Source organism: Phreatobacter sp., assembly GCF_051860605.1.
Classification (GTDB): Bacteria; Pseudomonadota; Alphaproteobacteria; order Rhizobiales; family Phreatobacteraceae; genus Phreatobacter.
On record NZ_JBHYDR010000005.1, the window covers coordinates 1 to 56,466 of the forward strand.

The window sequence follows — 56,466 nt, forward strand, 5'->3', positions numbered from 1 at the left end:
GAGTGCCTGGCGCTCATCGCGGACACCTCGCTCTCAGGTGCCAGGGTCGTTCGCGAGTTGGAGGCCGTCATCCGTCTGCGCGGCCGGCCCGACACGATCGTCTCCGACAACGGCACGGAGCTGACCTCGATGGCGGTGCTGCACTGGTCCCAGCAGACCGGCGTGGAATGGCACTACATCGCTCCAGGCAAGCCCATGCAGAACGCCTTCGTCGAAAGCTTCAACGGCCGCTTCCGGGACGAGTGCCTCAACGACACGCTGTTCTCGACGCTCACCGAGGCCCGCAGCGCCATCACCTCATGGAAGGAGGACTACAACCATCACCGACCACACTCGGCCCTCGGCAACATGCCGCCAGCCGAGTTCGCAATGAAAGCTATGCTGGAACGACAGGCCGCCTAAGGCCATAAACGAAACCCAGGACTCTCCCTCAGGCCGGAGGAGAAGAGGGTCTCAGGTCAGTCGCTCGTACCCTCGCTCACGATCAGCGCATCAGCGACGCGCGCGGCGATATCGATGCTCTCCGGCTTGTCGGCATCGATCAGCGTCAGGGGGTTATAGGAGGATTTGAGGTCCGCGAAGTCATCGCCCGAGCGTGCGACCGCCCCCATGGGATCGAGAATGCGCACGCGCTGGCCCAGGCCGTGGCAATAGACCGAGCCGCCCGCGCGGCGGCGGGCCGTCACCACCGCGTTCTCGCCCTTCGGATCGATCACCACCATCGAACCCGGCCACAGGCAGAGATTGGGGACGATGAAGGATACGCCCTTGCCGCCGCGCGTGCCGCCGCAGACCAGCACATGCCGGTTATCGCGAAAGGCCACGCCCTGGCCCTTGCTATCGAACCCCAGCCAGTAATCGCCCATGCTCAAAGGCTTCAGGAAGCCGCGTCCATCGCTCAGTTCGGCAGTGGCGAGCGGGGCATAACGAGGGTCGGGATCGAACAGAAACCTGATGTCCTCGGCCGTCATCCTTCTGGCCATGGCCGTTGTTCCTATCGTTCGAGATCAAGATCGTGATCCCGCCCATGCGTCCGGGACCGGTTCCTCTGCTCGCGCTGGGCGCGCAGGACGGTTGCGATGCGCTGGGTCAGGGCTTTGCGCTCAGCCCGGTGTCGGGCCTCTATGGACGCGATGCGCTTGTGGACCAGCGCGCGTTCCTGGCTTTGCGCGTCGTAGAGGGCCTGACGCTGCTGGCGGTCGCGCATCCAGCCCGCGAAGGCCTCGCGCTCGTTCTGGCGCCTGATCCTGAAGACGCGCAGGCTCATGACATCCAGCACCGCGCCAAGACCCTTGCGGAAGCGGCTGGCGCGTTCCTTCGTCTCCGCCGCCCAGCGGGCGTCCTGGCCCTTGGCCAGCCGCGCGCGTTCGGCGCGCTGGTCTGCGACCAGCGCCCGCAATTCCTCTTTGAGGGGTCGGAGTTCTTCCCGTTTGGCGTTGCGGTCGGCGGCCAGATGCCCGCGCAGGGCCCTGGTCATGCGCTTGCGAAGCTCGGCCTGAAGGTCAGCTACAACGGGCAGTTCCGCGCCGTCGCCGAGACGCGCCCGCACATCTTTGGTCTTCACGCCGGTCCAGCGCGCCAGCGCCAAGACATTGCCGTTCAAATCCGTCGCCACCAACCCTCGCCGGTCGCCGCGCGCGAGGTAATACCCGTGCTCTTCCAGGGCGTGACGCAGGCCTGGCAGATTGTCGGAGCGCGCCCAGGCATCCTGAAAGACCTGCCTGATCTCGCGCGGGTCCATCTCCAGGCGCTTGGCCTGCTGCCATTCGGCGAGAGTGAAGTTTAGGGGGTTCTTCCAGCCATTCTCGCGGTGGCCTTCGGGCAGCGCCCAGCCATGTTCGAGGTAGAGTTCCTTCGAGAGACCGTTCAGCCTGGATTTGTAGAAGGCGAGGTTGCGCGCGGTCATGGCGTGCGCGTCGATGCGCGACCACACGGCATGGGCGTGCATCCGCCCCTGCTTCTCATGGATGACCACGGCGCGCGGCTGGCCGGTCAGGCCCAGCAGCTCTTCCGCACGGTCCACTGCCGCCATCAGATCGGCAACCGGGATGCTGGCTCCTTGCGGGGGATTGAGCGAGAGCGAAAACACCGGCTGGCGGCAGCGCGTGCCGCGCGCAATGGCGGTGACTTCCGCCATCGCGCCGTGCAGGTCAGCGGCGACGAAGCCGCGCAGTTCCTGCACCGTGATGTGGTCGTTGTCCTGCGTATTGAGCAGATGCGCGGCGAGCGCACGAGGCCCGCCGCGTTGGGAGGCTTTCAGGATCATGTCAGCCCTCCGGCGTGTCCGCAGACCCGGCGAAGGGGGATGGCTGATCGTCGCCTCCGGCAGCGGCCGCGAAGACCGGGGCCAGCGGCGGCGCGGCCGACTGGATCGCTTCCTCGACAATTTTCAGGCCCAGCGCCCGCACCAGCAGGCTGCGCATCTCGAAAACATCCGCGCAGGCCTGGCGCAAATCCGCCTCGACCTCTGGCGAGACCGGCAGGCTGCCCTGGTTCACGCCCTTGGCGATCTGGTTGAGGTTGTTGGCCAGCCGCGACTGGCCCAGCAGCGCCAGCAGCCGCCCGAGCGGCTCGGCATCCCGAAGCGGGCTTTTCCGGGTCCGGCGCGGCGCGCTGTCACCCTCCAGCACCGTTTGCCGGATATAGGCACCGACCGACACGTCGCCCGCCTTCTCCTTAAGCAGCGCCTTCTCGGCGTCAGTGAAGCGGATGGAGAGCGGCGCTGCCGTCCGTTTCTTTTGGACTTTGGGAGCGCGGGTCATGGCCGCAGCCCCTTCAGATCAATGTTCGTTCGCTTTAGCTCGCGCTCCCAGTCGGCCAGAACGTCAAAGAGTTGGTTCGAAGTGGGTCCTTCCCTCTCCGCCATTCTTTCGCTCACGGCAGTTTCGCTTCGCTCAACGCCTCCGCGGGGGCGGCCTCTCGGCCGGTCGCGCGGTCGTGCTCCTGGCGTCAGGTTCGGACTTCGTCCTTCCCTCTCCGCCATTCTTTCGCTCACGGCAGTTTCGCTTCGCTCAACGCCTCCGCGGGGGCGGCCTCTCGGCCGGTCGCGCGGTCGCGCTCCTGGCGTCAGTTTCGGACTTCGTCCTTCCCTTTCCGCCAGTCAGCACGGCCTTCGCTCCAGCGCCGCGTGAACGGCCCTGCCGGGGCGCGCCCCCGGGCAGGTAGCCGCTCCGCTACGGTCGTCGCGCAGGCGTCAAGAGATGGACAAGGCGGGCCGGCTATTCGCCGGCCGGGACGGGCTGGACAGCGGCCGCGGCCTGAAACCTCTCGCTCGGCCGCCGCGTGCGGAAGATGCGCAGCACCAGGACGAAGAACACCGGCACGAACAGCACGGCGAGCACCGTGCCTGCGACCACCCCGCCGATCACCCCGATGCCGATCGCGTTCTGGGCCCCCGAGCCCGCGCCGCTCGCGATGGCAAGCGGCACGACGCCGAGTGAGAAGGCCAGCGAGGTCATGATGATCGGCCGCAGCCGCAGGCGCGCCGCCTCCTCGGCCGCCTCGACCAGGGACAGGCCGCGGTTGAAGCCGTCGCGCGCGAACTCGACGATCAGGATGGCATTCTTGGCCGTCAGCCCGACCGTCGCCAAGAGGCCGACCTGAAAATAGACGTCGTTGGACATGCCGCCGAACAGGCTGGCGAACACCGCCCCCAGGACGCCCAGCGGCACGGCCAGCAGGACCGCGGTCGGGATCGACCAACTCTCGTAGAGCGCCGCAAGGCACAGGAACACCACCAGCAGCGACAGCACGTAGAGCGCCATCGCCTGGCCCGAGGACTGCCGCTCCTGGAACGAGATGCCGCTCCAGGCAAAGCCGAAACCGGGCGGCAGCTGCCCGACGAGCCGCTCCATCTCGTCCATCGCCTGGCCTGTCGTGAAGCCTGGGGCGGGCATGCCCTGGATTTCCCGCGAGGCGATGCCGTTGAACCGCTCCAGTCGCGGCGAGCCGTATTCCCACGCGGTGCGGCCGAAGGCGGAGAAGGGCACCATCTGGCCCTGCGCGTTGCGCACGAACCATTTGTCCAGATCAGCGGGCACCATGCGGGCCTCCGGCTCGCCCTGCATGAAGACCCGCTTGATGCGGCCCCGGTCCATGAAGTCGTTGACGTAGGTCGCGCCCCATGCGGTGGCGAGGGTGGAGTTCACCTCGGTGACGGACAGGCCGAGGGCGCTGGCGCGCTCCCAATCGACGATGATGCGAAACTGCGCCTCGTCGTTCAGCCCGTTGGCCCGTACCCGTGTCAGGACGGGGCTCGCCGCCGCCAGCCGGAGCAGTTGGTCGCGCGCGGCGAGCAGCGCGCCGTGGCCGTTGCCGCCGCGATCGAGAAGCTGGAGCGAAATGCCGCTGGCATTGCCGAGCTCGCGCACGGCGGGCGGCGCGGAGGAAATGATCAGCGCGTCCGGATAGCGCGCGAAGCGCGCATTGATCCGCTCGGTCAGGGCATGCACGCTGTTCTGCGGGCCGCGCCGCACATCCCAGTCCTTCAGGGTGATGAAGCCCAGGCCGGAGTTCTGCCCGCGGCCGCCGAAGCTGAACCCGTTGATCGCAAAGAAGCTGTCGACGACGCCGGGCTCCTCCTCGCGCAGGTAGCGCGCCACATCGTCGAGCGCGCGCTGGGTGCGGTCCGCGGTGGCCCCCGGGGGCGCCGTCACCTGCATGAAGGCAATGCCCTGGTCCTCGTTCGGCAGGAACCCGCCCGGCAGGCGCAGGAAGCCGTAGCCGAGGACGCCGAGGAGGGCGACATAGATCAGCAGCATGCGCGCCGGCCGTCGCAGGCTCGCCCGCACGCCGCCGACATAGCCGCGCGTCATGCGGTCGAAGCCGCGGTTGAACCAGCCGAAGACGCCGCGCTGGCCCTGGCCCGGCTTGTGCGGGCGCAGCATCGAGACGCAGAGCACCGGCGTGAAAAAGATCGCGACAAGAACCGACAGCGTCATGGCCGTGGCGATGGTCACGGAGAACTGCCGGTAGATGACGCCCACGGACCCGCCGAAGAAGGCCATCGGCAGGAACACCGCCGACAGCACCAGTCCGATGCCGATCAGGGCGCCAGTGATCTGGTCCATCGAGCGCCGCGTGGCCTCGAGCGAGGAGAGATGCTCCTCCGCCATCACGCGCTCGACGTTCTCGACCACGACGATGGCGTCATCGACCAGGAGGCCGATGGCCAGCACCAGGCCGAACATGGTCAGGGTGTTGACGCTGAACCCCAGCACCTGCAGCACCGCGAAGGTGCCCAGCACCACAACCGGGATCGCCAGCGTCGGGATCAGGGTCGCGCGGAAGCTCTGCAGGAAGATGAACATCACCAGGAACACCAGCGCCACGGCCTCCAGCAGGGTCAGGACGACACTGCGGATGGAGCGCTGCACGAAGGGGGTGGTGTCCTGCAGATAGGTGACCTCGAGCCCCGGCGGGAAGCTGGGGCGGAGCCGGTCGATGGTGGCGCGGACGGCCGCTGCCGTGTCGAGCGCATTGGCCCCGCTGGCGAGCCGGATGCCGATACCGCTGGACGGGTTGCCGTTGAGCAGGGTGGTGATGGAATAGTTCTCGCCGCCGATCTCGACGCGCGCCACGTCGCGCAGACGGACCTGCGAGCCGTCGGCCCGCACGCGCATCAGGATGGCGCCGAACTCCTCAACGGTCTGCAGGTAGGACGGGCCGATGATGGTGGCGTTCAGCTGCTGACCGGGCACGGCGGGCAGCCCGCCCATCTCGCCGCTCGAGACCTGAACATTCTGGGCCCGCACCGCGGCCGCGACATCGGAGGGCGTCAGCCCGTAATTGATCAGCTTCGCCGGATCCAGCCAGATGCGCATGGCGAACTGCGCGCCGAACACCTGGTAGTCGCCGACGCCGGCGGTCCGGCTGATCGGGTCCTGCACGTTGGCCACGAGGAAATCGGAAATGTCCGTGCGCTCCATCCGGCCGTCGGTCGAGACGAAGCCGACCACGAGCAGGAAGTTGCCGGAAGACTTGACGACGCGGATGCCCTGCTGCTGCACCGTCAGCGGCAGGCGCGGAACCGCCAGCTGCACGCGGTTCTGGACCTGGACCTGGGCGGTATCGGCATTGGTGCCCGGCGCGAAGGTCAGCTGGATCCTTGCCGCGCCGTCCTTGGTGGTCTGGGAATCGAAGTAGAGCAGGTTGTCGATGCCGCTCAGCTGCTGCTCGATGACCTGGACCACCGTCGTCTGGACCGTCTCGGCCGATGCGCCGGGGAAGGCGACGTTGATGGAAATGGCGGGCGGGGCGATGGCCGGGTATTGCGCGACCGCCATGCTCCGGAGGGCCAGGAGACCGGCCACCATGATCCCGATGGCGATGACCCAGGCGAAGACCGGACGATCGATGAAGAAGCGGGCCATTGCGCGGGCCTAGCCGGCCGGTGGCGCGGACGGGTGCTCGCTCGCCTGCACCCGCGCGCCCGCACGGATGCGCTGCAGGCCCTCGATCACCACGCGGTCGCCTGCGGCCACGCCCTCGGTCACCAGCCAGTCGTTGCCAACGGCGCGGCTGGCGCGCAGCAGCCGCTGCTCGACCACACCCTCGGCATTCACCACGAAGGCCATGGGCTCGCCCCGCGGCGTGCGCAGCACGGCGCGCTGCGGAACGAGGATGGCGCGATCCGTCACGCCTTCCTCGACGCGGGCCCGGACGAACATGCCGGGCAGCAGGAGCTGGTCAGGATTGGGGAACACCGCCCGCACCGTGACCGAGCCTGTTCCCTGGTCGACGATGACCTCGGAGAACTGAACCTCGCCGGGATGCGGATATTCGGAGCCGTCCTCGAGCAGCAGCCGCGCCGCCGCGCGGTCAGCCGAGTCGCGGCGCAGCGCGCCGCTCGCCACGTCGCGCCGCTGCTGCAGCAGGACCGCGCTCGGCTGGGTGAGGTCGACATAGATGGGATTGAGCTGCGTGACGGTCACGAGCGCCGTGATCTGGTTGGCGGTCACAAGCGCGCCCGGCGTGACGCTGGCGCGCCCGGTCCGCCCGTCGATGGGCGAGGTCACGCGCGTGTAGCCCAGATCGATGCGGGCGGTCTCGAGCGCCGCACGGGCCGAGATGACGTCGGCCTGGGTCTGGCGCAGCGTCGCTTCGGCATTCTCGAGGTTCTGCTCGCTCACCACCTGCGCCCGCGCCAGCGTGCGCAGGCGATTGGCGGTGCTGGCCGCGACCTGCTCGGCCGCCTGGATGCGGGAGAGCGCTGCCTCGGCGCGCCGCACGGCGGCCTCGAAAGGAGCAGGGTCGATCTGGAACAGCGACTGGCCGGCCTTCACCGCTTCGCCCTCGGCGAAGTGGCGTTCGCGCAGCAGCCCTCCAACCTGCGGGCGGACTTCCGCTGCCCGGTAAGGCGCAGTCCGGCCCGGCAGAACGGAGGTCACCGGGATTTCCCGGCGCTGCAGAGTCATGACGGTGACGGCTACCGGAGCCGGCGCAGCGGTGTTCGCGGCGGCACGGCTCGGCTGATCGTCACAGCCGGCCGAGGCAAGCAGAAGCGCTCCCAGCACCAGCCACCGCAACGGCCAGACCGGCGATGGCTGATGGGACACGGCGCTCTGGAGCCTTGCTCCGGATGATCGCAACATGAAGCCTCGGTACGGACGGGATCGGACCTGCGCGGATACTGGTGAGTTTCCTCGCGGCGTCAACGCGTTTCCGGCGCCCCGGTCGATAACACGTTCGGGAGCGACGGGCCTGCCGCCAATTTTTGCAACAGAAGCCTGCGAATGCGGCGATTTGACCTCTCCCCCGCGATGCCTGTCCCTGCCGGCGCCCTTCCCATGTGACCTCGCCAGGTTCCGGAGCGCGCGCCGGGCCAGATGAACCGCCATCGGCCGGACCCATGCGGCCTTGCCGGACCTCTGGTATGAAGCCGGCATGGATCTCGACGCCTTCCGACTGTTTTGCGCCGTCGTCGACCGTGGCAGCATCGCGGCCGCCGCGCGCGAATGCGGGCTGTCGCCGTCCATGGCCAGTCGCCGCATCACCGCGCTTGAGGAGGCGATCGGTGCCAGGCTGCTCTTGCGCACCACGCGCTCGCTGGCGCCGACGGAAGCCGGCCTCACGCTTTTGTCCTGGGCGCGCGGGGCCCTGCTGGACTGGAACCGCATGCGTGACGAGATCGGCGCCATGCAGGGGCAGGCGTCCGGCCTGGTGCGGCTCGCCACCAACGACTATGCCGCCTCAGCCTATCTGCCGACGATCCTGGCAAGCTTCGCGCGCCTGCAGCCGGACGTGCGCGTTGCCGTTTCCATCGCGCAGGAACCGGCCCGGCTGCTCGACGGCATGTGCGACCTCGCCGTTCATGCCGGCCGGCGGCCGGACGCCGACCTGGTCGGCCGCAAGATCTATGAATATGGCCGCAAGGTTGTCGCATCGCCCGCCTATCTGGATGGCCGCGACACGCCGCTGAAGCCCGCGGATATCGCCCGCCACCTGTGCCTCACGCACAATGTCAGCGAGCCGGCCGAATGGACCTTCGAGGACCCGGACGGCGTGCTGCATGTCCAGCGGGTGCATTCGCACATGTCCTGCGACAGCTGGACCATGCTGCTGGCCCTGGCCCTGCAGGGTATCGGCATCGCGCGCCTGTCCGACTCGCTGGTCAGGGGACCGCTGGCGGACGGCCGGCTGGTGGAACTGCTGCCGCACATGCGGTCGGTCTATGCGGACGGCGACCCGCCGGCCATGTGGGTCCTGGCAGCCGACCGGGCCATGCCGCTGCGCGTGCGGCTGCTGGCCGACCATATCGCCAGCGCGCTGCTCCAGCTGCATCGAACCGGTCGCCGCTGACCCGCCTATTCGTGCAGGATATGCACGATGCTGTGACGCATCCACTGGCTACACGCCCTGTGCGCCCTCCCGCATCCTCCCGGAATTGCATGGTTGCCGGGAGGAAGGCTTGCCGCAGTTCATCGCTGCCGACACGGGCGGAACCTTCACCGACGTGACCGTCTATGATGCGGAAAGCGGCGAGATCCGCTTCGGCAAGACCCTGACGACCTATGGCCATCTGGTCGATGGCGTGGTGGCCGGCATCGGCGAGGCCGATGGTCAGGTCGCCGACGCGGCCTGGCTGCGCCACGGCACCACCCACGTCATCAACGCCTTCCTGCAGCGGCGGGGTGCCCGCGCCGCCCTGGTGACGACGCGCGGCTTCCGCGACGTGCTGGAGATCGCCCGCGGCAACCGGCCGGTTCCCTTCGACACGACATGCCGGCGCCAGCCGCCGCTTGTTCCGCGCGCCCTGCGCTTCGAAGTGACGGAGCGCATCGGCGCCGACGGCACCGTCGTCGAGCCGCTGGCGGATGACGACCTGCTGGCGCTCGTGCCCGTGCTTCAGGCGGCCGGCGTCGAGGCGGTCGCGGTGTCCTTCCTCAATGCCTATGCCAATCCCCTGCACGAGAGCCGGGCCGCAGCCTTTCTCGCCGAGCGCCTTCCCGGCGTCTATGTGACGGCGGCCACCTCCCTCAGCCGCGAATGGTTCGAGTTCGAGCGCAGCTCGACGGCGGCGGCCAATGCCTATGTCGGGCCGGCGATCGCCCGCTACGTGGCAGGATTCTCCGACCGGCTCGGCCGCGAGGGCTTTTCCGGCACCTTCGCGATGATGGGCTCGAATGGCGGCGTCATGCCGTTCGAGGCCTCCGTGGAGCGGCCTGTCTCGCTGGTCGAATCGGGGCCCATCGGCGGGGTCATCGCCGCTGCCGAATATGCCCGCCGGCTGGGGCTGGAGAGGGTGATCGCCTTCGACATGGGCGGGACCACGGCCAAATGCGCGCTGGTCGAGAGCGGCGGCTTTGCGGTGCAGCCGACCTACTGGGTTGGCGGCTACGAGCAGGGCTTCCCGATCCGCAGCCCGGTGCTCGATATCGTCGAGGTGGGTGCCGGCGGCGGCTCCATCGCCTGGGTCGACGGTTCGGGACGCCTGAGGGTCGGCCCGGCCAGCGCCGGCTCCGAGCCGGGCCCGGCCTGTTTCGGGCGCGGCGGCGAGGCGCCGACCGTCACCGATGCCAATCTGGCGCTCGGCCGCATCGGCAGCGGCAGTTTCCTCGGCGGCCGGCTGACGCTGGACAGCGATGCCGCCCGGCGGGTCATCCGCGAGCGGCTGTCCGCCCCTCTCGGCTACGGCACGGACGAGGCCGCGACCAGCCGCGTCGCCCATGGCGTGCTCGACCTTGCCACCACGCTGATGGCCGGCGCGATCAAGGAGATCACGGTGGCGCGCGGCCATGACGTGCGCGACTTCACGCTGTTCGTGTTTGGCGGCGGGGGGCCGATCTTCGGCGCCGAACTGGCGCGCCAGCTTGGCATCCGCTCGGTGATCGTGCCGCCGCAGCCGGGCAATTTCTCCGCCGTCGGCATGCTGCTGGCCAAGGCGCGGCTGGATATCGTGCGCAGCCTGGTTGCCGATCTGTCGCCGGACGGGCTGGCAGCGCTTTCCCGCGTGCGCGACGAACTGGACCGGGAGGCCCGGCAGGCTGCCGCCCGCGAGTTCGCCGGCGAGGCCGTCACCCTGTCCTGGCAGGCGGACATGCGCTATCGCGGGCAGCGGCACAGCGTTGCGGTTCCGTTCAGCGGCGCGCCCTCTGCCGGTGCCTTGCGCGAGGCTTTCGAGGCCACCTATGCGCGGCGCTATGGCCGCACGCTCGGGCAGGACTTCACGCCGGAAGTGGTCGGCCTGCGCGTGGCCGCCGAGGGCGATGCCGCCCGGCCGGACCTTGCCACGCTGGGAGCCCTGCCGGAGGCGATGGAGACGCCGCGGCCGCGCGGGTCGAGGCCCCTGCACATGCGCCCGGGCGGCTGGATCGAGGTACCGGTCTGGCGCCGCGCCGACCTGCCGTCGGGCTTCGTCGTCAACGGGCCGGCGATCATCGAGGAATACAGCGCGACCCTGCTGGTCGGGCCGGATGACCGCGCGGTCGTCGGGTCGCTGGGCGAGATCGCCCTGTCCACCTCCGCACCGGGGGCCGAACGATGAGCGATGCCCTGCCCGCTGCGGCGACGGCCGCCGATCCGATCGACATCGAGATCCTGCGGCACGAGATCCTGTCGATCCCGAACCAGATCGAGCGGAACATCGAGCGCAGCGCGTTCAGCCCGCTCGTCCAGGAGTACAAGGACTATTCCGTCGGACTGGTGGACCCGGACGGCGCCCTCGTCGCCCAGTCGCGCGGCAGCCTGCCGATCTTCGTCGCCAATGCGCTTGGTACCGGCGTGCGCGAGGCGCTCGACACCTTCGGCGCCGACCAGCTTCGCCACGGCGATGCCATCCTGACCAATTCGCCGGCGACGCTCGGCCAGCATCTCAACAATGTCGTTCTGCTGACGCCGATCCGCGAGGCGGGCGACGCCGGTGGCGCGCTCGTCGGCTTCTTCGCCGTGCTCGTCCACTGGATCGATATCGGCGGCTCGGCGCCCGGATCCAGCACCGGCACGGACACCACCGATGTCTGGCAGGAGGGGCTGCAACTGCCCTGCGTTCGCCTGCTCGATGGCGGTCGCCGCATCGACGACATGTTCCGGCTGTGCGCGGCCAACAGCCGCTTTCCGCGCCTGCTGCTCGGCGATCTCGAGGCCCAGCTTGCCGGCTGCCTGCTCGGCCGCGACCTGATGCTCGATATCCTGGCGCGGCGGGGTGCGGACCTGGTCCGCGCGACGCTCGGTGCCATGCGCCTGCAGGCGCGCGAGGCGGCCGCGGCGGTGCTCGCCACGGCCCGACCGGGTCTGCATGTCGCGGAAAGCTTCCTCGACGGCGAGAAGGGCGTGCGCGTTCCGATCCGCGTGGCGGTGCGGGTGGAAGGCGGGCGCCTGAAGATCGACCTGTCCGGGCTCGGTCCGCAGATGGCCGGCCCCTCCAATGCCGGCCGCAATGGCGGCGCGGTGGCGGCGGCCCGCATCGCGGCGAAATACATCCTGTCGCCGCTCGAACCGGTCAACCAGGGCGATTTCGACCTGCTCGACGTGGAAGCCCCCGACGGCACGTTCCTGACGGCCAGCGCCGACGCGCCGATCGGCGGATCCGGCAACACCATTCCCACCGCCGTCGACACGATCCTGAAGGCGCTCGGCCAGGCGCTGCCCTCGCAGGAGGCTGCCGCCCACCATGGCACCTATGGCGTCCACACCATTTTCGGCCGCCTGCCGGCAACCGGCGAACTGTTCGCCAATCTCGACACGGTGACCGGCGGATGGGGCGCCACGGCCGAGGATGACGGCGCGTTTCCGTTGCGCTCGAACGCCCATGGCGACGTGCCGGACATTCCCGTGGAGATGCAGGAGGCGCTCTATCCGTTCATGCTGCTGTCGAAGGCCCTGCGGCCGGACAGCGGCGGGGCGGGGCGGCGACGCGGCGGGCTCGGCACGCTCAAGGAATACCGGATCACCGCCCCGTGCCGGATCAGCCTGAAGTTCGAGCGCAGCCAGTGCCCGCCCTGGGGCCTGAACGGCGGCCATGCCGGCCAGACCGGCTTCGTCGACATGATCCGCCCGGATGGCGAGACCGTCCGTGCCTGGAAGGGAACCTTTGCGCTGGGTGCCGGAGACCGGCTGCTGATCGCCTCGGCGGGCGGCGGCGGCTACGGCCTGCCCCATGAGCGCGAGATCGAGCGCGTGCTGGCCGATGTCGAGGCCGGATACGTGACCGCGCAGGAGGCGGCCCTGCTCTACGGCGTCGTGCTGCGTGCCGATGCCAGCCTCGACGCCGAAGAAACCCGCATGCGGCGGGCACAGCTCGCCGCGTCCCAATGACAGATCAAAAGGGAGAGAGCGACATGACCAGGACATTGATCGACCGGCGCACCTTCGTGGGTGCCGGAGCGGCCCTGATGGCGGGCTCGCGGGCCGTGCATGCCCAGGCCTGGCCTAGCCGGGTCGTGCAGATCCTGATCGGCTTCGGCGCCGGCGGCGTCACCGACGTCGCCACGCGGCTGCTCGCCGAGGGGTTGCGGCCGCTGATCGGCCAGTCGGTGGTGATCGAGAACCGGGCCGGGGCCAGCGGCATGATCGCCGCGGGCGTGGTCTCGCGGGCAGCCCCCGACGGCCACATGCTGCTGGGCGTGCCGGGAACGATCACCATCGTCCCCTCGATCATGCAGAACCTGCAGATCGACGTGCTCAAGGACCTGTCCCCGATCACCATCTTCGCGACCTCGCCGAACGTGATGATCGTCAAGGCCGACCATCCGGCCCGCACGCTCCAGGAGTTCATCGCCTCGGTGAAGGCGCAGCCGGAAGGGCATTTCGCCTATGCCTCCTCCGGGCTTGGAACGACCGTCCACATCATGGCCGGCATGCTGGAACGCTCGACCGGCATCCGCATGCGGCATGTGCCGTTCCGCAGCTCGGCCGACTCGCTCCGCTCGGTCATTGCCGGCGAGCTGCCGCTGGTGTTCTCCTCGGTCAACTCGGCCCTTCCGTTCATCCAGTCCGGCACCGTTCGGGCGCTGGGGCTGGCATCCGAGAAGCGCTCCTCGTTCCTGCCGGACATCCCGACCTTCGACGAGCAGGGCGTGACCGGCATGCGCTCGGACACCTGGTTCGGACTGGCCGGTCCGGCGGGCATGCCGCGCCCGCTGCTCGAGCAGATCGCCGGCCTGTGCGACAAGGCCATGGCGAGCGAGGGCATGCGTGCCCGCTTCGAGGCCCTCGGCGCCGAACCGCTCGGCCTCGGCCCGGATGCCGCCCGCGCGCAGATGGAGCGCGAGGTGAAGATGTTCGACGAACTGACCACGGCCATGGGCATCAAGCCGCCGCGCTGAAGCCGGACCACGTTGCGGCCGCGGGTTCCGCCGTGGCCGCAGCGGGGCTCAGGTCCCGGCGTCGGCCCTTTGCCGGCGTGCGGCCTCCGGCGGGGTTGCGAGCCCGCGTTCGGCCGCCATCTCGTCGATGATCCAGGCGACGAAGGCCTCGATCTGTGGCCGGGCCCGGTCCTCGCGGCGATAGACGATGCGGTGGGCGAGGGCGGTGATCCCAAGCGGCCCGAAGGGCATGACGAGTTCTCCGGCCCGGACCATGGCGGCGGCCTGCAGGTTCGATTCCAGCATCAGGCCCAGCCCGTCGCGGGCCGCCATGAGGGCCAGGAACGCGCGGTCGAAGGTCATGCCGCGCCGTGGCAGCATCACATGCGGCGCGTGCCGGGCGATCCACTCGTCCCACTGCGCGACGCAGCGGATCGAGTGGATGAGCGGCACGGCGCTGATGTCCTCCACCCGTGTCAGGCGATGCTGTTCCACGAAGGCGGGGCTCGCCAGCGGCACGATCGTCTCCTCGGCGAGGGCGATGCTCTCGCAGGCCTCCGGCACCGGCCGGTTGTACTGGATGTCGATCATGAAACCGTCCTCGCCCAGCTTGGCCGGCTCGTGGCCGGCAAACAGGGTCAGGTCGATCTCCGGGTGGCGCGCCCGGAAGGCGGGCAGCCGCGGCACCAGCCAGAGCGTGGCAAGGCTTGGCGCCGAGTGCAGCATCAGCCGCTGCACCGCGCCTTCAGACGAGAAGCGGCTGGTGGCGACCGCGATGCGCGTGAAGCTTTCCGCCAGCGCATTGGCATAGGCGACCGCGTCCTCGGTCGGCAGCGCCGCCCGGTTCCTTCGCGCGAACAGCGGCTTGCCGAGAATGTCCTCCAACTGGCGGATCTGGTGGCTGACCGCCGAGGGCGTGACGCCCAGCTGTTCGGCCGCGCGCGCGAAACTGCCGGTGTCCATCACGGCGGTGAAGGTCTGCAGGCATTTCAGCGGCGGCATGCCCCGTATCATCGGTGAATCCTTTTCAGCAATCTGGCCAGTTTATTTCATTTTGTTGAATTTGATATCCTTGTTAGCCTTTCGTCCAATGACATTGATGGCCACGCGAGACGGGGCCACACGGGAGAAGCGCCCTCCGGGCGGACTGAATGCGAGGCGGCAAGGGCTGCGCCGGACAGGCGCCGCCAGCCGCACGATCCCCGTTCCCGTCGCGCCGGCCGCTTGATCCCAACGGGCGCCGCCTTCCGGTCCGCCCGGGAACCGCGGGGAAGGACGAACAGGGCATGAATCTCCACCGGATGCTTCTCGAACGGCAGGCCGCCGGCCGGCCCGTCACGGTCGGCCTGATCGGCGCCGGCAAGTTCGGCACCATGTATGCCAGCCAGTGCCGCCTCACCGCCGGCATGCAGCTCGTCGCCGTCGCCGACCTCAATCCGGATCGCGCCCGCGCCCAGCTGAAGGCCGGGTCCTGGCCGGCCGAGCAATATGGCGCCGCCTCCATCGACGAGGCGCTGAAGGCCGGCTCGACCGCCATTCTCGACAATGCCGACCTGATGATCGACCACCCGGCCATCGAGGTGATCATCGAGGCGACCGGCGATCCGGGCGCCGGCATCCGCTTCGCGATGCGGGCCATCCAGAACGGCAAGCATATCGTCATGGTCAATGTGGAGGCCGACGCCGTTGCCGGCCCCATCCTCGCCCGCAAGGCGAAGGCCGCCGGCGTCGTCTATTCGCTCGCCTGGGGCGACCAGCCGGCCCTGATCGCCGATCATGTCGACTGGGCACGGGCCTGCGGCTTTACGGTCGTCGCGGCCGGCAAGGGCACGCGCTACCATCCGACCTACCACCAGTCCACGCCCGACACGGTCTGGGACATTCTCGACAAGTACATGAAGATCCGGGACCGCAACTCGATCAACCCGAAGATGTTCAACTCCTTCGTGGACGGCACGAAGTCCGGCATCGAGATGACGGCCGTGTGCAATGCCACGGGCCTTGAGGCTCAGTCCGAGGGCCTGTCCTTCCCGCCGGCCACGCGCTTCGAACACGCCGAGATCTGCAAGCCGCGCGCGGCCGGTGGCGTTCTGGAGAAGGCCGGCGTCACCGAGGTGACCTCCTCGGTCTATCGCGACGGCACCGACGTGCCGCATTCCCTGGTCATGGGCACCTATGTCGTGTTCGAGAGCGAGAGTGCCTACACGCAGGAGTGCTTCCGCGAATATTCCATGCTGCCGGACAGTTCCGGCCGCTATTCGTGCCTCTACCGGCCGATCCACATGATCGGCCTGGAGCTTGGCTATTCGGTCGCCTCCGCCGCGCTGCGCAAGGAGCCGACCGGCGCGCCCGTCTGCTTCAACTCGGATGTGGTGGCCACCGCCAAGCGCGACCTCAGCCCCGGCGAGATGCTCGACGGCGAGGGCGGCTTCTGCGTCTGGGGCAAGCAGACCCCGGCCGAGGCCTCACTCGCCAACGGCTACCTGCCGCTGGGTCTTGCCCACAACGTGCGGCTGAAGAATCCGATCAGGACCGGCGAGCGGCTCAAGTGGAGCGATGTCGACTATGACGCGACCAGCACCGCCGTGAAGGTGCGCCGCGAGATGGAAGCCGCCTTCGCCCGGCCGAACGTGCAAGGGGGTTAAGGCCGCCCCCGTCGCCACGGCTGGGCCGGCACGGCCGGCTCAGCCCGAACTTCACCCTCAGAGCCCGGCAAACGGGCCGAACCCAGCCCTTTAGGAGGATGCCCCATGACCCATTCCGACAGGACCACCCTCTCGCGCCGCGCAGCCGTCGCCGGCCTTGCCGCCGGTGCCGCCGCTCTTGCGGCCCCCGGCATCGCGCGTGCCCAGAGACTGAACTGGATCGGCGCCAGTGCAACGCCGCCGACCGATTTCATCGCCCAGTCGCTCGACTTCTTCGCCAAGCGCCTCGGCGAACTGACGCAGGGCCAGATCACGACGACCACGCACCATGCCGGCTCGCTCGGCGGCGAGCGCGAGCATGTGGAAGGGCTGTTGCAGGGGGCGGTGCAGGTGGCATCCCCCGGCGCCTCGATCCTTGCCGGCTGGTACCGGCCCGCCGACATCTGGACCTATCCCTATCTGTTCAAGGATGTCGCCCATAAGGATCGGGTGATGACCTCCATGATCCAGGCCTATGGCGACGATGTCGCCAAGGTGGCGAAGCTGCGCCCCGTCGGCTCGATCCCGCGTATGCCGCGCATGCTCTCCTCGAGCCGGGTGGTGCGCACGCCCGCCGACCTCAGGGGCTTCAAGATCCGCGTGCCGGAGACGACGCTGTGGCGCCGGACCTTCGAGCGCTTCGGTGCTTCCCCCACGCCGCTGCCCTGGCCGGAGGTGTTCCAGGCCCTGAAGTCCGGCATCATCGAGGGCCAGGAAAACCCGATGGCGCTCACCTACAATGCCGGCATCTTCGACGTGAACCGCAACTTCGCGCTCACCGAGCACATGATGCAGGACAACCAGATCGTCCTGTCGGAACAGGTCTATGCGGGTCTCTCGGAAGCCCATCGCAAGGCGGTCAACCAGGCCGCACGCGACATGGAGAACGAGATGCGGCCGAAGGTGATCGCCGACGACAACCGCATCCTCCAACTGGTCAAGGCGAAGAATGTCGCCATCAACGATGTCGACAAGGATGCCTTCCGCGCCACGCTCCGCGGCATGGAGGACGAGTTCGCCCATGTGAAGCCGTGGGTCCAGCGCATCGGCGCGATCGCCTGACGGCGGCCTGACCGCAACCGGCGGGCGGCCGAACACGGCCGTCCGCCCCCGCGTCCCGTCTGCCGGAGAGTTCCCATGGCGCCCGAAACCAGCAGGCCCGGCCCCCTGCGTGCCGTCTGCGACGCCACCGACCGGGCCGCGGCCGTGGCCGCAGGGGCCTGCATCGCCGCCATCGTGGTGATCACGGTCGTGGCGGTCTGGTATCGCTACGTGCTCGGTGCCCCGCTGTCCTGGACCGAGCAGATCAGCCGTATCCTGTTCGTCTGGGTGACCTTCCTCGGCGCCGCGGTGCTCTACCGCCGCATGATCCACATCGTCATCGACATGCTGGTGATCATGCTGCCGGCGCCGATCCAGCGGCTGGTCTACTGGACCAACCAGGCGCTGATCCTCGTCTTCGCGCTCATGCTGCTTTGGTTTGGCGGCAAGCTCGCCCTCGACACCCTGGGCCAGACCTTCGGGGCGCTGGAGATCACGCCCGCAAGCTTCTATCTCGCCGCTCCCGTGTCGGCCGCGCTGATCCTGCTGTTCTGGGTGGAGAAGCTGGTCGATCCGTCGAAGCGTCTGCCCCAGGGCGACGTCCACCTCTGACCGGAGCCGTCGCCATGGCCAGCGTCCTGATGATCGGCTTCCTGGTGTTCCTGGCGATCGGCCTGCCGATCGCCTTCGCCATGGGGCTTGCCACCATCCTCGCCATCACCTGGCACGGGACGCTGCCCTATTCGCTGTTCGCGCAGCGGGCGCTGATCGGCGCCGATTCCTATTCGCTGCTGGCCATTCCGTTCTTCATCCTCGCCGGCAACCTGATGAATGTCGGCGGCATCACCGAGCGTATCATCGCCTTCGCCAATGCCTGCGTCGGCCGCTTCACGGGCGGGCTCGGCCTGACCACGGTCATGTCCTGCATGGTGTTTTCGGGCGTTTCGGGCTCGGCGGTGGCGGATGCGTCCGCGCTCGGCAAGGTGCTGATCCCCGGCATGAAGAAGCAGGGCTATGGCGGCGGCTTCGCGGCCTCGGTGACCGCGGCCGCCTCCGTCATGGGGCCGATCATCCCGCCATCCATCCCGCTGGTCATCTACGGCCTGTCGGTCGGCAAGGGCGTCTCGGTGGCGGCCCTGTTTCTCGGCGGTGTCATTCCCGGCCTGCTGCTGGCGCTCGGCCTGTCGCTGGTGGTCATCTGGATCGCCCGGCGGCGCAATTATCCGCGCCACGAGGCCGTGCCGTTCCGCCAGCTGGTGTCGAGCGCGGGCGAAGCCTCCTGGGCGCTGTTCATGCCGGTGCTGATCCTCGTCGGGATCACCGGCGGCGTCGTCACCGTCACCGAAAGCGCGGCGATTGCGGTGCTTTATGCGCTGTTCGTCGGCATCGTCATCCACCGCGAACTCGGCCTGCGCAATATCGGGCCGATCTTCGTCCAGACCGCGCTCGACACGGCGGTGGTGATGATCATCATCGCCTTTGCCTCCGGCTTCGGCTGGCTGATGGCGGTCAGCGGGCTGCCGCGTCAGGTGGCGACGCTGATCACGGGCATTTCGGACAATCCGCTGGTCATCCTGCTGCTCATCAACATCCTGCTGCTGGTGGTCGGCCTGTTCATGGAGGCGATCGCCGCCATGATCATCCTCCTGCCCGTGCTGATCCCGATCGTCGAGGCGGCCGGCATCGACCTGGTGCATTTCGGGCTGGTCATGGTGTTCAACCTGATGCTCGGGCTGCTCACCCCGCCGGTCGGCATCCTGCTCTACATCTGCGGCAACTTTGCCAATGTGAAGATCGAATCCGTCGTGCGCGAGGTGCTGCCGTTCCTCGCCGTCGGGTTCGTGGTGCTGCTGCTGATCACCTATATTCCGGGCCTTGTGCTGTGGCTGCCGAAACTGGTGCTCGGATGAGCGGGTCGTGACGGGGTTGATGGCATGGCGAGACTGACCGACAGGGTGGCGCTGGTGTTCGGCGCCGGTTCAGCGGGACCCGGCTGGGGAAATGGCAAGGCCTCGGCCGTGGCCTATGCGCGGGCGGGCGCGCGCGTCGCCTGCGTCGATATCAACCGCTCCGCCGCCGAGGAGACGGCCGAGCTCATCCGCGGCGAGAGCGGCACCGCGCAGGCCTTCGCCTGCGACGTGACGAAGCTGATCGAGATCGAGGACGTGGTGGCCCATGTCGCCGCCGCCTACGGGCCGGTCGACATCCTGCACAACAATGTCGGCCACGCGAAGATGGGCGGCCCGCCGGACCTGTCCGAGGAGGACTGGCGCCGCGAGATGGACCTCAACGTCACCGGCATGTTTCTGGCGTGCAAGGTGGTGATCCCGTCGATGCGCGCGCGCGGGCGCGGCGTCATCACCAATATCGGCTCCGCCGCCGGCCTGCGCTACACCGGCTATCCCTATGCCAGCTATTATGCGGCCAAGGGGGCGGTGAACCAGTTCACCGTCGGCATCGCCCTGCAATATGCGCGCGACGGTCTGCGCTGCAACGCGATCCTGCCCGGCATCATGGACACGCCGCTGATCTACCAGCAGATCAGCGCGGCCTATGACTCGCCCGAGGCGATGGTCAAGGCCCGCCACGAGTCCTCGCCGACGGGCCGCATGGGCACGGCCTGGGACGTGGCCCATGCGGCCGTGTTCCTGGCCGGCGACGAGGCGGGCTACATCAACGGCGTGCTGCTGCCCGTGGATGGCGGACTGACCGCCCGCTGCGGCTGAGCGGCCGCCCGCTCACCGCTCACGCCGGCAGGCGGCTCTCCACGAGCTTGGCCCAGTAGCTCACGCCGATCGGGATGATCTCGTCGTTGAAGTCATAGGCGGGATGATGCACCGGCGCGGTGTCGCCCTGGCCGATGAAGATGAAGGCGCCGGGACGCGCCTCCAGCATGTAGGAGAAATCCTCGCCGCCCATGATCGGCATGGTGTCACGGTTGACGCCCGCATCGCCGACCACGAGGGCCGCGGCATCGGCCGCATGAGGCGTGTGGGCCGGGTCGTTGACGGTGACCGGCACCACGCGCTCGTGAACGACAGTTGCCTTCGCGCCATAGGCCGAGGCCACCGTCTCGGCGACGTGTTTCAGCTGCTTCTCGATGAAGTCGCGCACGGCCCCGTCATGGGTGCGCACCGTGCCGCGCAGCTCGGCGGTCTGGGGAATGACATTGCCGACGGTGCCGCCATTGAAGGCGCCGATGGTGATGACAGCGTTCTTCAGCGGGTCGATGTTGCGCGAGACGATCGACTGGACGGCAATGACGATCTGGGCGGTCACGAGGATGGTGTCGACGGCCTGGTGAGGGCGCGCGGCATGGCCGCCCTTGCCCTCGATCTGGATGGTGAAATTGTCGACCGCCGCCAGCAGCGGGCCGGGCCTCAGCGCGAACTGGCCGACCGGCAGGCCCGGCGCATTGTGCATGCCATAGACCTCCTGGATGCCGAAGCGCTCCATCAGGCCGTCCTTGACCATGGCCTCGCCGCCCTTCTCACCCTCCTCGGCCGGCTGGAAGATGACGATGGCGGTGCCGTCGAAATTGCGCGTCTCGGCGAGATATTTGGCCGCGCCCAGCAGCATGGCGGTGTGCCCGTCATGGCCGCAGGCGTGCATCTTGCCGGCCACGGTGGAGGCGTGCGGCAGGCCGGTGATCTCGTGGAGCGGCAGCGCGTCCATGTCGGCCCGCAGGCCGATCACCCGGCCCGAGCCGCTGGCCCGTCCGTGGATGACACCGACCACACCGGTGCGGCCGATGCCGGTGACCACATCGTCGCAGCCGAAGGCCTTCAGCTTCTCCGCCACGATGCCCGCCGTGCGGTGCACGTCGAACTGCAGCTCGGGATGGGCGTGCAGGTCGCGGCGCCAGGCCGTGACCTCCTCATGGAGGGCGGCGATGCTGTTGAGGATGGGCATGGGAATGTCCTGGCGTGGCGGGGCATAGGGCAGGCGGGGCATGTCAGGCGGGCATCGCCCCGGCAATTGCCGGCCGGGGCGCGGGGACGGCGTCAGGCCGGCAGGCGGTTCTCGACGATCTTGGCCCAGTAGCTCATGCCGATGGGGATGATCTCGTCGTTGAAGTCATAGGCCGGGTGGTGGACCGAGGCGGTGTCGCCCTGGCCGATGAAGATGAAGGCGCCGGGGCGCGCCTCGAGCATGAACGAGAAATCCTCGCCGCCCATGACCGGAACGGTGTCGCGGATCACGCCCTCCTCGCCGACCACGGCGGCGGCCGCGTTGCCGGCATAGATCGCGTTGTCGGCATGGTTGCGCGTCACCGGATAGTCGCGGTGATAGTCGAGCCTCGCCGTGCCGCCGAACAGGGCCGCGGTGCCCTCGACGATCTCGTGCAGCCGCTTCTCGACGAAGTCGCGCATCTCCGGGGTGAGCGTGCGCACCGTGCCCTCCAGCGTCGCCGTCTGCGGAATGACATTGTTGGTGAAGCCGGCATTGAAGGCGCAGATGGAGACCACCGCGCTCTGCAGCGGATCGACGTTGCGCGAGACGATGGACTGAACGTTGGCAACGATGTGCGAGGCGATGAGGACCGTGTCCACCGCCAGATGCGGCTTGGCGGCATGGCCGCCCTTGCCCTCGACATGGATCAGGATGCGGTCGGCGGCCGCCATCAGCGGGCCGGCGCGCAGGGCGAAGCGGCCGACCGGCAGGCCCGGCGCGTTGTGCATGCCATAGACCTCGGAAATGCCGAAGCGCTCCATCATGCCGTCATTGACCATCTCGCGGCCGCCGCCACCGCCTTCTTCGGCGGGCTGGAAGATGACCGCCACGGAGCCGTCGAAATTGCGCGTCTCGGCGAGATATTTGGCAGCCCCCAGCAGCATGGCCGTGTGGCCGTCATGGCCGCAGGCGTGCATCTTGCCGGGCACCTTGGAGGCATGGGGCAGGCCGGTGATCTCGGTCAGCGGCAGTGCGTCCATGTCGGCACGCAGGCCGACGACCTTGCCGGAGCCGTTGGTCTTGCCCCGGATCAGGCCGACGACGCCGGTCTTGCCGATGCCGGTGACGATCTCGTCGCAGCCGAACTCCTTCAGCTTCTCCGCGACGATGGCCGCCGTGCGGTGGACATCGAACTGGAGCTCGGGGTTCTCGTGCAGGTCGCGACGCCAGGCGGTGACCTCCTCGTGCAGGGCGGAGATGCGGTTGACGATGGGCATGGCGGGTCTCCGGAAAGCGGATCGGGATGGGGTGGCGCCGGCTCAGGCCGGCATGCGGGTCTCGACGAGTCTGGCCCAGTAGCTCATGCCGATCGGCAGGATCTCGTCGTTGAAGTCGTAGGCTGGATGATGGACGCCGAAGGCGCCGCCCTGGCCGATGCCGACCATGCAGCCGGGACGCGCCTCCAGCATGAAGGAGAAATCCTCCGAGCCCATGCTGGGCGGCTTGTCGCGGCGGACATTGCCGATGCCGACGATGTCGGCGGCCGCCAGTGCGGCATGTTCGGATTCATCCGCGTGGTTCACCACCATGGGTGCGCCGTGGGTGTAGGTCAGCGTCGCGGTCGCGCCATAGGCGGCGGCCGTGTCCTCGATGGTGGTGCGCAGGCGCTGCTCGACCAGCGCCTGGACGCCCTTCGACAGGGTGCGCACCGACCCCATCAGGTCTGCGGTCTGCGGGATGACATTGTCGGTGAAGCCGGCATTGAAGGCGCAGATGGAGACCACCGCGCTTTCCAGCGGGTCGACATTGCGCGACAGCACCGACTGGACCGCAATCACGATCTGGCTGGCAACCAGCACCGTGTCCACCGCCTCGTGCGGACGGGCGGCGTGGCCGCCCTTGCCCTCGACGTGGATGTGGATGCGGTCGGCCGCGGCGCTGGAGGCCCCCGACCGCACGGCGAAGGTGCCGACAGGGTCCGGGCTGTTATGCATGCCATAGACCTCCTGGATGGCAAAGCGCTCCATCAATCCGTCGGCGACCATCTCGCGGGCGCCGCCCCCGCCTTCCTCGGCCGGCTGGAAGATGAGCACGGCCGTGCCGTCGAAATGGCGCGTCTCGGCGAGATATTTCCCCGCGCCCAGCAGCATGGCCATGTGCCCGTCGTGGCCGCAGGCGTGCATCTTGCCGGGCACGGTGGAGGCATAGGGCAGGCCGGTGATCTCGGTCAGCGGCAACGCGTCCATGTCCGAGCGCAGGCCGACAACGCGGCCCGACGCGGTGGAGCGGCCCCTTATCACGCCGACGACGCCGGATCGGCCGATGCCGGTCACCACCTCGTCGCAGCCGATCCCGGCGAGCCGCTCCGCCACGACACGCGACGTGCGGGGAAGGTCGAAGAGCAGTTCCGGATGGGCGTGGAAGTCGCGGCGCCAACGGGTGGCTTCGTCATGCAGACCGGCGATCCGGTTCACGATGGGCATGGAGGGTCCTAACGGGGAGACATGACAGAAAACCGGACCGGCACCCGCCGGTCAACCGGCCTGCCATGCAGGACGGTCCCCTTGACGCGCATGGCTGGTCTCGGGCTCCCTCTGGCCATGACAGTTCCCCAGCACTTCACCAGCCGCGAACTCCTCGAGCGCCTCGTGGCCTTCCCGACCGTCTCGGACGCCACCAATCTCGACTGCATCGACTTCATCGCCGGCTATCTGACCGGACACGGTGTCGATTTCGAGATCGTGCCGCAGGAGGACGGCCGCAACGCCAACATCTATGCCACGATCGGCCCGAAGACGGATGGCGGCATCATGCTGTCCGGCCATCTGGACGTGGTGCCGGTGGAGGGCCAGCCCTGGACGAGCGATCCGTTCACGCTGGTGCAGAAGGGCGACCGGCTCTACGGGCGCGGGGCCTGCGACATGAAGGGCTTCGATGCCTGCGTGCTGGCGGCCGTGCCGGCGATGGTCAGGGCCGATCTGAGCCGCCCCATCCACATCAGCCTGACCGCGGATGAGGAAATCCGCATGGACGGCGCGCGCGCCATTGCCGCCCGGTTCGGCAAGGATCTGCCGAAGCCGTCCGTCTGTTTCGTCGGCGAGCCGAGCCGCATGAAGGTCGTGACAGGCCACAAGGGCTATCTGCGGGTCGATACCCATGTGCGCGGCCACGAGGTGCATTCCTCCAACCGCTATCTCGGCGTCTCGGCGGTCTTCGTCGCGGCGCGCCTGGTCGCCTGGATCGAGGACCGGGATCTGCGGAACAGGGCCGAGGCGGAGCGGACCGGCGGCGTACCCTATTTCGACCCCTCCTGGACCATGCTGCATGTCGGGCGGATCGAGGGCGGCACCGCCCACAACATCACGGCGCTGGACTGCCGCTTCGTCACCGGCATCCGGCTGGTGCCGGGCGACGAGGGTATCGCCTATGTGCGCGAGTATCAGGACTTCATCGCGCGCGAGATCGAGCCGGCCATGAAGGCGGTGCATCCGGAATCCGGCGTGCATGTCACCTGGCGGGTCGGCGGACCGCCGCTCGGCCGCGAGGAGGACGGCGAGGCCGAGCGCATCGCCCGCCGGCTGACCGGCGACAACGGCATCCAGGTGGTGCCCTACGGCGCGGAGGCGGGCGTGTTCCAGCAGGCCGGGCTGTCCACCATCATCTGCGGACCCGGCGACATCGCCCAGGCGCACCAGCCGGACGAGTGGATCGAGATCTCGGAACTCGACCGGTGCGATGCCTTCATCGCCAGCCTGATCCGCGACCTGTCGGCCTGACGGCTGCGGCTGGCTCAGGCGGCCCAGCCGAGGGCTGCCAGCGCCTCCCGCATGTGGTCCGGCGGCTGCGCCTCGGCGCGGACGGGCTCGCGCTTCGGGTCATAGGGCAACACGATGGACCGGGCGAACAGATGCAGCCCCGGGCCGCCGCGGCGCGGCGCCGAGCCGTAGATCGTGTCGCCGAGGATCGGAAAGCCGGTCTCCGCGCAATGGACGCGCAGCTGGTGGGTGCGCCCGGTGACCGGCTCCAGCGCCAGCCATGCCCGCCCGCCGGCCCGGCCGAGGATCGTGAAACGGGTCAGCGACGGCTGGCCGCCGGGCGCAACCTTCATCCACCAGCCGCGCTTCGGATCGCGCGGGGCGAGCGGCAGGTCAATTTCGCCGGCATCCGCATCCGGACCGCCCTCGACCACCGCCCAGTAGGTCTTGGCCACTTCGCCGCGCTTGAACAGCAGGCCCAGCCGCTCCAGCGCGCGCCTGTGCCGGCCGAGAACCAGGCAGCCGGCCGTGTCCTTGTCGAGCCGGTGCGCGAGTTCGGGGTCGCGCGGCAGGCCGAAGCGCAGGACGTGGAGCTGGTCGGACAAGGTGACCCCGCCGCCCGGCCCCTTGTGGACCGGCAGGCCGGCCGGCTTGTCGAGAATCAGGATGTTGGCGTCGCGATGGATCAGCCGCGGGATGAGGCCGAGCGGGTCGGGCGGGACGGGATGATCGGTAGAGGGCGAAGCCGGACGGGACATGGCCCCAGCCGATCCCGTGTCGGGGCCGTCCTGTCAAGCCGCAGGCGCCTTGCCCTAGCCATCCCCGCCCATCCGGCCTAAATGCCGGACAGTCCCGTCACCCCGCCGCCAGCGAGATGCCTTGCCGATGTCCGATCAGCCGAAGCCCGACGAGCCGAAGCGGCCCGGTTTCTTCAAGCGGCTGTTCGGCCAGGACGGGCCTGTCGCGGCTTCGCCCGCCGCATCAGCCGATCTCGCCCCGGCCGCCGCACCGCCGGCCGCCGCGGTCCAGGAACCGAAGAAGAAGTGGTGGCAGCGGCTGAAGGAGGGCCTTGCCCGCACCTCGTCCAATCTCGGCCGGGGCGTCACCGACCTGTTCACCAAGCGCAAGCTGGACCACGCGACGCTGGAGGAACTGGAGGACCTGCTGATCCAGGCGGACCTCGGCGTCGACACGGCGGCGAAGATCACCGAGGCGCTGGCCAAGGGGCGGTTCGGCAAGGATATCGAACCGGAGGAGGTGCGCACCGTTCTGGCCACCGAGATCGAGGCCGTGCTGGCCCCTGTCGCAAGGCCGCTGGCGATCGGGGATGCGAAGCCCTTCGTCATCATGGTGGTCGGCGTCAACGGGGCCGGCAAGACCACCACGATCGGCAAGCTGGCCGCCAAGCTCCGCGCCGAGGGCCGGTCGGTGCTGCTCGGCGCAGGCGACACGTTCCGGGCCGCCGCCATCGAGCAGCTCAAGGTCTGGGGCGAGCGCGCCGGGGCGCCGGTCGTCACCCGCCCGCAGGGCTCTGACGCGGCGGGCCTTGCCTTCGACACGCTGAAACAGGCGCAGGAAACCGGAACCGACGTGGTCATCCTCGACACGGCCGGGCGGCTGCAGAACAAGTCCGAGCTGATGGCCGAGCTGGAAAAGGTCGTCCGGGTGATGCGCAAGGTTGATGCCGGCGCGCCCCATGCCGTGCTGCTCGTGCTCGATGCCACCACCGGGCAGAATGCGCTGTCGCAGGTGGATGCTTTTGCGAAGACGGCCGGTGTCACCGGGCTGGTCATGACCAAGCTCGACGGCACGGCCCGCGGCGGCATCCTCGTGGCGGTTGCGGCACGCACCGGCCTGCCGGTTCATTTCATCGGCGTCGGCGAGGGCGTGGACGACCTCGAACCCTTTGCCGCCCGCGATTTTGCCCGCGCCATTGTCGGGCTCGAGGAGAGCTGAGGGCCGCGGCCGGTATGGTGGTCGCACAAAATAGGATTATTGTCATTGACAGCGTGACGATGGTTCGCTATGTTTCGGATATGTTCCGGTTCTGCGCCCTGCCGGTCGATCCGGGCTCCCGGACGGACATCCCCACGCCCCGGCTCGTCCCTTCCCCGCAGGCCTGAACGGCCTGCCGGGCGCGGCCACATCGCCTGAAGACGGCGCCAATCGCCCACCTCCCGCAGAAGCACAGGAAACACCGGGGTCCGCGCGCGGGCATCGGGGCGAAACTGCGCCGGGAGAAACGGGCAGCCAGCAAAGACACCCATTCGAAAGGCCTCCCCATGCGCCACACGCCCTCGCGCTCGCTGTCCTCCTCGCAGCTCTCCCGCCGCAGCATCGCCCTGTTCATGGCCGCCGTTCCCCTGGCGGCCGTTCCCCTGGCGGCTCTGCCGCTGACGACCCTTGCGGCGAGCGCCCGCCCGATGCTCGTCGTGACCATGCCGGCCGAACTCGGCGGCGATCTCCTGAAGGCGCGGCTGAAGGTTGCGGCCTATGCCGACGTGGTCGACGCCACCATGACGCTGCCGGCCATGTGGCGGCGCTATACCAGCCAGATCCATGTCGAGCGCGGCCCGACGGGTCGCGAAATCCGCATCGGCGGTTTCAATCCGCTGCGCGACATGTCCCGCGAACTGGCCGCCGCCGAGACCCAGCGCCGGTCCGGCCCGGCCTTCTCCGATTGTGATGCGGCCATGGCCGACCTGATCGGCCTGCATGGCGAGATGGCTTCGCTGGTGAACGAGGCCGCAGCTCATTTCGGCGCCGGCGGCCATCGGCAGGACGGTGGCGAGCAGGCGCGCGCCCTTCATCACCGCCTGCACGCGGTCGTGCCCGCCTATCTCGCCGCGCGACAGAGCGCGCGCGACCGGCTGGAGGCGATCCGATCGGTCGTCGAGACTGCGGAACTTGCCGCCTTCGAGCGCGCGACCGGCCGTGACGGGCGCTGGTTCATCCGCCGCGCGACGGTGGAGGCCCGCAAGGTCATGGCGGTGTTCCCGCGCGCCGGCGGCATCATCGACACTGCCGCGCTGGAGGCGGCTCTGGTCGCCTACGAGGCCTTTGCCGGCGAGTTCGAGGCCCATGCGGCCGCCAACCCCGAATCGGTCGGTCCGTTCGGACGCGCGCCGCGCGGCTTTGCCGTCGGCATCCGCCGGGTGCAGGAGCGCATCCAGGCCTTTCCGGCCAGTCCGAAGCGCTGGGCACCGGAGATCGGCGATATCGAGCCGGCCTTCCAGACGCTGTCGCAGCTGGCCGATGCGCTGTTGCGGCCGGCTGCCTGAGCCCCGATTGACGGCAGGGCCGGGGGGGTGACAGACAGGGCCATGGCCTTCATCCCGCCCGACGCATCATGAGCGAGCCCGCTGCCGCCGCCCCGGCGCCGACCGGTCTTGCAGACCGGCTGCGCCATGTCTGGAACGACAATCTCGCGCGTCCGGTCAGGGCCCTGAAGGCGGCCTATCTGCCGCTGCTGATGATCTATTTCGCCTATGGCGCGCTCGGCATCATCGATGTCTCGCGCGACATGTGGGTGAAGGAGAGCCTGTCGCTGACGCCGGCCGAGCTTGCCGGCATCGGTGTCTGGCTGTCGCTGCCCTGGACCGTGAAGATGGTGTTCGGGCAGCTGGTCGATTCGGTTCCGATCCTCGGCTCGCAGCGCCGCGCCTATGTGCTGATCGGGGCCGGTTTCACCTCTGCCGGTCTGGTCACGCTGGCCGGCGGCGCGGGCGGCTGGCTGACATTCCTCAGGCCCGACGGCCTGTTCGTTCTCGGCGCCCTGCTCATCGTGCTCGGCGCGGTGATCCAGGACGTGGTGGCCGATGCCATGTCCACCGAGGTGGTGCCGCGCACGGAGGCCGATGGCAGCGCCCGGCCCGATGCCGACATCCGCGCCGATCTCGGCATGGTGCAGGTGCTGGGGCGGCTTGCGCTCGGCATCGGCATCCTGTCGGTGGCCGGCCTGTCCGGCCTGCTCGCCACGGTGATGAGCCGCGAGCAGGTGTTTCTCGCCGGCCTCGTCATTCCGGCCATCTCGGTCACCGGCGTGTTCCTCGCCCGCGCCGAGACGCCGGAGCGCCAGCCGCTGGACTGGCGCATCCTGGGCGGCGGCCTCGCCTTCGGCGCCTTCGTCATCGGCGTTGCGCTGGGCGGCATCCCCTATGCGCAGGAGGTGGTGTTCGCGGTCTCGATGGCCGTGATCTGCACCATGCTCTGGCTGCTGATCCGCGATCTCGACGAGAAGACACGCCGGTCGATCATCTTCGCCTCGGTCATCATCTTCGCGTTCCGCGCCACGCCGTCCGTCGGCGACGGCTATTTCTGGTGGACGCTGGATATCCTGAAGTTCGACGAGGCCTTCTACGGCGTGCTGCGCCAGACCGGCGCGGTCATCGCCATCGCCGCCATGTGGCTGTTCTCCCGCCAGCTCACCGAATATTCGGTGACCACGGTGCTGTTCTGGATCGCGGTGGCGGGCACGCTTCTGTCGCTGCCCAATATCGGGCTCTACTATGGCCTCGCCGACTGGACGCAGGCCAATTTCGGCTTCGGCGCCCGCACGATCGCGCTTGTCGACGCGGCGACATCCTCGCCTTTCGCGCAGCTCTCGATGATCCCGCTGCTGACGCTGGTCGCCTATTACGCGCCGGCGGGGCGGCGGGCGACCTGGTTCGCGCTGATGGCCTCGCTGATGAACCTGGCGCTCGTCGCCGGCCAGTTGCAGACCAAGTACCTGAACCAGATCTTCACGGTCGGGCGCGGCGTCTATGACGATCTCGGCCAGCTGCTGGTGATCGCCACCGTCATCGGCTTCGTGCTGCCGGTGACCGTGATCCTGATGTTCCGCAAGCGGGTGTGAGGGACGTCAGCGGCAGGGGCGGGCGCGTCCGTGCGCGTCCCGGCAGGGCTGCCGGACCGGCTGGTGACTGTGCGCGACGCGCGGATGGGCGCTCTCGGGAACGAAGTAGTAGGTGCGCGGGGTGACCACCGGGCGGTAGATGACCGGCCCGGCATGGTGCTGCCAGAACAGCCAGGACGATCCCGCGAACGCGGTGTCGGCCGGAACGGTCGCGGCGAGGCCGCCTAGGACGAGGGCAAGGGCGACGGGCCGCAGGGCCTTGAACGGGCGAAGGGTCATGGTGCGCACTCCGGAACGGAAGCGAAGTCTCGCCGAACAGGGTGACCAAACCGTTTCCACCGGTCTTCCCTCGTCAGCGCGATGGCCTACATTGGCAGGATGAGCAGGGATCATCGTTCCGAACAGGACCGGCGCCGGCAGGAGGAGGCCGAGCGGGCGCTTTCCCGCGTGCATCAGGATTCGGCACCGATCATGGAATCGGCGCTGCGGCGCAGCACGGACTTCCTCACGGCCAGGGGCGAGTCGACCGATCCGGCCGAGATCTGGGGCAAGCGCGTGGGGCGCATCCTCGCCATCCTCGTCGGCATCGGCTGTCTCGTCGTGCTCTATGTCACCTATATCCGCTGACGCATGAGCGAGCCCGTCCCGCCGCTGCCCTCCGACCCCGGCGACCTGAAGGCGCCGGACCTTGCGACCTTCGAGGCGCTGGCCAACCGCGCCTACGAGGGCCTGCCCGAGGATTTCCGTGCGCTGTGCCGGGGCCTGGTCATCCGGGTGGAGGATTTCCCCACCGACGAGGTGCTGAAGGAGATGAAGGCCGAGACGGATTTCGACCTGCTCGGCCTGTTCCAGGGCCTCGGCATGCCGTTCCAGTCGGTGCAGCATTCCGGGGCCATGCCCAACATGATCTGGCTCTACCGCCGGCCGATCCTGGACTACTGGGCCGAGCACGACGAGACGCTGGGCGCCGTCATCACCCATGTGCTGGTGCACGAGATCGGCCACCATTTCGGCCTGTCGGACCCGGACATGGAGGCGATCGAGCGGCGGGGGGAGTAGGCGGCCGGCAGGCTTCGTCTCACCCCTTCTTGCCAAATTTCCACCATTTCTTCTTCTCTTCCGGCATCTCGGTGCCGGGGGGTGGCGGGGCGACCACCTTGCCGAAGCTCTCGAAGAACTCGCCGGCCAGCTTCTTGGCCGTGGCGTCGATCAGGCGCGAGCCGAGCTGGGCGATCTTGCCGGAAATCTGGCTCTTCACGTCGTAGGACAGGATGGTGACGGTCTCGCTCTCCTCCGCGAGCTTCACCGTCGCGCCGCCCTTGGCCATGCCGGCGACGCCGCCATTGCCCTCGCCGGAGATCGTGTAGCCGTTCGGCGGGTCGATATCGGACAGCGTCACGCTGCCGGAAAACGTCGCCTTGACCGGGCCGATCTTCAGCACGGCCTTGGCGGCAAAGCCGTTGTCGCCGGTGCGCTCCATGCTCTGGCAGCCGGGGATGCACTGCTTGAGCACCTCCGGATCGTTGAGCGCGGCCCAGACCACCTCGCGCGGGGCCTCGATGCGCTGCGTGCCGGTCATGTCCATGGCGATGGTTCCAAATGTGGGAAGGCTGCGGATGGGGCGGCAAGACTAGGCCCCGGCGCCGGGGCCTGTCGAGTGCGGTGCGGAACGGGTCAGCCGCCAGGCTTCTCGCCCGTCGACTGTTCCAGGGCGTTGAGGGCATCGGCGAGGCGGGCCTTGGCGGATCCCGGGCGCAGGGGCTTCTGCTGGCTCTCGTGCGGCGCCCAGCCGGACAGCGTGACGACCTGGAAGGTCGCGCGGATGCGCCCGTCCGGATCGGAAAAGCGCTGATGATAGACCTCCGCCATGCGCAGCAGGGTGGCGCGCCTGAGCGGCACGCGGCGGCGCGCGAGCAGCGGATTGGTGGCGCCCATGGCGCGCAGGTCCCGCATCAGCGCGAAGACATCGCCATAGCGCACCGTCAGCCGGTCGGAATCGGTGACCGGCAGGGCAAAGCCCGCCCGCTGCAGCAACGCGCCGATGTCGCGCACGTCCGCGAAGGGGGCAACGCGCGGCGACAGGCCGCCATCGACCTCGCTCTCGGCGACGGCAAAGGCCTCGCGCAGTTCGGCGAGCGTGTCGCCGCCGAGCAGGGCCGCGAGGAACAGGCCGTCAGGCTTCAGGGCGCGCCGGACCTGCGCGAACAGGCCCGGCAGATCGTCGACCAGTTGCAGGCCGAGCGCCGAGACAATCAGATCGAGGCTTCCGGCGGCAAAGGGCAGGGCCTCGACGGGGGCCACGACGACCGGCGCGCGGCGGGAGGCGGCCAGGGCCGGCAGGCTCTCGCAGGCGACCGGCCGCGGCAGGCCGCGCGCCTCCAGAACCTCGCGCAGCGCATCGGACGGCGTGGCGATCTCGGCCACCTGCCGGAAGCTGCGCTGGACCAGCGACAGCCGGTCGGCCAGATCCTCGGCCACCGATCGCAGCAGGAAGTCCGCCGGCCCCTGGCGAAAGGCGCGCAGCCGGCGCGCGCCGGTCAGAAGGGTGTCGAAATGGCGCGGCGTGGTCATCTGCCGCATATGGCGGCTCGACCGCGGGGCGTCAAACGCTGCGAACCAGCCGGTGCGGCGATCCGGCGGTGGACGTTTGGCCCGTCCCGCCCCAGTTTCGCCGGGAACATCGTGTCATCACGCCCGCTCTGACCGACGGCATTCCCGAGTGGCTCCATGATCCATCCCCTGTCCCGCCGCAACCTCCTTGCCATTGCCGCTGCCGCGGGGCTTGCCCCGGCCCTTGGCGGGCAGGCCGCGGCCGCTGCCGTGCCGCTGCGCTTCGGACGGCCCGAGCCCTTCACCTATGAGGGGCTGAAGGTGATGGCGCGCGAGCGGGCGGCCAGGCCCTATGTCGAGCCGCCGCGGCCGAGCCCGGACGTGGTCCGCCAGATCGACTACGACGCCCACGGCAAGCTGCGCTACGCCAAGGATTCCGCCCTGTTCGCCGAAGGCGCCGGCGCCTTCCCGGTCACCTTCCAGCATGTCGGGCTCTATTTCCCGAAGACGGTGCGGATGCATGCGCTGGCCAACGGCCAGGCGCGCGAGGTGCTCTACGACCAGCGCCTGTTCGCGGTGCAGCCGGACCATCCGGCCGCCGGCCTGCCGGCCGATGCCTCGGCGTTCGCGGGCCTGTGGATTCAGGAGCCCAAGTCCGGGCCGTGGAAGGAACAGGAGCCCTGGGCCACCTGGCTCGGCGCATCCTATTTCCGCGCGGTCGGCGAACTCGGCCAGGTCGGGCTGTCGGCCCGCGGCATCGCGCTCGCCCCCGGCCAGGGGCCGGGACCGGAGGAATTCCCCGACTTCGTCGCCTTCTGGATCGAGCCGGCAGAGACCGAGACCGATCCCGTCACGCTCTATGCGCTGCTCGACGGCCCCTCGGTCACCGGCGCCTACCGGTTCCAGTGCCGGCGCACCAGCGGCGTGGTCATGGACATCGAGGCGGCGATGACGTTCCGCTCCCGGGTCACCCATCTCGGCGTGGCGCCGCTCACGTCGATGTACTGGTATTCGGAGACGACCTCGTCGCGCACCATCGACTGGCGGCCCGAGGTGCATGATTCCGACGGCCTGGCGGTGTGGACCGGCGCGGGCGAGCGCATCTGGCGGCCGCTGAACAACCCGCCGCGCACCATGACGTCGAGCTTCGTCGACCGGGCGCCGCGCGGCTTCGGCCTGCTGCAGCGCGACCGCGAGTTCCTGCATTATCTCGACGGCGTGAAATACGAGAAGCGGCCATCGGCCTGGGTGGAGCCGCAGGGCGACTGGGGCACCGGCGCGGTCCAGCTGGTCGAATTGCGGACCGACGACGAGATCCACGACAATATCGTCGCCATGTGGGTGCCGGATACCCCGTCCGAGCCCGGCTCGTCGCGCGAGTATCGCTACCGCCTGCACTGGCTGGCGGACGAGCCCTATCCGACGCCGCTGGCGCGCGTGGTGGCGACCCGCCTCGGCCGCGGCGGACAGCCCGGCCAGCCCAGGCCCGACGGCGTGCGCAAGTTCCTCATCGAGTTCAAGGGCGGGCCGCTGTCCAGCCTGCCGAAGGGCGTCATCCCGGAGCCGGTCCTGTGGACGTCGCGCGGGGAGTTCGGGGCCTATCGCTATACCGAGGCGGTGCCGAACGATGTGCCCGGTCACTGGCGCACGCAGTTCGACCTGAAGGTCGAGGGCAGCGAGCCGGTGGAGATGCGCTGCTATCTCAGGGTCGGCGACCATGTTGCCTCCGAGACCTGGCTCTACCAGTATCATCCCGGCGCCTGAGGCCGCCCGCTACTCCACCCTCACCGTCACGCTGGCGCTGCGGCCCTCGGCATCGATCACCGACAGGGTGGTGAAGCCGGGCCCGTCCGGCTGGACGGTCGCCTGCCGCTGTGCGCCGAAGCGCCCCGCCGGCCGGCCGTCGACGAGAACGGTGAAGGGCGGGCGCCCGCCGGCGGCCCGGATGGCCAGCATCTCGCTCTCGCCGCGGGTGGCGCCGAGGTCGATGCGCACGCCGTCCGGCGGGAAGGCGATCACCAGGTCGCGGGTGTCGCCCGCCGCCTCGCGCGCCGGGCCGAAGCGGCGCAGGGCCGGGGGCAGCTGGGCGTTGGACAGCGCCGCCAGATGCAGGGGACGCCCGGGCAGGGGCCGGATGCCGCCAAGCCGGGCGAAGGCGTCGAACAGGATGGGCGCCGCCGCCGTCCGCCCGGTGATGCCGGGGACCGAGGAACCGTCCGGCCGCCCGACCCAGACGGCAATCGTCCGCCGGCCGTCGAAGCCGATGGCCCAGGCGTCGCGGTGGCCGTAGGAGGTGCCCGTCTTGTAGGCGAGGCGGCCGGCAATGGCCCCGTCCGGCGCCGGCGCATCGGCGAGGATGTCGCCGATCACCCAGGCCGCGCCCTCGTCGGTGAAGGGCCGGGCCGGTTCGGGGGCGGCAAGGTCCAGCCGCTCGCGCATCGCGGGCATGTCGCCGCTCCGGCCGAAGGCGGCATAGAGCGCGGCAAGGTCGGTGAGGCGGATGCCGACGCCGCCGAGCGCCACGGCAAGACCCGGCACCTCGCCGCGCGGCAGGACCGGGCGGATGCCGGACTGGTTCAGCCGCGCGAAGAAGCGCTGCGGTCCGACCGTTTCCATCATGGCCACGGCGGGCACGTTGAGGGAGAGCTGCAGCGCGGTGCGGGCCGGGACGGTGCCCTGATAGTCGCGGTCGAAATTGGCAGGGGCATAGGTGCCGAAGCGCGAGGGGCGATCCTCGATCAGCGTTTCCGGATGGGCGAGCCCCTGCTCGAAGGCCACCGCATAGATGAGCGGCTTCAGCGCCGAACCGGGTGAGCGCACCGCCCGCGCCATGTCGACGGCGCCCTGCCGCTCGGCGTCGAGCGGGTCGGCGGCGCCGATGCGGGCCGTCACCTCGCCGGTGGCATGGTCGACGACGACCAGCGCGCCGGACAGGCGCAGGCCGATCGCGCGCACGCGCTCGCGCAGCAGCGGCTCCAGCGCCTCGTGGGCGCCGCGGTCGAAGGTCATGCGGTGGACGCGGCGGGCGGGCTCGGCGGCGGCCGCTTCCTGTGCGGCGTGCCAGGCCAGCGCCGGCATGGGCCGACGGGCGACCGGCACGCGCTCGCCCTTGCCGGCGGCGACCTGTTCCGGCTTCAGGACACCGGCCTCCAGCATCCGCTCCAGCACGCGGTCGCGCGCGCGGCGGGCGGCGTCCGGGAAGCGGTCCGGCCGGCGTGCCTCCGGCGATTGCGGCAGGGCCACCAGCAGCGCCGCCTCGGCGGGTGTGAGGCGGGCCGGCTCCTTGCCGAAATAGGCGAGCGAGGCCGCGCGGATGCCCTCGATATTGCCGCCATAGGGGGCCAGCGCGAGATAGAGGTCGAGAATGCGGCCCTTGCCGAGGTCCCGCTCAAGACGCACGGCGCGCGCCATCTCGCGCAGCTTGACGGCAAGCGAGCGACCGTCGGCGCGCTTGTCGATCAGGCGGGCGACCTGCATCGACAGGGTCGAGCCGCCCGAGACGATGCGGCCGCTGGACAGCCATTGTCCGGTCGCCCGCGCGAGCGCCAGCGGATCGACGCCGGGATGCAGGGCGAAGCGCCGGTCCTCGTAGGCCGTCAGCATGCGCAGGAACAGCGGGTCGACATCGGCAGCGGTAGCCGGGAAGCGCCACATGTCGTCGTCGGTCTGGAACGGGCGCAGCAGCCGGCCGTTGCGGTCCACCACCTCGCGCGAGAAGGCCGTGGCCGACCCGTCCGGCCCGGCTCCGGCCTGCCAGACGGCGACAGCGCCCGCACCGGCGAGCAGCAGCCCGCCGGCGGCAAGGAGGGCGAGGCGCCGGAGCCGTGTCACCGGCCGCCGCCCGTCACCTCCGTCTGGCCGACGGCGGTGCGTGCCGACCGTTCGGGCCGGTACATGTCCTCGATCGTGGCGGGCGGCACGACGTAGCGTCCGGGCGTCACGGCGCGGATCATGTAGGCGACCTGCCACGATCCCCTGGCTCCGCTGGTGCGGCTGTAGGCGGCGAGGAAGCGGTCGTCGCGGAAGGCCTTGTAGTCCGGCTGCACCTCCTCCGGCGGCAGCCAGCGCAGGGCCGAGGTCTGGGCGGAGGCGACGAGGCTCGGATTGTCGATCTCGAAGCCGGCCGGCAGGCGGTCGACCAGCATGATCTGTCCGAGCATGGGGCTGGCCTCGGTGACCTGCAGCACGACGACGAGGCGCGTGCCCTGGGCGACGCGGGCAATGTCCACCGGCTGGCCCTGCAGCGTCATGTAGCGGCGCTGCAGGGTGAAGCCGTTGGCCATGGCCGGTTCGGGTCGGGCCGGCGTGCCGGTGACCGACACGACCGCACGCACCGCGTCGGGGCCGGTGTTGCGCAGGGCGAAGCCGGCATCGACCTCGTCGGTGCGCAGCGTGCGGGCCAGCGCGCCCTGATGGGCCATGCCGTCGACGTCGAGGGAGATGCGGCGGGCATCCTCGATCAGCGCCTGGGCGGCCAGCACCATCCAGACCTTCTCCTGGGTCGACAGATAGCGGGTCTGCGGGCGGACCGTCTCGACCACCTGCTGGGCTTCGGCGACGATCCGCCGGTTGACCCGCGCCTCGACGCCGAGCGCCATGAGGGCTGCGGCATCGCGGAGGCGCGAGCCGTAGTCGAACCGGCCGAGATCGGTCTGGCCGGCGGCCCGCAGCATCTGCACGGCCGAGGTCATCACCCTCTCGGCACGAGGGGTATCGCCCATCAGGGCAAGGGCCGCGCCGAGCTGGCCTCGCGCGATCGGCGTCGCGATCTCGTTCAGCTGGGTGTCGGCAAGCCAGCGCAGTTCGGAGAGCGTGCCGCGCCCGGCGCGGGCCAGCACGTAGTGGGCATAGGCGATGTCCATGCCCTTGTTGCTGCCGACGCCGTTGGTGGAGACGACCAGCGTGCGCAGCCGCTCCACGGCGCCGTTGAAGGCGAAGGCCGGGATGGCATAGCCCTTCTCCCTCGCCCGCTGGAGGAAGTCGGTCACGTAGGAATCGAGCCAGGGATCCTCGTTGGACCCGGCCGACCAGAGGCCGAAGGAGCCTGAACTCGTCTGGCGCGACAGGATGCGCTCGATCGAATCGCGGATCCGGTCGGCCACCGGCTGTTCGAGCCCGAGCCCGCCTTCCGCCGCGGCCAGCACGTCGAGATAGAGCAGCGGCAGGGCCCGTGAGGTGATCTGCTCCGAGCAGCCGAAGGGATAGCGGTCCAGCGCCAGGATCAGGCCCGGCACGTCGAGCGCGGTGGAGGGACTGACCGAGACGGCGACGCGCGAAGAACCCGGCACGAAGTCCGTCGCAAGGTCCGACGTGATGCGCACCGACTGGCCGGGCTCCATCGCCATGATGGTGCGCCGGCTGATGTCGGGAAGGGCCGGCCTGACGCCAAGCGCATAGCGCGAGGTGAGGGCCAGACCGTTCGGGCCGGACAGGGTCACGGCCAGCCGCCCGACACCGAGGCCATCGGCCGCGAGCGGCAGGGACACCGCGCCGCGGGTGCCGGCGGCGCCCAGCCTGACGGTCGCCTCGCGCCGTTCGAGCGACAGGGGGCCTTCCGGCTCCACGGTCACGCGATAGTCGCCCGCAGGTGCCTCGGCATTGACGAGGTCAAGCCGGAGCATCGCGCGGTCGGCATGGCCGAGCACGCGCGGCAGGGTGGCCGAGACGACGACCGGATCGCGGGCGATCACGTCCTTCGACGCCGAGCCGTGCTTCGTCGTGGTCCAGGCCATGGCCATCAGGCGCACGGTTCCGTTGAAGTCGGGAATGTCGAACACCGCCTCGGCGCGGCCGTCAGGGCCGACGGTGAGGATGCCGGAGAACAGCGACAGCGGCACCTGCGCCGGCGGGGCGCCGGAGAAGCGGCTCGTCGGGCCATCACCGCCGGACCGCACCGAGCCGCGGGCGGCCGACATGCCGTCGATGAGCAGGCCGTAGAGGTCGCGGACCTCGGCGGAGAGCCGGCGCTGGCCGAGATAGTGCTCGTCGGGCTTCGGCGGCTGGTAGTTGGTCAGCGTCAGGATGCCGAGATCGACGGCGGCGACGGTGACATAGGCCTGGTCGCCGGCCGCGAGGCCCTCCAGCCGCACCGGCACCCGCAGGGTGGTGCGCGGGGCGATCCTGTCCGGCACGTCCAGCGTCATGGCGAGGCGCCGCTCGGCGGTGTCGACGCCGAACCAGGCGAGGCCGATCGCGCGCCCCGGCATGCGCGAGGCGGCCGCATCCAGCGGCCGGCGCACGAAGACCGTGGCATAGGCGCCCGCGCCCCAGTCGCTGCCGACGGGCACCTGGATGGTGGAGCGGCCCTGCGGCACGTCGACGGTCTGCTCGGCCAGCAGCCGGTCGCCCATCACGGCGACGGTGGCCGAGCCGGCGAAGCGGGCATTGATCGATACCGTCATGGTCTCGCCGGAGCGATAGGACGGCTTGTCGAGGCTCATTTCCAGCACGTCGGGCGTGTCGGCCGTGCCGCCGGCGCCATAGCCGGCCTCGAAGATGACGGTGGTCATGGGGCCTGCGACATCGCCCTCGGAGACTTCGAGCCGGTAGCGGCCCCAGGGCACCTGCTGGGCGATGCGGGCGGCAGCGCCCGATGCGGCCGCCTCGATCCGCCCGTCGGCGACGCGGCGGGTGGAGACGATGGCCTGGCTCGACCAGCCGCCGGAGCCGCGGGTCCAGACCCAGCGCGTCTCCAGCCGGAGAAGCTGCCAGGAGAGCCGCGCCGCACGGCGGGCCTGGCCATTGGCGGCCACCGCGATCACCTCGAAGCCGGCCGTGTCGTTCTCGCCGACGCGCAGGCCCTCGAACAGCGGCTTGACCCCGATCAGCGGCGTCCCGGGCAGGACGGGAAGGGTTGCGGTGCGCTCGACGGCGCGGCCGCCCGGCTCGGAGATGCGCACCTGAAGCCGGGCGGAGAGCGGACGGGTGGTGTCCTCCATGCGCGGCAGCGGCGCGGCGATGGTGGCCCGGCCGCGCTCGTCGGTCGTGACATTGTCCGGCAGCGGCTCGCGGTCGCGCTTGGTCTCCTCCTCGCCGAGGCCGAAGCGGAAGCCCACGAAGCCTGGCAACTCGGTGGTGGTCTCCATGACCACCTCGCCCTCGATCTGCAGGTTTGCCGCCGGCATGCCGAACAGGTAGCGGGCGTCGATCTCGGCGCCGAAGGGCCGCGTGCGGGTCAGCCGCTCCTCGGTCGGCTTGACCTCGAAGTCGATGCGGTCCGGCACGAAATCCTCGACCAGGAAGCGCACCTCGCCGGCCGGGGGAGCGCGCGCATCGGTGATGGCGCGGATACGCCAGGTGCCGGTCGGCGCCGAGGAGACGATCGGGATCGGCACGGCACGGGCGCCGGCGCCCTGATCCTGCGTGACGATGCGGCGATATTCGACGCCATCCGGCCGCTCGACCACCAGGGTCAGCGGCAGGCCGGTGACGGCATCGCCCTTGGCGTCGCGCAGCAGCGTGGTGAGCTGAACGGTCTCGCCCGGCCGGTAGACGCCGCGTTCCGGGACGAGCAGGGCATCGAGCGGGCCAGACAGCTCACGGCCGGCAACGCCCCGGTCGGAGAGGTCGAAGGCCGGCTGGCGCAGGTTGAGGAAGGCATAGTCGCCGGCCGCCGTGGTGGCGACCAGCAGGGCCGGGGCGAGCGCGCCCTCGCCGCGGGTCAGGCCCGGTGCAAAGCGCACATGGCCGGCCGGGCTGGTGCGGGCCGTGCCCAGCACCTCGTTGTTGCGGGCGATCAGCCGCACCTCGATATCGGCGGCAGGCCTGCCAGAGTTCAACGAGTGAACGAACCCATGGACGCCGTCGATGCCCGACAGGGCCGTGAGGCCGAGATCGGAGACGATGAACCACTGGTGGACGCGGCCATTGCTGTAGTCGTCATCGTCGCCGCGGCGCTGGGCATTGGTCGGCCGTGCGGTGATGACATAGACGCCGGGCTCCAGGCTCCTCACCGTCTCGTCGATCGGGAAGGCGGTGGTCACGTCCGTGTTCAGCCGGCTCTCGACGGCAAGCTGGCCCTTCCAGACCGACATGCCGCGCTCGGTGACGAGGTTCTGCAGCTCGTAGTTCTCCAGCGGCCGGGGAAACTCCTCCTGCACGGTCTGGGCAATGGAGCGGTCGCCGAGGCGGAAGACTTCCACCTCGATCGATTCGAGGTTCACGCTGACGACGGGAAGTCCGCGCTGGCCGGCGCGCGGCAGCACATAGGAGCGGCCGGTGAAGCGCACCGAGGGCGTGCGGTCGCGAACATAGACGGAGACATCGACGGTGCGCAGCAGGTCTTCGCCGACGATCTCGGAGGGCAGGCCCTCGCGCAGCTGGAACGTGTAGCGCTGGCCGTGGCTGAGCCCGTCGACGCAGATCTGGCGGTCCTCTACCGTGATCGGCGGATTGTCCACGCCCACCTGGCGGATGAAGGGCGCGAAGTCGAAGCGGCCCTTCCGCAGGTTCTCGGAGAAGACGAAACAGGCGCGCGGGCGGGTGGCGTCGGAATCGACCTTGGTCTCGCGCAGGCGAAAGCCGTGCTGCTGGCGCAGCCGGTCATAGGCCTCGCGGGCCTCGGGCGTGTCGCGGGCATCGACCACGGCGCGGGCGACGTCGATGGCCGGCCGCCACTGCTGGCGGGCAATCATGATCTGCCGGATATGGGCCAGCGCGAAGGCTTCCTCCACGCGGTTCTGGGCGCGCTGATAGGCCAGATAGGCCGCGCCGAGGGTGTTCTCCTGGAAGCGCTGGCGCTCGCGCCAGTCATTGGTGCGGATGCCGCCGAGAGCCTGCGAATAGCGGACCCACGGGGCCGAATCCGTGCCCGAACGCTGGGCGATATTCTCCCAGTGGACCGAGGCGGCGCGGAAGTCGCCGCGCGTGGCGGCGGCATCGGCATCGCGGCGGACATCGGCGATCGGGCGGTTGTCGGTGGGACTGCGCGCCGCCATGAAGGCTTCGAACCGGCGGGCGAGATCGGCGAAATCGTCGCGGCGGAAGGCGCGCAGGGGCGGATCGGCAGCCGGCCGCTGGGCCTGCGACGCGTCGGGACGGCGCTGCGGCACGGGCGCCGGACGGGCCGGGGCCTGCGCGATCTGGCGGGCCTCGCCGGCACTGGCGGCCTGCGCACGGGCCTGGCCGATACTGCCCGGCTGGAGGCTCGCGGCCGTGGCCAGCAACACCGCAACGACCAGCGACCCCGCGGCCGCACAAAGACCTCGGTTGCCCATGGCGCATTCCCCTTGCCGCGGTCTCGCCACCCCCGTGAGCCGCAGTGCGAATGAACCACCGCACTGCCACAGCCACAATCAGGAGACTTACGGAATTCCCCTAAGCGGAAGGTCCCGGATCAGGCCGAGACCACCTGCCGTGCCGCCGCAACGATCTTTGCCGGCGTCACCTTCACCGCATCCTCCAGCGGCGGCGAGAACGGGATCGGAATGCGCGGGGCGCCCAGCCGGCGCGCCGCCTTCACCCGTGCCGGGCCGAGCGTCTCGACGACGCTGGCGACCACCTCCGCGCCGAAACCGGCGGCGGCCACCGCCTCGTGGACGACGAGCAGCCGGCCGGTCTTCTCCACCGAGGCGCAGACCGCCTCCTGGTCCCAGGGCCAGAGTGTGCGCAGGTCGATGAGGTCGACCGAGATACCGGCCTCGGACAGCGTCGCGGCGGCCTGGTCCACCGCCGGCATGATGGCCGACCACGAGACGAGGGTCAGATCGGTGCCCTGGCGCACAGTCCGTGCCTTGCCGAAGGGGATCGGCTCGATGACCGATGCCACCTCGCCGGTGACGGGGAAGAGGTTCTTCGGATCGAAGAACAGCACCGGATCGTCCGAGCGGATGGCGGTGACCAGCAGGCCCGCCGCATCCGCCGGCGTCGCCGGCGTCACCACGATGACGCCCGGCAGGTGGACGAACCAAGATTCGAGCATCTGCGAATGCTGGGCCGCAGAGTTGCGCCAGATGCCGTGCGGCATGCGCACCACCACCGAGGGCCGGGCCTGGCCGCCGAACATGTAGCGGATCTTGGCGATCTGGTTGACCAGTTCGTCCATGGCGCACATGACGAAGTCGAAGATGCGCATCTCGATGATCGGCCGGGTGCCGACGAGCGCCGCGCCGAGGCCGGCGCCCATGATGGTCGATTCCGAAATCGGGGTTGAGACCACGCGCTCCGGCCCGAATTCGGGAAGGAAGTCCTTGTACTGGCCGTAGAGGCCGCCGCGGGCGACGTCCTCGCCCAGGACCCAGACCGTCGGGTCGCGGCGCATTTCCTGCAGGGCTGCGAGGCGGACGGCCTCGACGAGGGTGACGGTGTTCGCGGTCATGCCTGCACTCCCGAATAGCGCACTGCGCCGACGTCCTGAACATCCTCATAGGCCAGGGCCTCGTCCGGCCAGGGCGCTGCCTTGGCATCGTCGACCGCCGCGGCCATCTCGGCCTCAGCCTTCGCACGGATGGCAGCAAGCTCCGACACGGCGATGCCGCGCTCGGCGAGGGTGGCGGCCAGCCGGTCGATGGGGCAGCGCTTGCGCGCGGCCTCCACGTCGGCCGGGTTGCGCCAGGCGGCGGCATCGGTCGAGGTATGGCCGGTGATGCGATAGGTCCGGGCGTGCAGGAGGCGCGGGCCCTTGCCCGCACGCACTTCGGCAACCAGCCGGGCGGCCGCCTCGTCCACCGCCATCACGTCATTGCCGTCGACCGTGACGGCGGGAACGCCGAGCGATTCGGCGCGTGCGACGACACCGGGGCCGGCCGTCACCGTGTCCGTCTCGGTGAAGGCCGAGACGCCATTGTCCTCGCAGACGAACAGCACGGGAAGGTTGTAGAGCACCGCCCAGTTGAGCCCCTCCAGGAAGGGGCCGCGATTGATGGCGCCGTCGCCGAAGAAGCAGACGGCGATGGCCGAGGATTTCATCATCTTCAGGCCCTGCGCGGCACCGACCGCGATCGGGATGCCGCCGGAGACCACTCCGTTGGCGCCGAGCATGCCGACCGAGAAGTCGGCAATGTGCATGGAGCCGCCCTTGCCGCGGCAATGGCCGCCATCCCGGCCGAACAGTTCGCGCATCATGCCCTGGATGCCCGCGCCCTTGGCGATGGCATGGCCGTGGCCGCGATGGTTGGAGGTGATGCGGTCCTCGGAGCCAAGGTTCAGGCAGATTCCGGTGGCCACGCCCTCCTGGCCGATGGAGACGTGCAGCGGACCCGGCACCACGCCCTCCTTGTGAGCGTTGAGAGCGGCGATCTCGAAGGCGCGGATCCGGCTCATGGTGCCGTAGAGGTCCAGAAGCCGCTGGACGTTGTGGGTGGGTTGCATGGGCGGTCTCTTCCCTCGTTCTGGCCTGTTCGGGGTCTTCGGGATTGCGGGTCTTCGGGATCGTGCGTCGTCTCAATAGGATCGGGGCTGGTCGAGAACCTTCTCGGCGATGAAGGACAGGATCATCTGCGCGGAGACCGGCGCAAGCCGCGGGATCCAGGCCTCGCGCAGGTAGCGCTCGACATGGAACTCGCGGGCATAGCCCATGCCGCCCAGCGTCATGACGGCCCGCTCGCAGGCCCGGTAGCCGGCCTCGGCCGCCAGATATTTGGCGGCATTGGCGAAGGGGCCGCAGGGCTCGTTTCGGTCATAGAGGGTGGCGGCCTTGAGCGTCATCAGTTCGGCCGCCTCCAGTTCCATCCAGCTCTCGGCGAGCGGGTGCTGGATCGCCTGGTTCTTGCCGATCGGCCGGCCGAACACGACGCGCTCCTTCGCATAGGCCGCGGCACGCCTGAGCGCGGCGCGCCCCAGCCCGATGGCTTCGGCCGCGATCAGTACGCGCTCCGGGTTCAGGCCGTGCAGGATGATGTCGAAGCCCTTGCCCTCCTCGCCGATCAGGTCGGCGGCCGGCACCGGCAGGCGGTCGAAGAAGACCTGATTGGAATCGACCGCCTTGCGCCCCATTTTCGGGATCTCGCGCACCTCGACATGGGCGCGGTCGAGCTTCGTGTAGAACAGCGACAGGCCGTCGGTGCGCTTGGTGACCTGATCCAGCGGGGTCGTCCGGGCGAGCAGCAGGATGCGGTCGGCGACCTGGGCCGTCGAGGTCCAGATCTTCTGGCCCGTGACGACATAGACGTCGCCCTGCCGCTCGGCACGGGTCTTGATCTTCAGCGTGTCGAGGCCGGCATCCGGCTCGGTCACGCCGAAGCAGGCCTTCTCCCGGCCCTCGATCAGCGGCGGCAGCATCCGCGCCTTCTGCGCGTCGGTGCCGCGCACCACCACCGGGTTCAGCCCGAAGATGTTGAGGTGGATGGCGGAGGCGCCCGACATGCCGGCGCCGGATGCGGCGATCGCCTCCATCATGATCGCCGCTTCGGTGATGCCGAGGCCCGAGCCGCCGCAATCCTCCGGCATGGCGATGCCGAGATAGCCGGCCTCGGCAAAGGCACGGTGGAAATCGAGCGGAAATCCGCCTTCCGTATCACGCGCGAGCCAGTAGCTGTCGGGGAAGCGCGCGCACAGACGCCGGACGGCCTCTTGCAGCGCCTGCTGGTCGGCGGTCAGGGCGAAATCCATCGGCCTACCGCGATCCCGCCGCCGCAGCGGGTGACGCGAGCCGGGCGGCTGCACGGCAGGGACGGTTCGCACAGCAAGGGGAGCGCCATCCTGCGCCATCGGCCGCAGCCGTCATGAGCATCCTCCGCGTGCCGGGCAGGCCGGCCGGCCATTCGGCCCTCTTGTTGGCCGGCGAGTTTGAAGCCGCCCCCCTGCCTGTCAAGGCAAGGGCAGGCATGCCAGACATCGCCCGAAAGGCGTGGGTCGGCGAATTGCCCCCGGCGTCCGGGCTTGACAGGATGCCGCCCCCGTCATCCAGCCGATCGTTGCCAGATGCAGCCCCTTGTCCTCGACAGCGTCACCCATCTTGCCGCCGATGCGCGCGGCCGGGTGGCGGCCTGCGCCTCGCACGGGGCGGTCTATGCCGCCTGGTACGGCGCGGCGAAGGGGGTTGCCGCGCTCGTCCTGAACGATGCCGGGGTGGGCCGCGAGCGGTCCGGCATTTCGGGGCTCGGCTGGCTGGAACCGCTCGGCGTGCCGGCGGCGGCCGTCTCGCATCGCTCGGCGCGGATCGGCTGGGGCGCCGACATGCCGGAACGGGGCGTCCTGTCCTTCGTCAATGCGCCGGCCGCGCGGCTTGGCCTCGCGCCGGGCATGACCTGTGCCGAGGCCCTGGAGCGCCTTTGCGCAGCCGGCCTGCCGCCGGCGCCGATGCCCGAGCCGCTCGAGGAGGCCCGCCACGAGATCGCCGGGGCGGGCGCCGGCGGCATCCGTGTCTTCGCGCTCGATTCCAACGGGCTGGTCGGGCCGGACGATGCCGGCCATATCGTCGTCACCGGCTCCCATGGCGGCCTTCTGGCAGGCAAGCCGGCGAGCGCGGTCAAGGCGGATGTGCTGGCCGCGGTTTATGTCGATGCCGACCGGGGTCTTGCCGATGCCGGCATCTCGCGCCTGCCGGCGCTGGAGGACCGCGGCATTGCCGGGGGCATGGTCTCGGCCTTCTCCGCCCGCATAGGCGAGGGCCTGTCGGTCTGGCAGGATGGCTATATCTCCGCCCTCAATCCGCTGGCGGAACGGCGCGGCGGCGCCATCGGCCAGTCGACGCGCGATTTCGTCGCGGCGATGGTCGCCTCGACATTGCGGGCTCCGGCCTGATCCAGCCAGAACGACCGACCAACCAACAAGACCTCCGGGAGACACCATGAGCGAGACCGCCTCCAACACGCTGCGCCCCATGACGGGCGGGCAGGCGCTGGCCGAAATGCTGAAGCTGGCCGGCAACACGCCGATGTTCGGCATGGGCGGCTTCCAGCTTCTGCCCTTCTACGAGGCCTGCCGGGTGCTGGGCGTGAAGCACTACCTCATCAACGACGAGCGCTGCGGCGCGTTTGCGGCCGATGCCTATGCGCGCGTCACCAACCGGCCGGGCCTTGTCGATGCCACCCTCGGCCCGGGCGCGACCAATCTGGTCACCGGCCTTGTCGAGTCCTTCAATGCCGGCATGCCGCTGATCGCCATCGTCGGCGACGCCAACCGCGAACATGCCACCAAGAACATGACGCAGGAGACGCGCCAGCTCGACATCCTGAGGCCGATCGTCAAGGAGATCATCCGCATCGAGGTCATCAAGCGCGTGCCGGAGGCCGTGCGCCGGGCCTTCGCGGTGGCGACCTCCGGCCGGCCCGGCCCGGTGGTCATCGACGTGCCCGAGGACATCGCCCATGGCGAGTACGACTTCGAGGCCGCCGATTTCTGGCTCGATCCCGGCACGCTGAAGGCGCAGGCGCGCCGCTCGCGCCCCGACGGCACCGAGCTTCAGCGGGCTGCGGCGATGCTGGCGAAGGCCGAGCGGCCGATCATTCTGGCGGGCGGCGGCATCCACATTTCCGAGGCCTACGAGGCGCTGCTGGGCCTTGCCGAGAAGCAGGGCATCCCGGTTGCCCACACCATGTCGGGCAAGGGGGCGGTCGCCTGTTCGCATCCCCTGTCCGCCGGCCTGTTCGGCCGCTACGACCGGATCGCCAACGGGCTGATCGCGACCTCCGACTGCATCCTCGTGGTCGGCTGCAAGCTCGGCGAGATCGCCACCAAGCGCTTCTCGCTGCTGCCGCCGTCAAAGACCGTCATCCATGTCGACATCCTGCCCGAGGAAATCGGCCGGACGACGAAGACCGAGGTGACGCTGGCGGGCGATGCGCGCCTGGCGCTGGAGGACCTTGCGTCTGCGCTCGACGACGGCACCGACCGGGTGTCGCGCCGGGCCGGTTATCTCGCCGAGATCCCGCAGAAGATGGGCGAGTGGATGAAGGGGGCCGCCGACCGGCTGGAATCGAAGGAAACGCCGATCAATATCGGCCGGCTGATGGGCGAACTGAACCGGATCATGCCGGAGGACGCCGTGCTGGTCGCCGATGGCGGCTTCGCCGGCCACTGGGGCGGCCTCCTGTTCAACACCAAGAAGGCCGGGCGCCACTTCGTCGCCGACCGCGGCTTTGCCTCGATCGGCTATGGCGTGCCCGGCGGCATCGGCGCGCAGCTCGGCGTCGGGCCGTCGCGGCGGGTTGTGTCGATGACCGGCGACGGCGGCTTCAACATGTCGATGGGCGACCTGGAGACGGCCAAGCGCGTCGGCGCGAATTTCGTCGTCTGCATCTTCAACAATGCCGCCTCCGGCTATGTGAAGGCGCTGCAGCACTCGGTCTATGGGCCGGGCAGCTACCAGTCCTCGGATCTGGTCGAGTTCAACTATGCGAACATCGCCAATGCGATGGGCTGCCACGGCATCCGCGTCGAGGACCCCGAAAAGCTGTCGGGGGCGCTCGCCGAGGGCCTCGCCAACACCTCCTCGCCGACCGTGCTCGACATCGTGGTGACGCGCGATCCGGGCCGCATGCTGCCGGGCGTCGACAACCGCACGCTGAAGGTCACCAAGGGCGACCGTCCGGTCTGACCGGCGCGGTCCTGAAGGCGCCGACGGGCGCGGGCGATTGACTTTTGCCCGCGCCTCGTGTTCTTCCGCTCGCTCAGGCATTTCCGCCGGGGACACCTCTTTCCAGCCATGGCTTTCGCGGTCACCAAAACGACGACGAAACCCATGCCGGTCGCCAAAGGCGGCACGGCAGGCTGACGCTTCGTCCTCGCTTCCGGGTGCTCCCCCGACGGGGAGATGGGCGCCACCGGACCCTCCGAGGCGGGTCCGCATCCGGGGGAGAACCGCAACAGAAGGCCTGAAGATCATGGGTTACAAGGTTGCCGTCGTCGGTGCCACGGGCAATGTGGGCCGCGAAATGCTCTCCATCCTCGACGAGCGCGGGTTTCCCGTCTCCGAGGTCGTGCCGCTCGCCTCGCGCCGCTCGGTCGGCCAAGAGGTGTCCTTCGGCGACCGCACCCTGAAGGTGAAGGCGCTGGAGCATTACGATTTCTCCGACACGGACATCTGCCTGATGTCGGCCGGCGGATCGGTGTCGAAGGAATGGTCCCCGAAGATCGGTGCGCAGGGCTGCGTGGTGATCGATAATTCCTCGGCCTTCCGCTACGATTCCGACGTGCCGCTGATCGTGCCCGAGGTGAATGCCGACGCCATTGCCGGTTTCACCAAGCGCAACATCATCGCCAATCCGAACTGCTCGACCGCCCAGCTGGTCGTGGCGTTGAAGCCGCTGCACGACCGGTTCACCATCAGGCGGGTCGTCGTCTCGACCTACCAGTCGGTCTCCGGCGCCGGCAAGGACGGCATGGACGAGCTCGACCGCCAGACCAAGGCGCTCTATTCGATGAAGGACCCGGAGACCAAGAAGTTCCCGGCCCGCATCGCCTTCAACGTCATCCCGCACATCGATGTGTTCATGGAGGACGGGTTCACGAAGGAAGAGTGGAAGATGACGGTCGAGACCAAGAAGATCCTCGACCCGAAGATCCGGCTGACCGCGACCTGCGTGCGCGTGCCGGTGTTCATCGGCCATTCGGAGGCCGTCAACATCGAGTGCGAGGAGCCGATCACCGTCGAGGAGGCGCGTTCGATCCTGCGTGCCGCGCCGGGCCTGCTGGTCATCGACAAGCAGGAGAACGGCGGCTACGCGACGCCGCTCGATGCTGCCGGCGAGGACGCCACCTATATTTCGCGCATCCGCGAGGATGCGACGGTGGAGAACGGCCTCGCGTTCTGGTGCGTCTCGGACAACCTGCGCAAGGGCGCGGCGCTGAACGCGGTGCAGATCGCCGAGGTGCTGGTCAACCGCAAGCTGATCCAGCCGCGGGCCAAAGCGGCGGCCTGAGCCGCCGCCCCTCGTTCGCAACCCAATCCTTTTCTTGCGACGGCGGGCCTTCGGGTCCGCCGTTCGCATTTGTGGAGACCATCATGGCCCGCTGGATCGCGCTGTTCGACGACAATGCCGACGCTGCCTGGGTACGGCTGAACCATGCCCAGGACCATTTCGACTATCTGGAGCGTCACAGGGACCGGATCCTGATCGCCGGCGGGCTTCGGCCAGCGCCGGGCGAATGGTTCGACGGCGGCCTGTGGGTGATGGAGGTGGAGAGCCGCGAGGAGGCCACCCGACTGGTCGAGGCGGATCCCTATTACGCGCTCGGCCTCAGGCGCGGCTATCGCCTTGCGGTCTGGGGAAGGCGCCGTGCTACGAGGTGGTCAGCCTGTGAGCGGCTCGGCTTTAGCGGCGGCGGAAGACATAGATGAAGGTGGCCAGATCCGTCTCCGGCGTCTTCTGCGGGTCGCGGATATATTCCTCCAGGAAGGCATCCTCGGCGGTGATGCCGCGCTCGTCGAGATGGTTGGTGATCTCGTCGTAGGTCTGTTCCATCGTGTCGTGGCCACCGAGATGGACGAAGCGCAGCGCGCTGCCGCCGGGCGTCGTGCCGGGCTTTGCGGGGGCGAAGCGCTCCGCCGGTCCGGTCAGGGCCGAGACGGGAACGAGCGCCTCGAACTCCACCTCCGTGTCGGAGGAGGTGACCAGGCGGATCATGGGGGGGCCGACCACATCGACGCCCTGCGCGCGGGCGATGGCGGTGGCATCGGCGATGGCCTTGTAGAACGTGGCGTAGATGTCGTCCCAGCTGCTCTTGCCGGAGACAACCAGCGCGGGCTTCGGCTCGAGGACCACCTCCTCGCCGAAGCCTGCGGCCTGCACCTCCTCGTCGGTCGGCCAGCGGCCGACCGTTGCCGGAATCGGCTCGGCGGGTGGTGTCGAGGCTTCAGGGGGAGTGGCTTCAGGCGTGGCGGGCGCAGGGGTGGCGGGCGCAGGCGTTGCCGGAGCGGGTTCTGCCGGAGCCGGCTGTTGCGCCGGCGGCGGCACGGTCTCGGCAGGGGCCGGAGCGGGGGCCGGCTGGGCGAGGGCGGTCCCGCCTGCAAGGCCGAGCCCGGCGGCCAGGGTCAGGGACCGGACAAGACCACCGAATTCCGCCGTCATCGCGCAGGTCATCCTGTCCCGGGACCGTCTTGCCCCGCCACGTCAGGCCGGGCGGTTTGGCGACAGAAACGATAGCCTATATAGAGAACCCGCAACGTGTCCCTTTCATCACATTCGCCCACGAAGTCGCGCGGCTTTTCACGCTTCCGCCAGGTTCGACCATGAGCCCTCTCGCCAACCATCCGTTCTGGAAGATGAACGGCGCCGGCAATGCCATCGTCGTGGTGGACCTGCGCGCCTCGAGCCATGTCGTGACCGCAGACGAGGCGCGGGCGATTGCCGCCGATCCGGCATCGGTCTTCGACCAGATGATGGTGCTGCACGCCCCGCGCACGCCCGGCACGGAGGCCTTTATCCGCATCTACAACACCGATGGCTCGCAGGCGGGCGCCTGCGGCAATGGCACGCGCTGCGTGGCCTGGGTGCTGACCGAAGGCACGGACCGCACGACCCTCGTGGTGGAGACGCGCGCCGGCCTGCTGGCCTGCCGGCGGCTCGGCCCGGCCGCGTTCTCGGTGGACATGGGCGAGCCGAAGTTCGGCTGGCAGGACATTCCGCTGGCCGAGGAATTCCGCGACACCCGCGCCATCGAGCTGCAGATCGGGCCGATCGACGATCCCATCCTGCACTCGCCCTCGGCCGTCTCCATGGGCAATCCGCATGCGATCTTCTGGGTCGACGACCCCTTTGCCTATGACCTTCCGAAGATCGGTCCCATGCTGGAGAACCATCCGATCTTTCCGGACCGGGCCAACATTTCGCTGGCGGCGGTGAAGGCACCCGACCACATCGTGCTGTGGGTGTGGGAGCGCGGCGCCGGCATCACCCGGGCCTGCGGCTCGGCCGCCTGTGCGGCACTGGTGGCGGCCGCGCGCACGAAGCGCACCGGCCGCGCGGCGCGCGTCACCCTGCCGGGCGGCGAACTGTTCATCGAATGGCGGGACGACAACCACGTCATCATGATCGGGCCGACGGAACTCGAGCACGAGGGCGTTTTCTCCCCCTCGCTGTTCGCAGACGCGGCCTGACCGCGCCATGTCCGTCGAGGTCGTCACGTTCGGCTGCCGGCTGAACACCTCCGAGTCCGAGGTGATGGCCAGGCTTGCGGCCGAAGCCGGGCTCGATCGCACCATCGTGGTCAACACCTGCGCGGTGACCGCCGAGGCGACGCGCCAGGCCCGCCAGGCGATCCGCCGGCTGAAGCGCGAGAACCCGGATGCGCGCATCGTCGTCACCGGCTGCGCGGCGCAGACCGAGCCGGAGACCTTCGCGGCCATGGGCGAGGTGGACCGCGTCATCGGCAATGACGAGAAGATGAAGGCATCCGCCTGGGGCGAGACGCGGACGGCGCTCGGCCGCGGTCCGGATTTCGGCGTCGCGGCGTCCGAGAAGGTGGCGGTCAACGACATCATGGCGGTGCGCGAGCAGGCGCTGCACCTTGTCGACGGACTGGCCGGCCGGTCGCGCGCCTTCGTGCAGGTGCAGAACGGCTGCGACCATCGCTGCACCTTCTGCATCATCCCGTTCGGCCGCGGAAACTCGCGCTCGGTGCCGATGGGCGAGGTGGTCAGCCAGACCCGCCGCCTCGTCGAGAACGGCTATCGCGAGGTGGTGCTGACCGGCGTCGACATCACCAGCTACGGGCAGGGCCTGCCGGCCGAGCCGAAGCTTGGCGCGCTGGTCAAGGCCATCCTGAGGCATGTTCCGGACCTCGAGCGGCTGCGCATCTCCTCCATCGATTCCGTCGAGGCCGATCGCGACCTGCTCGACGTCATTGCCGACGAGCCGCGCTTCATGCCGCACCTGCACCTCTCCCTGCAGGCGGGCGACGACATGATCCTGAAGCGGATGAAGCGCCGGCACCTCTCCGTCGATGCCAGGGCCTTCTGCGAGACGGTGCGCCGGCTGCGGCCGGACATCGTGTTCGGCGCCGACATCATCGCCGGCTTTCCCACCGAGACAGAGGACATGTTCGCCCGCTCGCTCGCCATCGTCGAGGATTGCGGGCTCACCCATCTCCATGTCTTCCCCTTCTCGCCCCGGCCGGGCACGCCGGCCGCGCGCATGCCGCAAGTGCCGCGCGAGGTGGTGAAGGAGCGGGCGCGGCGCCTGCGAGCCAAGGGCGAGGCCGCCCTTGCCGCCCATCTCAATGCGATGGTGGGGCGCTCGTTCCGGGTGCTGACGGAAACCGATGCCATGGGCCGCACCGAGCATTTCACGCCCGTGCGGCTGAGAGCACCCGCGCAGCCCGGCGTGATCGTCGACATCAGGGTGGCAGGCCATGACGGCCGCGAGGCGATGGCCGCCTGAGGCGCGTGGGCTGTGGCGGGGCAGCATTCTTTATTTCGGTATTTCTCGAATTACCGTTGACAGGCTTCTGGCGGCGTGCCACCTTTCGATCATGACGATTGACGATGCTGCAGCCCGCCTCGAAGCCCTCGGCAACCCGACCCGCCTGCGCATCTATCGTGCGCTGGTCCGGGCAGGGGAGGCCGGGACCAGCGTCGGGCAGTTGCAGGAACTCCTGAAGGTCGCGCCCTCGACCCTCTCGCACCACCTGAAGGCTCTCATCATCGTGGACCTCATCGCCCAGGAGCGGCGCGGGACGACGCTGATCTGCCGGGCCAACTACGCGGTGATGCACGGCCTGATCGGCTTTCTTGCCGAGGAGTGCTGCGCGGAATCCGCCTGTTCGGAGGGACCGCTTGTCCTGCCTGCCGCCTGAATCATTTGCCCGATAATTCGATCAAACCGGAAGTAACGAATAATATGAGCGCCACCGTCATCCGCACCGTTGCCGTGATTGGTGCCGGCCCCGTGGGTCTGGCCGCCGCCGCCCATCTCCTCGAACGCGGCCTGAAACCGGTCGTGCTGGAAGCCGGCGCGGAAGCCGGCCACGCCATGCGCCAGTGGGCCCATGTCCAGCTGTTCTCACCCTGGGAGTTCAACGTCGACCGGGCTGCCGAGCGGCTGCTCCAGCCGACGGGATGGGTGGCGCCGGAGCCCGGTCGCTATCCGACCGGGGGTGAGATGATCGAGGGCTATGTGGCGCCACTCGCGGCCGCTCTTGGCGATCATGTCCGGACTGACGCGCGGGTGGTGGCCCTCGGCCGGCGCGGCTTCGACAAGGTGAAGACGGCCGGGCGCGGCGAGGCACCGTTCGAGCTGCGGCTGGCCGGCGGCGAGGTGATCCTTGCCGATGCGGTCATCGACACGTCCGGCACCTGGGACCGGCCGGGACCGTCCGGCGCAAATGGCCTGCCTGTCATCGGGGAGGCGGAGGCCGCGGGCCGCATCGCCTATGGCATGCCCGACGTCCTCGGTGCCGCCCGTGCCCGCTATGCCGGCCGGCAGGTCGCGGTGCTGGGTGCCGGTCACTCGGCGCTCGGGACGCTTCTCGACCTGGCCAGGCTGATGCAGGAAGAGCCCGGCACGCGCATCACCTGGCTGGTGCGCGGCGCCGACCCCGCAAAGTCCTTCGGCGGCGGTGCCAATGATGCGCTCGCCGCGCGCGGCGAACTGGGCACGGAGATGAAGCGGCTTGCGGAGAGCGGCGGCATCGCCATCGAGACCCGCTTCGGCGTGGAGCGGCTGCGCGAGGAAGGCGGCGCGCTGATCGTCACGGCGGCCGATGGCCGCTCGGTCGCGGTCGACGAACTGGTGGTGGCAACGGGATTCCGGCCGGACCTGTCGTTCCTGTCCGAACTGCGTTTTGCGCTGGATCCGGCGCTCGAATGCCCGCCCCTGCTGGCGCCGCTGATCGACCCCAACGTGCACAGTTGCGGCTCGGTGCGCCCGCATGGCGCGCGCGAACTCGCCCAGCCGGAACCGGGGCTCTATCTCGCCGGCATGAAGTCCTACGGGCGGGCACCGACCTTCCTCATGCTGACCGGCTATGAGCAGGTGCGCTCGATTGCCGCCGAACTGGCCGGCGATCACGAGGCGGCCCGGCGGGTCGAGCTGGTGCTGCCGGAGACGGGCGTCTGTTCCACCTCGCGCGGCCCTGCCCCTGCGGAAGCTGCCTGCTGCGGCGGTCCGGCCAAGGTTGATGCCACGGCCTGCTGCGCCGCCGACGAGACGGCCAGGCGTCAGGGCGCCTCCGGTTGCGGCTGTGGAACGACCGCGCCGCAGAAGGAGGTTCAGCCCGCCTGAAGCGGATTTGGATGAAGCCGGCGCGACAGGCGCCGGTTTCTCCTGCATAAGGCCAGCCCCATGGATTGGCAGGCAGGAGCGATCATGACGGAAGGTATTGTCGGCAACGTGGCCCCGACCGAGATCGTCCGCTTCTGGACGGAGGCCGGCCGCGAGCGCTGGTTCACCAAGGACGAGGGTTTCGACGGCGATTTCCGCCGGCGCTTCGAGGCGCTGCACTGGGCCGCGGCCCGGCGCGAACTGGACCACTGGGCCGAGAGCGCGGAAGGGCTGCTCGGGCTGCTCATCCTGCTGGACCAGTTCCCGCGCAACTGCTTCCGGCGCACCGGGCACATGTATGCGACCGATCCGCTGGCGCGGATGATCGCGCGGAATGCCGTCGAGCGGGGGCTCGACCAGCAGGTGCCCGAGACGGTCAGGCTGTTCGTCTATCTGCCCTTTGCCCATTCCGAGGACCTGGCCGACCAGCAGCTTTCGGTGCGGCTGCAGTCGGCCCTGGGAGCCGAGCAGGAGGGGCATGCGCGCGGCCACCACGACATCATCGTCCGGTTCGGCCGCTTTCCCCATCGCAACCGTATCCTCGGCCGGGAGACGACGGCCGAGGAAGCGGAGTTCCTGTCCGAGGGCGGGTTTGCCGGCTGAGCACGGGCACGAGAAGGCCCGCCCGGCGGATCGCCGGACGGGCCGCTGTCCATCATCCTCGTGAAGGTTCAGCCCTGGCGGCGGGGGATGAGGCGTGTCACCTCGCGGGACATGTCGCGCAGGACCTCTTCGGGAGAGGCCTTCTGCTCGACGATGCGGGCGAGATTGTCGACCATCACCTGCGTCACGCGCACCGAGTTCTGGCCCGGGAAGGCGTACCACGGGATCATGAGGTGAACCTGCTTCGTGGCCGCCTGGAACAGCGGGTTCGCCTTGTAGAACGCGCCGAGATAGCCGGGATCGTCGATGGCGAGCTGGTTGCAGGGCACGTAGCCGGTGTTCTTCGCCATCAGGGTGGTGCCCTCGGCGGAGGTGGCGAACTTGATGAACTCCCAGGCCGCAGCCTGGCGGGCCGGATCCCTGCCCATCATCATGGCGCCGGCGCCGCCGGTCGGCAGACGGCCCTTGACCGGGTCGATCACCGGCAGCGTGGTGGTGGCCAGCTCGAAATTGCTGCCGACCATGCCGGAGACCTGACGCACCTGAGCGGTGGTGCGGAACATCATGCCCATCTTGCCGGCGCCGAACGACTGCAGGTCGGCATTGCCGGTGAGGTTCGGCATCTTGCCTTCCTTCACCATCCGGTCGAGCAGGCGCAGGGCCGCGAGGCCTTCGGCGCCGTCGAAGGCGACCTTGCTCTCGTCCTCGGTCAGCATGCGTCCGCCATGGCCGTAAAGCAGGGCGGAGAACATCCAGTCGTCGCCCGCCCAGCGGAAGAACATGCCGCTGTTGCCGTCGCCGAGAGCCGAGATCCTCGCCGCAAGGGCGATGACGCCGTCCCAATCCCTGGGCAGGGTTTCGATGCTGGCGCCGACCTTCTTCAGAAGATCGACATTGACATAGCTGATCGGGTTCGACGTGGCGAAGGCCAGGCCGCACTGCACGCCGCCATGGTGGCCGAGGCCGAGGATCGGCCTTGAATAGCCGATCTTCGCGAGGTCGCCCTCACGGTCGAGGAAGGGCTTCAGATCGGCTGCAATCGACCGCTCGGCGAAGAGGCGCAGGCGGTTGAGCCCCTGGAACGAGACATCCGGCAGGCCGCCGGTGGTCGCCTGGCGCAAGACGAGCTGGGCGCCGTCCTCATAGGTGGGCGTCGGGTTGACATAGGTGACCTTCACCCTGTCGCTCTTCTTGTTGAAGGCC

46 protein-coding genes (1 of these 46 only partly in view) are annotated in these 56,466 nt (G+C 69.5%); 26 read left to right on the forward strand and 20 right to left on the reverse strand.

The genetic code is table 11. The features are described from left to right. The coding region (locus tag ACTIFS_RS09855) for an integrase core domain-containing protein (protein ID WP_439573917.1) at nucleotides 1–402 on the forward strand (402 nt) is incomplete at its 5' end. Between the two features lie 56 nt (nucleotides 403–458). Here ACTIFS_RS09855 and ACTIFS_RS09860 read toward each other — a convergent pair. The 5 genes from ACTIFS_RS09860 to ACTIFS_RS09880 form a co-directional block, all read right to left on the reverse strand. After that, nucleotides 459–983 (reverse strand): type IV secretory system conjugative DNA transfer family protein, encoded by a 525-nt coding sequence (locus tag ACTIFS_RS09860; protein WP_439573918.1) that lies wholly within the window; start codon nucleotides 981–983, stop codon nucleotides 459–461. Nucleotides 984–994: 11 nt separating this feature from the next. Then, entirely contained in the window at nucleotides 995–2,266 is a 1,272-nt protein-coding gene (locus tag ACTIFS_RS09865) for a relaxase/mobilization nuclease domain-containing protein (protein ID WP_439573919.1), read from the reverse strand. A gap of 1 nt (nucleotide 2,267) precedes the next feature. After that, nucleotides 2,268–2,762, reverse strand: a complete 495-nt coding sequence (locus tag ACTIFS_RS09870; protein ID WP_439573920.1) for a plasmid mobilization protein — start codon at nucleotides 2,760–2,762, stop codon at nucleotides 2,268–2,270. Nucleotides 2,763–3,218: 456 nt separating this feature from the next. After that, complete coding sequence (locus tag ACTIFS_RS09875) at nucleotides 3,219–6,371, reverse strand: efflux RND transporter permease subunit (RefSeq protein ID WP_439573921.1); 3,153 nt, start codon at nucleotides 6,369–6,371, stop codon at nucleotides 3,219–3,221. 9 nt (nucleotides 6,372–6,380) lie between these two features. Further along, a complete protein-coding gene (locus ACTIFS_RS09880; protein ID WP_439573922.1) occupies nucleotides 6,381–7,556 on the reverse strand; it encodes an efflux RND transporter periplasmic adaptor subunit in 1,176 nt (391 codons plus the stop codon). Nucleotides 7,557–7,884: 328 nt separating this feature from the next. Between ACTIFS_RS09880 and ACTIFS_RS09885 the strand changes: the two genes are divergently transcribed. The 4 genes from ACTIFS_RS09885 (at nucleotide 7,885) to ACTIFS_RS09900 (ending at nucleotide 13,763) form a co-directional block, all read left to right on the forward strand. Beyond that, nucleotides 7,885–8,799 (forward strand): LysR family transcriptional regulator, encoded by a 915-nt coding sequence (locus ACTIFS_RS09885; protein ID WP_439573923.1) that lies wholly within the window; start codon nucleotides 7,885–7,887, stop codon nucleotides 8,797–8,799. A 109-nt stretch (nucleotides 8,800–8,908) separates the two neighbouring features. Then, nucleotides 8,909–10,984 carry a hydantoinase/oxoprolinase family protein gene (locus ACTIFS_RS09890; RefSeq protein ID WP_439573924.1) on the forward strand — a complete coding sequence of 692 codons (2,076 nt, stop codon included), beginning with the start codon at nucleotides 8,909–8,911 and terminating at the stop codon, nucleotides 10,982–10,984. Beyond that, nucleotides 10,981–12,753: a hydantoinase B/oxoprolinase family protein gene (locus tag ACTIFS_RS09895; protein ID WP_439573925.1), complete on the forward strand. Its 1,773-nt coding sequence runs from the start codon at nucleotides 10,981–10,983 to the stop codon at nucleotides 12,751–12,753. Before ACTIFS_RS09890 ends, ACTIFS_RS09895 begins: the two co-directional genes overlap by 4 nt. Before the next feature lie 23 nt (nucleotides 12,754–12,776). After that, on the forward strand, nucleotides 12,777–13,763 hold the full coding sequence (locus ACTIFS_RS09900; protein WP_439573926.1) for a Bug family tripartite tricarboxylate transporter substrate binding protein: 987 nt from the start codon (nucleotides 12,777–12,779) through the stop codon (nucleotides 13,761–13,763). A 48-nt stretch (nucleotides 13,764–13,811) separates the two neighbouring features. On the opposite strand, the gene ACTIFS_RS09905 is transcribed toward ACTIFS_RS09900, so the two are convergent. Next, the gene (locus ACTIFS_RS09905) at nucleotides 13,812–14,744 is read right to left on the reverse strand and encodes a LysR substrate-binding domain-containing protein (RefSeq protein ID WP_439573927.1); all 933 of its coding nucleotides are present in this window, start codon (nucleotides 14,742–14,744) and stop codon (nucleotides 13,812–13,814) included. Nucleotides 14,745–15,028: 284 nt separating this feature from the next. Between ACTIFS_RS09905 and ACTIFS_RS09910 the strand changes: the two genes are divergently transcribed. The 5 genes from ACTIFS_RS09910 (at nucleotide 15,029) to ACTIFS_RS09930 (ending at nucleotide 20,193) form a co-directional block, all read left to right on the forward strand. Next, the gene (locus tag ACTIFS_RS09910; protein ID WP_439573928.1) at nucleotides 15,029–16,387 is read left to right on the forward strand and encodes an NAD(P)H-dependent oxidoreductase; all 1,359 of its coding nucleotides are present in this window, start codon (nucleotides 15,029–15,031) and stop codon (nucleotides 16,385–16,387) included. Between the two features lie 105 nt (nucleotides 16,388–16,492). Further along, entirely contained in the window at nucleotides 16,493–17,488 is a 996-nt protein-coding gene (locus ACTIFS_RS09915) for a TRAP transporter substrate-binding protein (RefSeq protein ID WP_439573929.1), read from the forward strand. 75 nt (nucleotides 17,489–17,563) lie between these two features. Further along, entirely contained in the window at nucleotides 17,564–18,079 is a 516-nt protein-coding gene (locus ACTIFS_RS09920; RefSeq protein WP_439573930.1) for a TRAP transporter small permease, read from the forward strand. 14 nt (nucleotides 18,080–18,093) lie between these two features. Continuing rightward, nucleotides 18,094–19,377, forward strand: a complete 1,284-nt coding sequence (locus tag ACTIFS_RS09925; protein ID WP_439573931.1) for a TRAP transporter large permease — start codon at nucleotides 18,094–18,096, stop codon at nucleotides 19,375–19,377. 24 nt (nucleotides 19,378–19,401) lie between these two features. Continuing rightward, nucleotides 19,402–20,193 (forward strand): SDR family NAD(P)-dependent oxidoreductase, encoded by a 792-nt coding sequence (locus tag ACTIFS_RS09930; RefSeq protein WP_439573932.1) that lies wholly within the window; start codon nucleotides 19,402–19,404, stop codon nucleotides 20,191–20,193. A 19-nt stretch (nucleotides 20,194–20,212) separates the two neighbouring features. On the opposite strand, the gene ACTIFS_RS09935 is transcribed toward ACTIFS_RS09930, so the two are convergent. The 3 genes from ACTIFS_RS09935 to ACTIFS_RS09945 form a co-directional block, all read right to left on the reverse strand. Further along, complete coding sequence (locus ACTIFS_RS09935) at nucleotides 20,213–21,379, reverse strand: M20 aminoacylase family protein (protein ID WP_439573933.1); 1,167 nt, start codon at nucleotides 21,377–21,379, stop codon at nucleotides 20,213–20,215. A 92-nt stretch (nucleotides 21,380–21,471) separates the two neighbouring features. After that, complete coding sequence (locus tag ACTIFS_RS09940; protein WP_439573934.1) at nucleotides 21,472–22,638, reverse strand: M20 aminoacylase family protein; 1,167 nt, start codon at nucleotides 22,636–22,638, stop codon at nucleotides 21,472–21,474. A 42-nt stretch (nucleotides 22,639–22,680) separates the two neighbouring features. Continuing rightward, on the reverse strand, nucleotides 22,681–23,844 hold the full coding sequence (locus tag ACTIFS_RS09945; RefSeq protein WP_439573935.1) for a M20 aminoacylase family protein: 1,164 nt from the start codon (nucleotides 23,842–23,844) through the stop codon (nucleotides 22,681–22,683). Nucleotides 23,845–23,961: 117 nt separating this feature from the next. On the opposite strand from ACTIFS_RS09945, the gene argE reads away from it, so the two are divergent. Beyond that, on the forward strand, nucleotides 23,962–25,137 hold the full coding sequence (gene argE / locus ACTIFS_RS09950) for an acetylornithine deacetylase (protein WP_439573936.1): 1,176 nt from the start codon (nucleotides 23,962–23,964) through the stop codon (nucleotides 25,135–25,137). Between the two features lie 14 nt (nucleotides 25,138–25,151). Here argE and ACTIFS_RS09955 read toward each other — a convergent pair whose 3' ends face one another. Then, nucleotides 25,152–25,874 carry an RluA family pseudouridine synthase gene (locus ACTIFS_RS09955; protein WP_439573937.1) on the reverse strand — a complete coding sequence of 241 codons (723 nt, stop codon included), beginning with the start codon at nucleotides 25,872–25,874 and terminating at the stop codon, nucleotides 25,152–25,154. A 127-nt stretch (nucleotides 25,875–26,001) separates the two neighbouring features. On the opposite strand from ACTIFS_RS09955, the gene ftsY reads away from it, so the two are divergent. The 3 genes from ftsY (at nucleotide 26,002) to ACTIFS_RS09970 (ending at nucleotide 29,971) form a co-directional block, all read left to right on the forward strand. Further along, nucleotides 26,002–27,072, forward strand: a complete 1,071-nt coding sequence (ftsY, locus tag ACTIFS_RS09960; RefSeq protein ID WP_439573938.1) for a signal recognition particle-docking protein FtsY — start codon at nucleotides 26,002–26,004, stop codon at nucleotides 27,070–27,072. Between the two features lie 326 nt (nucleotides 27,073–27,398). After that, nucleotides 27,399–28,397, forward strand: coding sequence for a DUF3829 domain-containing protein (locus ACTIFS_RS09965; protein ID WP_439573939.1), 999 nt, complete (start codon nucleotides 27,399–27,401; stop codon nucleotides 28,395–28,397). Between the two features lie 68 nt (nucleotides 28,398–28,465). Further along, entirely contained in the window at nucleotides 28,466–29,971 is a 1,506-nt protein-coding gene (locus ACTIFS_RS09970; protein ID WP_439573940.1) for a hypothetical protein, read from the forward strand. Between the two features lie 6 nt (nucleotides 29,972–29,977). Here the strand turns inward: ACTIFS_RS09970 and ACTIFS_RS09975 are convergent, their stop codons facing one another. Continuing rightward, entirely contained in the window at nucleotides 29,978–30,250 is a 273-nt protein-coding gene (locus tag ACTIFS_RS09975) for a hypothetical protein (protein WP_439573941.1), read from the reverse strand. A 99-nt stretch (nucleotides 30,251–30,349) separates the two neighbouring features. On the opposite strand from ACTIFS_RS09975, the gene ACTIFS_RS09980 reads away from it, so the two are divergent. Continuing rightward, complete coding sequence (locus tag ACTIFS_RS09980) at nucleotides 30,350–30,598, forward strand: hypothetical protein (protein WP_439573942.1); 249 nt, start codon at nucleotides 30,350–30,352, stop codon at nucleotides 30,596–30,598. Nucleotides 30,599–30,601: 3 nt separating this feature from the next. After that, nucleotides 30,602–31,030, forward strand: a complete 429-nt coding sequence (locus ACTIFS_RS09985; protein WP_439573943.1) for a metallopeptidase family protein — start codon at nucleotides 30,602–30,604, stop codon at nucleotides 31,028–31,030. A 19-nt stretch (nucleotides 31,031–31,049) separates the two neighbouring features. Here ACTIFS_RS09985 and ACTIFS_RS09990 read toward each other — a convergent pair whose 3' ends face one another. Continuing rightward, nucleotides 31,050–31,556, reverse strand: a complete 507-nt coding sequence (locus ACTIFS_RS09990) for an SRPBCC family protein (protein ID WP_439573944.1) — start codon at nucleotides 31,554–31,556, stop codon at nucleotides 31,050–31,052. Between the two features lie 89 nt (nucleotides 31,557–31,645). After that, complete coding sequence (locus tag ACTIFS_RS09995; RefSeq protein WP_439573945.1) at nucleotides 31,646–32,551, reverse strand: methyltransferase domain-containing protein; 906 nt, start codon at nucleotides 32,549–32,551, stop codon at nucleotides 31,646–31,648. A gap of 147 nt (nucleotides 32,552–32,698) precedes the next feature. On the opposite strand from ACTIFS_RS09995, the gene ACTIFS_RS10000 reads away from it, so the two are divergent. Beyond that, the gene (locus ACTIFS_RS10000) at nucleotides 32,699–34,285 is read left to right on the forward strand and encodes a glucan biosynthesis protein (protein ID WP_439573946.1); all 1,587 of its coding nucleotides are present in this window, start codon (nucleotides 32,699–32,701) and stop codon (nucleotides 34,283–34,285) included. Between the two features lie 9 nt (nucleotides 34,286–34,294). Here the strand turns inward: ACTIFS_RS10000 and pbpC are convergent, their stop codons facing one another. The 5 genes from pbpC to ACTIFS_RS10025 form a co-directional block, all read right to left on the reverse strand. Beyond that, nucleotides 34,295–36,352 (reverse strand): penicillin-binding protein 1C, encoded by a 2,058-nt coding sequence (gene pbpC, locus ACTIFS_RS10005; protein ID WP_439573947.1) that lies wholly within the window; start codon nucleotides 36,350–36,352, stop codon nucleotides 34,295–34,297. Next, nucleotides 36,349–41,736: an alpha-2-macroglobulin family protein gene (locus ACTIFS_RS10010; protein WP_439573948.1), complete on the reverse strand. Its 5,388-nt coding sequence runs from the start codon at nucleotides 41,734–41,736 to the stop codon at nucleotides 36,349–36,351. Before ACTIFS_RS10010 ends, pbpC begins: the two co-directional genes overlap by 4 nt. Before the next feature lie 119 nt (nucleotides 41,737–41,855). Continuing rightward, complete coding sequence (locus ACTIFS_RS10015) at nucleotides 41,856–42,836, reverse strand: alpha-ketoacid dehydrogenase subunit beta (RefSeq protein WP_439573949.1); 981 nt, start codon at nucleotides 42,834–42,836, stop codon at nucleotides 41,856–41,858. Continuing rightward, on the reverse strand, nucleotides 42,833–43,828 hold the full coding sequence (locus ACTIFS_RS10020; RefSeq protein WP_439573950.1) for a thiamine pyrophosphate-dependent dehydrogenase E1 component subunit alpha: 996 nt from the start codon (nucleotides 43,826–43,828) through the stop codon (nucleotides 42,833–42,835). The genes ACTIFS_RS10015 and ACTIFS_RS10020 overlap by 4 nt, the downstream gene beginning before the upstream one ends. Before the next feature lie 72 nt (nucleotides 43,829–43,900). Beyond that, nucleotides 43,901–45,067 (reverse strand): acyl-CoA dehydrogenase family protein, encoded by a 1,167-nt coding sequence (locus tag ACTIFS_RS10025; protein ID WP_439573951.1) that lies wholly within the window; start codon nucleotides 45,065–45,067, stop codon nucleotides 43,901–43,903. A 312-nt stretch (nucleotides 45,068–45,379) separates the two neighbouring features. On the opposite strand from ACTIFS_RS10025, the gene ACTIFS_RS10030 reads away from it, so the two are divergent. The 4 genes from ACTIFS_RS10030 (at nucleotide 45,380) to ACTIFS_RS10045 (ending at nucleotide 49,739) form a co-directional block, all read left to right on the forward strand. After that, entirely contained in the window at nucleotides 45,380–46,201 is an 822-nt protein-coding gene (locus ACTIFS_RS10030; protein ID WP_439573952.1) for a hypothetical protein, read from the forward strand. A 46-nt stretch (nucleotides 46,202–46,247) separates the two neighbouring features. Beyond that, a complete protein-coding gene (locus ACTIFS_RS10035; protein ID WP_439573953.1) occupies nucleotides 46,248–47,996 on the forward strand; it encodes a thiamine pyrophosphate-binding protein in 1,749 nt (582 codons plus the stop codon). 286 nt (nucleotides 47,997–48,282) lie between these two features. Further along, nucleotides 48,283–49,320: an aspartate-semialdehyde dehydrogenase gene (locus ACTIFS_RS10040; protein WP_439573954.1), complete on the forward strand. Its 1,038-nt coding sequence runs from the start codon at nucleotides 48,283–48,285 to the stop codon at nucleotides 49,318–49,320. A gap of 83 nt (nucleotides 49,321–49,403) precedes the next feature. Then, on the forward strand, nucleotides 49,404–49,739 hold the full coding sequence (locus tag ACTIFS_RS10045) for a YciI family protein (RefSeq protein WP_439573955.1): 336 nt from the start codon (nucleotides 49,404–49,406) through the stop codon (nucleotides 49,737–49,739). On the opposite strand, the gene ACTIFS_RS10050 is transcribed toward ACTIFS_RS10045, so the two are convergent. Then, complete coding sequence (locus ACTIFS_RS10050; RefSeq protein ID WP_439573956.1) at nucleotides 49,714–50,469, reverse strand: GyrI-like domain-containing protein; 756 nt, start codon at nucleotides 50,467–50,469, stop codon at nucleotides 49,714–49,716. The two genes, ACTIFS_RS10045 and ACTIFS_RS10050, sit on opposite strands and share 26 nt — an antisense overlap. Nucleotides 50,470–50,630: 161 nt before the next feature. On the opposite strand from ACTIFS_RS10050, the gene dapF reads away from it, so the two are divergent. The 5 genes from dapF (at nucleotide 50,631) to ACTIFS_RS10075 (ending at nucleotide 55,263) form a co-directional block, all read left to right on the forward strand. Then, entirely contained in the window at nucleotides 50,631–51,497 is an 867-nt protein-coding gene (gene dapF, locus ACTIFS_RS10055) for a diaminopimelate epimerase (RefSeq protein ID WP_439573957.1), read from the forward strand. A 7-nt stretch (nucleotides 51,498–51,504) separates the two neighbouring features. After that, on the forward strand, nucleotides 51,505–52,779 hold the full coding sequence (mtaB, locus tag ACTIFS_RS10060; RefSeq protein ID WP_439573958.1) for a tRNA (N(6)-L-threonylcarbamoyladenosine(37)-C(2))-methylthiotransferase MtaB: 1,275 nt from the start codon (nucleotides 51,505–51,507) through the stop codon (nucleotides 52,777–52,779). A gap of 91 nt (nucleotides 52,780–52,870) precedes the next feature. After that, the gene (locus tag ACTIFS_RS10065; RefSeq protein ID WP_439573959.1) at nucleotides 52,871–53,194 is read left to right on the forward strand and encodes an ArsR/SmtB family transcription factor; all 324 of its coding nucleotides are present in this window, start codon (nucleotides 52,871–52,873) and stop codon (nucleotides 53,192–53,194) included. Between the two features lie 44 nt (nucleotides 53,195–53,238). Beyond that, nucleotides 53,239–54,621 carry an FAD-dependent oxidoreductase gene (locus ACTIFS_RS10070; RefSeq protein WP_439573960.1) on the forward strand — a complete coding sequence of 461 codons (1,383 nt, stop codon included), beginning with the start codon at nucleotides 53,239–53,241 and terminating at the stop codon, nucleotides 54,619–54,621. An 84-nt stretch (nucleotides 54,622–54,705) separates the two neighbouring features. Beyond that, entirely contained in the window at nucleotides 54,706–55,263 is a 558-nt protein-coding gene (locus ACTIFS_RS10075; protein ID WP_439573961.1) for a DUF924 family protein, read from the forward strand. A 68-nt stretch (nucleotides 55,264–55,331) separates the two neighbouring features. Here ACTIFS_RS10075 and ACTIFS_RS10080 read toward each other — a convergent pair whose 3' ends face one another. Beyond that, nucleotides 55,332–56,466, reverse strand: the 3' portion of a protein-coding gene (locus tag ACTIFS_RS10080) for an ABC transporter substrate-binding protein (RefSeq protein WP_439573962.1). 155 nt of this gene lie beyond the right edge of the window; the window shows 1,135 of its 1,290 coding nt (coding positions 156–1,290); its start codon lies off the right edge, out of view — the gene reads right to left on this strand; it ends in the stop codon at nucleotides 55,332–55,334.

Excerpts from the sequence above, each read along its gene's own strand:
- ACTIFS_RS09860 (WP_439573918.1), bottom strand. The coding sequence starts at position 983 with ATGGCCAGAAGGATGACGGCCGAGGACATCAGGTTTCTGTTCGATCCC.
- ACTIFS_RS09865 (WP_439573919.1), bottom strand. The coding sequence starts at position 2,266 with ATGATCCTGAAAGCCTCCCAACGCGGCGGGCCTCGTGCGCTCGCCGCG.
- ACTIFS_RS09870 (WP_439573920.1), bottom strand. The coding sequence starts at position 2,762 with ATGACCCGCGCTCCCAAAGTCCAAAAGAAACGGACGGCAGCGCCGCTC.
- ACTIFS_RS09875 (WP_439573921.1), bottom strand. The coding sequence starts at position 6,371 with ATGGCCCGCTTCTTCATCGATCGTCCGGTCTTCGCCTGGGTCATCGCC.
- ACTIFS_RS09885 (WP_439573923.1), top strand. The coding sequence starts at position 7,885 with ATGGATCTCGACGCCTTCCGACTGTTTTGCGCCGTCGTCGACCGTGGC.
- ACTIFS_RS09895 (WP_439573925.1), top strand. The coding sequence starts at position 10,981 with ATGAGCGATGCCCTGCCCGCTGCGGCGACGGCCGCCGATCCGATCGAC.
- ACTIFS_RS09900 (WP_439573926.1), top strand. The coding sequence starts at position 12,777 with ATGACCAGGACATTGATCGACCGGCGCACCTTCGTGGGTGCCGGAGCG.
- ACTIFS_RS09905 (WP_439573927.1), bottom strand. The coding sequence starts at position 14,744 with ATGCCGCCGCTGAAATGCCTGCAGACCTTCACCGCCGTGATGGACACC.
- ACTIFS_RS09910 (WP_439573928.1), top strand. The coding sequence starts at position 15,029 with ATGAATCTCCACCGGATGCTTCTCGAACGGCAGGCCGCCGGCCGGCCC.
- ACTIFS_RS09915 (WP_439573929.1), top strand. The coding sequence starts at position 16,493 with ATGACCCATTCCGACAGGACCACCCTCTCGCGCCGCGCAGCCGTCGCC.
- ACTIFS_RS09920 (WP_439573930.1), top strand. The coding sequence starts at position 17,564 with ATGGCGCCCGAAACCAGCAGGCCCGGCCCCCTGCGTGCCGTCTGCGAC.
- ACTIFS_RS09925 (WP_439573931.1), top strand. The coding sequence starts at position 18,094 with ATGGCCAGCGTCCTGATGATCGGCTTCCTGGTGTTCCTGGCGATCGGC.
- ACTIFS_RS09930 (WP_439573932.1), top strand. The coding sequence starts at position 19,402 with ATGGCGAGACTGACCGACAGGGTGGCGCTGGTGTTCGGCGCCGGTTCA.
- ACTIFS_RS09935 (WP_439573933.1), bottom strand. The coding sequence starts at position 21,379 with ATGCCCATCCTCAACAGCATCGCCGCCCTCCATGAGGAGGTCACGGCC.
- ACTIFS_RS09940 (WP_439573934.1), bottom strand. The coding sequence starts at position 22,638 with ATGCCCATCGTCAACCGCATCTCCGCCCTGCACGAGGAGGTCACCGCC.
- ACTIFS_RS09945 (WP_439573935.1), bottom strand. The coding sequence starts at position 23,844 with ATGCCCATCGTGAACCGGATCGCCGGTCTGCATGACGAAGCCACCCGT.
- argE (WP_439573936.1), top strand. The coding sequence starts at position 23,962 with ATGACAGTTCCCCAGCACTTCACCAGCCGCGAACTCCTCGAGCGCCTC.
- ACTIFS_RS09955 (WP_439573937.1), bottom strand. The coding sequence starts at position 25,874 with ATGTCCCGTCCGGCTTCGCCCTCTACCGATCATCCCGTCCCGCCCGAC.
- ftsY (WP_439573938.1), top strand. The coding sequence starts at position 26,002 with ATGTCCGATCAGCCGAAGCCCGACGAGCCGAAGCGGCCCGGTTTCTTC.
- ACTIFS_RS09965 (WP_439573939.1), top strand. The coding sequence starts at position 27,399 with ATGCGCCACACGCCCTCGCGCTCGCTGTCCTCCTCGCAGCTCTCCCGC.
- ACTIFS_RS09970 (WP_439573940.1), top strand. The coding sequence starts at position 28,466 with ATGAGCGAGCCCGCTGCCGCCGCCCCGGCGCCGACCGGTCTTGCAGAC.
- ACTIFS_RS09975 (WP_439573941.1), bottom strand. The coding sequence starts at position 30,250 with ATGACCCTTCGCCCGTTCAAGGCCCTGCGGCCCGTCGCCCTTGCCCTC.
- ACTIFS_RS09980 (WP_439573942.1), top strand. The coding sequence starts at position 30,350 with ATGAGCAGGGATCATCGTTCCGAACAGGACCGGCGCCGGCAGGAGGAG.
- ACTIFS_RS09985 (WP_439573943.1), top strand. The coding sequence starts at position 30,602 with ATGAGCGAGCCCGTCCCGCCGCTGCCCTCCGACCCCGGCGACCTGAAG.
- ACTIFS_RS09990 (WP_439573944.1), bottom strand. The coding sequence starts at position 31,556 with ATGGACATGACCGGCACGCAGCGCATCGAGGCCCCGCGCGAGGTGGTC.
- ACTIFS_RS09995 (WP_439573945.1), bottom strand. The coding sequence starts at position 32,551 with ATGCGGCAGATGACCACGCCGCGCCATTTCGACACCCTTCTGACCGGC.
- ACTIFS_RS10000 (WP_439573946.1), top strand. The coding sequence starts at position 32,699 with ATGATCCATCCCCTGTCCCGCCGCAACCTCCTTGCCATTGCCGCTGCC.
- ACTIFS_RS10010 (WP_439573948.1), bottom strand. The coding sequence starts at position 41,736 with ATGGGCAACCGAGGTCTTTGTGCGGCCGCGGGGTCGCTGGTCGTTGCG.
- ACTIFS_RS10015 (WP_439573949.1), bottom strand. The coding sequence starts at position 42,836 with ATGACCGCGAACACCGTCACCCTCGTCGAGGCCGTCCGCCTCGCAGCC.
- ACTIFS_RS10020 (WP_439573950.1), bottom strand. The coding sequence starts at position 43,828 with ATGCAACCCACCCACAACGTCCAGCGGCTTCTGGACCTCTACGGCACC.
- ACTIFS_RS10025 (WP_439573951.1), bottom strand. The coding sequence starts at position 45,067 with ATGGATTTCGCCCTGACCGCCGACCAGCAGGCGCTGCAAGAGGCCGTC.
- ACTIFS_RS10030 (WP_439573952.1), top strand. The coding sequence starts at position 45,380 with ATGCAGCCCCTTGTCCTCGACAGCGTCACCCATCTTGCCGCCGATGCG.
- ACTIFS_RS10035 (WP_439573953.1), top strand. The coding sequence starts at position 46,248 with ATGAGCGAGACCGCCTCCAACACGCTGCGCCCCATGACGGGCGGGCAG.
- ACTIFS_RS10040 (WP_439573954.1), top strand. The coding sequence starts at position 48,283 with ATGGGTTACAAGGTTGCCGTCGTCGGTGCCACGGGCAATGTGGGCCGC.
- ACTIFS_RS10045 (WP_439573955.1), top strand. The coding sequence starts at position 49,404 with ATGGCCCGCTGGATCGCGCTGTTCGACGACAATGCCGACGCTGCCTGG.
- ACTIFS_RS10050 (WP_439573956.1), bottom strand. The coding sequence starts at position 50,469 with ATGACGGCGGAATTCGGTGGTCTTGTCCGGTCCCTGACCCTGGCCGCC.
- dapF (WP_439573957.1), top strand. The coding sequence starts at position 50,631 with ATGAGCCCTCTCGCCAACCATCCGTTCTGGAAGATGAACGGCGCCGGC.
- mtaB (WP_439573958.1), top strand. The coding sequence starts at position 51,505 with ATGTCCGTCGAGGTCGTCACGTTCGGCTGCCGGCTGAACACCTCCGAG.
- ACTIFS_RS10065 (WP_439573959.1), top strand. The coding sequence starts at position 52,871 with ATGACGATTGACGATGCTGCAGCCCGCCTCGAAGCCCTCGGCAACCCG.
- ACTIFS_RS10070 (WP_439573960.1), top strand. The coding sequence starts at position 53,239 with ATGAGCGCCACCGTCATCCGCACCGTTGCCGTGATTGGTGCCGGCCCC.
- ACTIFS_RS10075 (WP_439573961.1), top strand. The coding sequence starts at position 54,706 with ATGACGGAAGGTATTGTCGGCAACGTGGCCCCGACCGAGATCGTCCGC.